This window comes from Brevibacillus sp. HB1.3, assembly GCF_013186635.1.
Lineage (GTDB): Bacteria > Bacillota > Bacilli > Brevibacillales > Brevibacillaceae > Brevibacillus > Brevibacillus brevis_D.
On sequence record NZ_JABMIT010000006.1, the window covers coordinates 230,687 to 288,357 of the forward strand.

The 57,671-nt window shown below is 48.2% G+C and carries 52 protein-coding genes, 1 CRISPR repeat array and 1 riboswitch (2 of these 54 running past the window's edge); of the genes, 12 read left to right on the plus strand and 40 right to left on the minus strand.

What is annotated here, in order from left to right:
- On the minus strand, positions 1-147 hold the beginning of the coding sequence (locus HPY31_RS16240; protein ID WP_172141549.1) for a BtrH N-terminal domain-containing protein. It extends 834 nt beyond the left edge of the window; only the first 147 of its 981 coding nucleotides appear in the window; it begins with the start codon at positions 145-147; its stop codon lies beyond the left edge, outside the window.
- Positions 131-703 carry a PadR family transcriptional regulator gene (locus tag HPY31_RS16245; protein WP_172141550.1) on the minus strand — a complete coding sequence of 191 codons (573 nt, stop codon included), beginning with the start codon at positions 701-703 and terminating at the stop codon, positions 131-133. The genes HPY31_RS16240 and HPY31_RS16245 overlap by 17 nt, the downstream gene beginning before the upstream one ends.
- Positions 704-940: 237 nt before the next feature.
- Between HPY31_RS16245 and HPY31_RS16250 the strand changes: the two genes are divergently transcribed.
- Entirely contained in the window at positions 941-2,212 is a 1,272-nt protein-coding gene (locus tag HPY31_RS16250; RefSeq protein ID WP_172141551.1) for an MFS transporter, read from the plus strand.
- A gap of 129 nt (positions 2,213-2,341) precedes the next feature.
- Here HPY31_RS16250 and HPY31_RS16255 read toward each other — a convergent pair whose 3' ends face one another.
- From HPY31_RS16255 to HPY31_RS16270, 4 genes are all read right to left on the minus strand, one after another.
- Entirely contained in the window at positions 2,342-3,430 is a 1,089-nt protein-coding gene (locus HPY31_RS16255) for a glycoside hydrolase family 15 protein (RefSeq protein WP_172141552.1), read from the minus strand.
- A gap of 167 nt (positions 3,431-3,597) precedes the next feature.
- Complete coding sequence (locus HPY31_RS16260) at positions 3,598-4,422, minus strand: inositol monophosphatase family protein (RefSeq protein WP_015892578.1); 825 nt, start codon at positions 4,420-4,422, stop codon at positions 3,598-3,600.
- Positions 4,423-4,707: 285 nt separating this feature from the next.
- The gene (locus HPY31_RS16265; protein ID WP_016743075.1) at positions 4,708-4,920 is read right to left on the minus strand and encodes a CstA-like transporter-associated (seleno)protein; all 213 of its coding nucleotides are present in this window, start codon (positions 4,918-4,920) and stop codon (positions 4,708-4,710) included.
- Positions 4,917-7,007, minus strand: a complete 2,091-nt coding sequence (locus HPY31_RS16270; RefSeq protein ID WP_016743076.1) for a carbon starvation CstA family protein — start codon at positions 7,005-7,007, stop codon at positions 4,917-4,919. Before HPY31_RS16270 ends, HPY31_RS16265 begins: the two co-directional genes overlap by 4 nt.
- A 256-nt stretch (positions 7,008-7,263) precedes the next feature.
- On the opposite strand from HPY31_RS16270, the gene HPY31_RS16275 reads away from it, so the two are divergent.
- Positions 7,264-7,749, plus strand: a complete 486-nt coding sequence (locus HPY31_RS16275) for a hypothetical protein (protein ID WP_172141553.1) — start codon at positions 7,264-7,266, stop codon at positions 7,747-7,749.
- Between the two features lie 59 nt (positions 7,750-7,808).
- Here the strand turns inward: HPY31_RS16275 and HPY31_RS16280 are convergent, their stop codons facing one another.
- The 5 genes from HPY31_RS16280 to trxA form a co-directional block, all read right to left on the minus strand.
- A complete protein-coding gene (locus HPY31_RS16280) occupies positions 7,809-8,591 on the minus strand; it encodes a LytR/AlgR family response regulator transcription factor (protein ID WP_172141554.1) in 783 nt (260 codons plus the stop codon).
- Entirely contained in the window at positions 8,566-10,293 is a 1,728-nt protein-coding gene (locus HPY31_RS16285) for a sensor histidine kinase (protein ID WP_172141555.1), read from the minus strand. The genes HPY31_RS16280 and HPY31_RS16285 overlap by 26 nt, the downstream gene beginning before the upstream one ends.
- A 160-nt stretch (positions 10,294-10,453) precedes the next feature.
- A complete protein-coding gene (locus HPY31_RS16290; RefSeq protein ID WP_172141556.1) occupies positions 10,454-11,281 on the minus strand; it encodes a GNAT family N-acetyltransferase in 828 nt (275 codons plus the stop codon).
- A 171-nt stretch (positions 11,282-11,452) separates the two neighbouring features.
- The gene (gene hppD, locus HPY31_RS16295) at positions 11,453-12,544 is read right to left on the minus strand and encodes a 4-hydroxyphenylpyruvate dioxygenase (RefSeq protein WP_016743081.1); all 1,092 of its coding nucleotides are present in this window, start codon (positions 12,542-12,544) and stop codon (positions 11,453-11,455) included.
- 225 nt (positions 12,545-12,769) lie between these two features.
- Positions 12,770-13,087 carry a thioredoxin gene (gene trxA / locus HPY31_RS16300; protein ID WP_172141557.1) on the minus strand — a complete coding sequence of 106 codons (318 nt, stop codon included), beginning with the start codon at positions 13,085-13,087 and terminating at the stop codon, positions 12,770-12,772.
- A gap of 289 nt (positions 13,088-13,376) precedes the next feature.
- Here trxA and HPY31_RS16305 point away from each other — a divergent pair, with 289 nt between their 5' ends.
- Together HPY31_RS16305 and HPY31_RS16310 are read left to right on the plus strand one after the other, a co-directional pair.
- On the plus strand, positions 13,377-13,775 hold the full coding sequence (locus tag HPY31_RS16305) for an RrF2 family transcriptional regulator (protein WP_172141558.1): 399 nt from the start codon (positions 13,377-13,379) through the stop codon (positions 13,773-13,775).
- Between the two features lie 102 nt (positions 13,776-13,877).
- A complete protein-coding gene (locus HPY31_RS16310; protein ID WP_172141559.1) occupies positions 13,878-14,558 on the plus strand; it encodes a class I SAM-dependent methyltransferase in 681 nt (226 codons plus the stop codon).
- 695 nt (positions 14,559-15,253) lie between these two features.
- On the opposite strand, the gene HPY31_RS16315 is transcribed toward HPY31_RS16310, so the two are convergent.
- Positions 15,254-16,672 (minus strand): hypothetical protein, encoded by a 1,419-nt coding sequence (locus tag HPY31_RS16315; RefSeq protein WP_172141560.1) that lies wholly within the window; start codon positions 16,670-16,672, stop codon positions 15,254-15,256.
- A 133-nt stretch (positions 16,673-16,805) separates the two neighbouring features.
- On the opposite strand from HPY31_RS16315, the gene HPY31_RS16320 reads away from it, so the two are divergent.
- The gene (locus HPY31_RS16320) at positions 16,806-18,491 is read left to right on the plus strand and encodes a M14 family metallopeptidase (RefSeq protein WP_172141561.1); all 1,686 of its coding nucleotides are present in this window, start codon (positions 16,806-16,808) and stop codon (positions 18,489-18,491) included.
- A 41-nt stretch (positions 18,492-18,532) separates the two neighbouring features.
- Here the strand turns inward: HPY31_RS16320 and HPY31_RS16325 are convergent, their stop codons facing one another.
- The 4 genes from HPY31_RS16325 to HPY31_RS16340 form a co-directional block, all read right to left on the minus strand.
- The gene (locus HPY31_RS16325; protein ID WP_172141562.1) at positions 18,533-19,414 is read right to left on the minus strand and encodes a methyl-accepting chemotaxis protein; all 882 of its coding nucleotides are present in this window, start codon (positions 19,412-19,414) and stop codon (positions 18,533-18,535) included.
- A 30-nt stretch (positions 19,415-19,444) separates the two neighbouring features.
- Positions 19,445-20,902, minus strand: a complete 1,458-nt coding sequence (gene yfmT / locus HPY31_RS16330) for a benzaldehyde dehydrogenase (protein ID WP_172141563.1) — start codon at positions 20,900-20,902, stop codon at positions 19,445-19,447.
- 85 nt (positions 20,903-20,987) lie between these two features.
- Positions 20,988-21,073: riboswitch (cyclic di-GMP riboswitch) on the minus strand.
- 175 nt (positions 21,074-21,248) lie between these two features.
- Entirely contained in the window at positions 21,249-22,193 is a 945-nt protein-coding gene (locus tag HPY31_RS16335) for a methyl-accepting chemotaxis protein (RefSeq protein WP_172141564.1), read from the minus strand.
- A 24-nt stretch (positions 22,194-22,217) separates the two neighbouring features.
- Entirely contained in the window at positions 22,218-22,973 is a 756-nt protein-coding gene (locus HPY31_RS16340; protein ID WP_015892595.1) for a hypothetical protein, read from the minus strand.
- An 85-nt stretch (positions 22,974-23,058) separates the two neighbouring features.
- Here HPY31_RS16340 and HPY31_RS16345 point away from each other — a divergent pair, with 85 nt between their 5' ends.
- The gene (locus HPY31_RS16345; RefSeq protein WP_172141565.1) at positions 23,059-24,471 is read left to right on the plus strand and encodes an RsmB/NOP family class I SAM-dependent RNA methyltransferase; all 1,413 of its coding nucleotides are present in this window, start codon (positions 23,059-23,061) and stop codon (positions 24,469-24,471) included.
- A gap of 79 nt (positions 24,472-24,550) precedes the next feature.
- Here the strand turns inward: HPY31_RS16345 and HPY31_RS16350 are convergent, their stop codons facing one another.
- The 6 genes from HPY31_RS16350 to HPY31_RS16375 form a co-directional block, all read right to left on the minus strand.
- A complete protein-coding gene (locus HPY31_RS16350; protein ID WP_087346138.1) occupies positions 24,551-24,796 on the minus strand; it encodes a hypothetical protein in 246 nt (81 codons plus the stop codon).
- A 152-nt stretch (positions 24,797-24,948) separates the two neighbouring features.
- Positions 24,949-25,587: a LysE family translocator gene (locus tag HPY31_RS16355; protein ID WP_172141566.1), complete on the minus strand. Its 639-nt coding sequence runs from the start codon at positions 25,585-25,587 to the stop codon at positions 24,949-24,951.
- A gap of 5 nt (positions 25,588-25,592) precedes the next feature.
- Positions 25,593-26,027 (minus strand): Lrp/AsnC family transcriptional regulator, encoded by a 435-nt coding sequence (locus tag HPY31_RS16360; RefSeq protein WP_048034169.1) that lies wholly within the window; start codon positions 26,025-26,027, stop codon positions 25,593-25,595.
- 190 nt (positions 26,028-26,217) lie between these two features.
- The gene (locus HPY31_RS16365) at positions 26,218-27,378 is read right to left on the minus strand and encodes an MFS transporter (RefSeq protein ID WP_172141567.1); all 1,161 of its coding nucleotides are present in this window, start codon (positions 27,376-27,378) and stop codon (positions 26,218-26,220) included.
- Entirely contained in the window at positions 27,368-28,204 is an 837-nt protein-coding gene (locus HPY31_RS16370) for a MerR family transcriptional regulator (protein ID WP_172141684.1), read from the minus strand. Before HPY31_RS16370 ends, HPY31_RS16365 begins: the two co-directional genes overlap by 11 nt.
- 147 nt (positions 28,205-28,351) lie before the next feature.
- Positions 28,352-29,833 carry a DEAD/DEAH box helicase gene (locus HPY31_RS16375; RefSeq protein ID WP_016743101.1) on the minus strand — a complete coding sequence of 494 codons (1,482 nt, stop codon included), beginning with the start codon at positions 29,831-29,833 and terminating at the stop codon, positions 28,352-28,354.
- 319 nt (positions 29,834-30,152) lie between these two features.
- On the opposite strand from HPY31_RS16375, the gene HPY31_RS16380 reads away from it, so the two are divergent.
- Together HPY31_RS16380 and HPY31_RS16385 are read left to right on the plus strand one after the other, a co-directional pair.
- Positions 30,153-30,686: an RNA polymerase sigma factor gene (locus HPY31_RS16380; protein WP_172141568.1), complete on the plus strand. Its 534-nt coding sequence runs from the start codon at positions 30,153-30,155 to the stop codon at positions 30,684-30,686.
- Positions 30,673-31,782, plus strand: a complete 1,110-nt coding sequence (locus HPY31_RS16385) for a DUF4179 domain-containing protein (RefSeq protein WP_172141569.1) — start codon at positions 30,673-30,675, stop codon at positions 31,780-31,782. The genes HPY31_RS16380 and HPY31_RS16385 overlap by 14 nt, the downstream gene beginning before the upstream one ends.
- A 57-nt stretch (positions 31,783-31,839) precedes the next feature.
- Here HPY31_RS16385 and HPY31_RS16390 read toward each other — a convergent pair whose 3' ends face one another.
- The 7 genes from HPY31_RS16390 to HPY31_RS16420 all read right to left on the minus strand — a co-directional run bounded on the left by HPY31_RS16390 (position 31,840) and on the right by HPY31_RS16420 (position 40,019).
- Positions 31,840-32,919: a M42 family metallopeptidase gene (locus HPY31_RS16390; protein WP_371811721.1), complete on the minus strand. Its 1,080-nt coding sequence runs from the start codon at positions 32,917-32,919 to the stop codon at positions 31,840-31,842.
- A gap of 30 nt (positions 32,920-32,949) precedes the next feature.
- Positions 32,950-34,227, minus strand: a complete 1,278-nt coding sequence (locus tag HPY31_RS16395; RefSeq protein ID WP_172141570.1) for an MFS transporter — start codon at positions 34,225-34,227, stop codon at positions 32,950-32,952.
- A gap of 75 nt (positions 34,228-34,302) precedes the next feature.
- Positions 34,303-34,905, minus strand: coding sequence for a TetR/AcrR family transcriptional regulator (locus tag HPY31_RS16400; RefSeq protein WP_172141571.1), 603 nt, complete (start codon positions 34,903-34,905; stop codon positions 34,303-34,305).
- A 148-nt stretch (positions 34,906-35,053) separates the two neighbouring features.
- Positions 35,054-36,490 (minus strand): dipeptidase PepV, encoded by a 1,437-nt coding sequence (gene pepV / locus HPY31_RS16405; protein ID WP_172141572.1) that lies wholly within the window; start codon positions 36,488-36,490, stop codon positions 35,054-35,056.
- Positions 36,477-37,208, minus strand: coding sequence for a GTP pyrophosphokinase (locus tag HPY31_RS16410; protein ID WP_016743107.1), 732 nt, complete (start codon positions 37,206-37,208; stop codon positions 36,477-36,479). Before HPY31_RS16410 ends, pepV begins: the two co-directional genes overlap by 14 nt.
- A 133-nt stretch (positions 37,209-37,341) precedes the next feature.
- Entirely contained in the window at positions 37,342-39,423 is a 2,082-nt protein-coding gene (locus HPY31_RS16415) for a methyl-accepting chemotaxis protein (protein ID WP_172141573.1), read from the minus strand.
- 122 nt (positions 39,424-39,545) lie between these two features.
- Positions 39,546-40,019: an N-acetyltransferase gene (locus tag HPY31_RS16420; RefSeq protein WP_007722846.1), complete on the minus strand. Its 474-nt coding sequence runs from the start codon at positions 40,017-40,019 to the stop codon at positions 39,546-39,548.
- Positions 40,020-40,219: 200 nt separating this feature from the next.
- Here HPY31_RS16420 and HPY31_RS16425 point away from each other — a divergent pair, with 200 nt between their 5' ends.
- Positions 40,220-40,813: a TetR/AcrR family transcriptional regulator gene (locus tag HPY31_RS16425; RefSeq protein ID WP_007722843.1), complete on the plus strand. Its 594-nt coding sequence runs from the start codon at positions 40,220-40,222 to the stop codon at positions 40,811-40,813.
- Positions 40,814-40,851: 38 nt separating this feature from the next.
- Here HPY31_RS16425 and HPY31_RS16430 read toward each other — a convergent pair whose 3' ends face one another.
- The 3 genes from HPY31_RS16430 to HPY31_RS16440 are packed head-to-tail and all read right to left on the minus strand — an operon-like array spanning position 40,852 to position 43,993.
- Positions 40,852-42,528, minus strand: coding sequence for a peptide ABC transporter substrate-binding protein (locus HPY31_RS16430; protein ID WP_172141574.1), 1,677 nt, complete (start codon positions 42,526-42,528; stop codon positions 40,852-40,854).
- 3 nt (positions 42,529-42,531) lie between these two features.
- On the minus strand, positions 42,532-42,705 hold the full coding sequence (locus HPY31_RS16435; RefSeq protein ID WP_016743111.1) for a hypothetical protein: 174 nt from the start codon (positions 42,703-42,705) through the stop codon (positions 42,532-42,534).
- Positions 42,665-43,993: an ATP-binding protein gene (locus HPY31_RS16440; protein ID WP_172141575.1), complete on the minus strand. Its 1,329-nt coding sequence runs from the start codon at positions 43,991-43,993 to the stop codon at positions 42,665-42,667. Before HPY31_RS16440 ends, HPY31_RS16435 begins: the two co-directional genes overlap by 41 nt.
- Before the next feature lie 180 nt (positions 43,994-44,173).
- Here HPY31_RS16440 and HPY31_RS16445 point away from each other — a divergent pair, with 180 nt between their 5' ends.
- Together HPY31_RS16445 and HPY31_RS16450 are read left to right on the plus strand one after the other, a co-directional pair.
- Positions 44,174-46,666: a U32 family peptidase gene (locus HPY31_RS16445; RefSeq protein ID WP_016743113.1), complete on the plus strand. Its 2,493-nt coding sequence runs from the start codon at positions 44,174-44,176 to the stop codon at positions 46,664-46,666.
- A 31-nt stretch (positions 46,667-46,697) separates the two neighbouring features.
- Positions 46,698-46,928 carry a DUF1128 domain-containing protein gene (locus tag HPY31_RS16450; protein WP_172141576.1) on the plus strand — a complete coding sequence of 77 codons (231 nt, stop codon included), beginning with the start codon at positions 46,698-46,700 and terminating at the stop codon, positions 46,926-46,928.
- A gap of 65 nt (positions 46,929-46,993) precedes the next feature.
- On the opposite strand, the gene HPY31_RS16455 is transcribed toward HPY31_RS16450, so the two are convergent.
- From HPY31_RS16455 to fabF, 3 genes are all read right to left on the minus strand, one after another.
- Positions 46,994-48,067: a DUF4179 domain-containing protein gene (locus HPY31_RS16455; RefSeq protein ID WP_172141577.1), complete on the minus strand. Its 1,074-nt coding sequence runs from the start codon at positions 48,065-48,067 to the stop codon at positions 46,994-46,996.
- Entirely contained in the window at positions 48,042-48,590 is a 549-nt protein-coding gene (locus tag HPY31_RS16460) for a sigma-70 family RNA polymerase sigma factor (protein WP_016743115.1), read from the minus strand. Before HPY31_RS16460 ends, HPY31_RS16455 begins: the two co-directional genes overlap by 26 nt.
- Before the next feature lie 128 nt (positions 48,591-48,718).
- On the minus strand, positions 48,719-49,951 hold the full coding sequence (gene fabF / locus HPY31_RS16465) for a beta-ketoacyl-ACP synthase II (RefSeq protein ID WP_172141578.1): 1,233 nt from the start codon (positions 49,949-49,951) through the stop codon (positions 48,719-48,721).
- A gap of 135 nt (positions 49,952-50,086) precedes the next feature.
- On the opposite strand from fabF, the gene HPY31_RS16470 reads away from it, so the two are divergent.
- Positions 50,087-50,950: a helix-turn-helix transcriptional regulator gene (locus HPY31_RS16470; protein WP_172141579.1), complete on the plus strand. Its 864-nt coding sequence runs from the start codon at positions 50,087-50,089 to the stop codon at positions 50,948-50,950.
- Between the two features lie 338 nt (positions 50,951-51,288).
- Here HPY31_RS16470 and cimA read toward each other — a convergent pair whose 3' ends face one another.
- The 5 genes from cimA to cas4 form a co-directional block, all read right to left on the minus strand.
- Positions 51,289-52,911: a citramalate synthase gene (cimA, locus tag HPY31_RS16475; protein ID WP_172141580.1), complete on the minus strand. Its 1,623-nt coding sequence runs from the start codon at positions 52,909-52,911 to the stop codon at positions 51,289-51,291.
- A gap of 119 nt (positions 52,912-53,030) precedes the next feature.
- Positions 53,031-53,870 (minus strand): alpha/beta hydrolase, encoded by an 840-nt coding sequence (locus HPY31_RS16480; protein WP_172141581.1) that lies wholly within the window; start codon positions 53,868-53,870, stop codon positions 53,031-53,033.
- A gap of 119 nt (positions 53,871-53,989) precedes the next feature.
- A CRISPR array of direct repeats spans positions 53,990-55,809; the repeat unit is 32 nt; unit sequence GTTTCAATCCACACTCGCGCATAGCGAGTGAC.
- Between the two features lie 171 nt (positions 55,810-55,980).
- Positions 55,981-56,271 carry a CRISPR-associated endonuclease Cas2 gene (cas2, locus tag HPY31_RS16485; protein ID WP_047071600.1) on the minus strand — a complete coding sequence of 97 codons (291 nt, stop codon included), beginning with the start codon at positions 56,269-56,271 and terminating at the stop codon, positions 55,981-55,983.
- Positions 56,272-56,284: 13 nt separating this feature from the next.
- Complete coding sequence (cas1c, locus tag HPY31_RS16490) at positions 56,285-57,316, minus strand: type I-C CRISPR-associated endonuclease Cas1c (protein ID WP_172141686.1); 1,032 nt, start codon at positions 57,314-57,316, stop codon at positions 56,285-56,287.
- Positions 57,313-57,671 carry the 3' portion of a CRISPR-associated protein Cas4 gene (cas4, locus tag HPY31_RS16495; protein WP_087346075.1) on the minus strand. The gene runs 325 nt beyond the window's last position, so 359 of the gene's 684 nt are visible here — the last part of the coding sequence; its start codon lies beyond the right edge, outside the window; the stop codon is at positions 57,313-57,315. Before cas4 ends, cas1c begins: the two co-directional genes overlap by 4 nt.

The window sequence follows — 57,671 nt, forward strand, 5'->3', positions numbered from 1 at the left end:
CCAGTATATGAACCCAAGCCCTTGCCCGAGTCCGAACAACATCGGCTCAGACAGGCGGACTCCCGCATATTGCATTAAATTGCCCATGGCGGTTGTTTCGCAATGTTCGCCTTGATAAGGAATGAAGCCTTCAATAAATTTGACCATGTCTACTTGCCTCCTCCAATAATTCATGGATGAAACGACTAACAAACGCTTGCTCGCTCTCGATTAAGCTGAGTGGATGCAAGAACAACGCCCTTACATTCAGCGGCAAGCTAGCTCCGCCTTGTGATTCGTACTTCTGTCTTATTTTTATCGAGGCTTGACCAAGAAAATCTAGTCGTTTCCGTAAAGCAATGACGGCCTCTTCCTTCCCGATATGGGGCAAAGCGGCCAAACCGAGATCGAAGCGGTTGTCACGTTCCCGTGTAGACGACAGACTATCAAGAATTTCATTTCTCAGCTTACGTATACCCATTTCGGTGAGGGCAAACCGGGTCGGCGCTGGCCCCTTGCCGGATTTCTCGTCGGATGTCTCAGGTGAGATCCATCCTTTATCGCTAAGCTTCTTCAATCCTGTATATATCGAAGTTGTACCGATATTTGCCCATTCTTTATAACCTCGCTGCTCGACTACCTTCATAATATCGTATCCGGAAGCTTGACGATGTTCCGCGATCAATTGCAGGAGCATGAATTCGACATTCGATAATGTATGCATACAGAGACTCCTTATCTCGAGTATTTCATATATGGAATATAACGTAGGTGTAATAAAAATTCAATAACCGAATCTGCTGCGGCACTTGAGCTCGCGGCATCGACTGATCATGCCTATCTTTTTTGACGTCGTGCTTTGACTATGATAATGAAAGCGCAAGATCTTGAAACGTAATTTCCCCTATACTAAAAACACGAAAAATGGCAATTAGTTGTGACGAAAAATGGGGGAACGAACATGAGTAACAAGGTGGAAGGGTTGTTAACGAACACAGATTTTCGCAGGCTCTGGATTGGGCAAACGGCATCACAGTTTGGGACTCAGGTTGCATTATTAGGAATGCCACTAGTGGCAGCTCTCTATTTAGGGGCCAGTCCCATGCAAATGGGGTTGCTTGGTTTTGCCGAGTATGCGCCATTTATCCTTTTCGGTTTGCTCGCTGGTGTGTGGATAGACAGATTTCCCCGGCGACCCATTCTTGTCGCCGCTAACTTTTTCAGGGGTGCATTACTGCTCATTGTGCCGCTGACAGCCTTAACCGGATTCCTGAATATGACAGTGCTATATTTGATTGCCTTCATAGTGGGGATCTGTACTGTCTTTTTCGATGTTGCCTATACATCCTTTTTGCCTTCCATAGTGAGCAAGGAGCAGCTTGTTGACGGGAATAGCAAACTAGAGACAAGTAAATCTACCGCACAAATTGCTGGGCCGGGCTTATCAGGTGGACTGGAACAGTTAATCACCGCTCCTTTTGCCATATTGTTCACGTCGGTATCCTTTTTTGTATCCGCTGTGTACATAGCCCGGATTCGCACGTTGGAGACAGTCGTGACAGATGCGAAAAAACAAAAAAACATGTGGCTGGAAATCAAAGAAGGGCTGCATACGGTTTACACAAAACCATTGCTGTGGGGAGTGGTGCGCTGCTCAACAATCTTTAACCTTTCCTGGAATGTTATTTTTAGTGTTTATGTTCTTTATGCATCGCAAGAACTCAAAATCAGTGCGAGCATTGTTGGCATCATTTATGGAACGCTAGGAGTAGGGTACCTATTTGGCTCCCTGCTTGCCCAAAGGGCTGTACGTCGTTTTGGAGTAGGTCCAACTATTGTGGGTTCCGCTACGATCGCAGCAAGTGGCGGTTTGCTTGCTCCATTAGCAGTAGGATCAGAAGTAAGCATGGCGTTGATTATGATGACGGGACAGCTTCTTTTCGGAATGGGTGTCTCCATGTTTAGCATTAGTACCGTCAGTTTACGTCAAGTAATTGTACCCGATGCCCTGCAAGGTCGCGTGAATGCTACCTTTCGCTTTATCTCGTGGGGTTCTTTACCGCTTGGTTCGTTAATTGGAGGGATGCTAGGGGGAGCAATGGGCTTACGGTTCGCTTTATTTGCGGGTGGCATTGGACTGTTAGCTTCGGCTTGTACATTATTGTTCACCCCATTTTTACAACTACGTATGAAATCATTTCATGAATTAACATTGGAAAAAGATGTGTCATAAAGAGCTAAGGAGTGCCTTAAGAAGTATGAAACTAACCGGACCGATCATTGAATAAAAAAAGGTATTCAGGAATGTATTTTTCTCCTGAATACCTTTTTTAAATTCCCCGACCAACCAGAAAGCCCCTCTTCAAGGCTGGTACTGAATGCCGAGCTCTGCCGCCAACACGAGAAACATCGCATGCGACCAAAGGAGCGGTACAGCGGGATGGCCAGCTCTCTCCACCCACAACTCATAATGAGCCGGGAAAAGCAAATGCTCCTGTACTTGTTCAGGCAGTCCGTTCGCTTGCCGCTGGGAAACAATCCATGCTACTATCTTTTCTGCTTCTTCACGCCTGCCCGTTTTCACGTAATACCAGCCCAACCACGCAGATAATAACAGCCACTGCCCTCCGCCGTAATACGTATCAGCCGGGTAGCGATGCACGCCGTTTCCTGCGCGCAGCTCCTCTTCTATGGCCTGCACGGTTCGGAGCATAAGCGGATCATTCACGTCGACGATCCCATACGGCAGTGCCAGCCAGAGAAGACTTGCATCCACAGAATGATCCCCGACGGATTTTATCAATCGCCCGTTGGCTGTACCATGCGCGCGTATGAATTGGCGAATGGCCTCTCCTTGCTGAGCGAGTTCGAAAGCTCGTTCAGGCAAATAAGGCTCCATCGCCTTGATCCCGGCATAGATGGCTCCCAACGTCACTGGATGGATTCGATCTCCTCCCTCTTCCCAGCAATCAAAGTTCGGGAGCTGCCAGCACGCCACTATATAATCAATCGTCAGTTCAATCGATGGCTTGAGCTCGTGAATCAAGTCATGCTCTCCACTCATCCGCACATGCTCAGCCAGCCCCCACAGCCATGTCCCGTAGCCATCTAGCTGAAAGCTGCCCCATTCACCTGTCACTTCTTCTCCGTCCGCCGTATAGCGCGTATGCAAAAAGCGGTCGCTTCCCGCATCATTTTTGTCTAATCCATTTTTTGCTGCTGAAATGGCTTCTCTTGCCTTTGTCTCATGCTTTCGGATCACATCATTACACCATTGGTAAAACTTGCGGGCACTATCATGCTTGCCAGTACGGTTCATCGCGTAGGCCGTAAATGTTCCATCGCGGAGCCACGCATACTGATAGTGGACAAATGCGGGTGAAGCGAGATACGCCCCGGTACTCGCTTGATGCTGTAGGATCAACTTGACACTTTCCTCGATCAGGGTCATGATTATCCCCCCTTATTCGGACAAGCCGACTTCGTACCAAATACAGCCGCTGCTCATCTTCGGGCTATGCTTTTATAGCATATGCACCCGACATCCAAACGAAAACCCAAGATGCATAACAAAAGAAAACCCACTGGATGCGCATGTCCGGTGGGTTCTTTGTACACTTAATTTTGTGAAGGAACATCGGTATGTTCCGATTTCAGGAACTGCTGCAGCTCCTCATAAAAAGTCGGGTTACAAGCCATCACGCTGCTTTTTTGGTCGTACGGCAGTGGTGTCCCCGTCATGGTCGTCACCCGGCCGCCCGCTTCTTCTACAATAATGCGAGCTGCGCCGAAATCCCACGCATTGAGCTGCATACTGACATAGCCATCTAGTCTTCCCGCAGCCACATACGCCATTTCCAGAGCGGCGCTTCCCAAGAGGCGCATTCCGCGAACCTTCCCAGCAAGCTTTTTCACAATCAAATCGATGCCGATCTGCTCAGCACGCTTGTTCCAAAATACGCTCGTGCATAACAAAGCTTGCTCCAGGCTCACTTCTCGATTCACCTGCAAGGGACGATCATTGAGAAAAGCCCCTTCCCCTTTTACTGCATAAAACAACTCGTCTCTGGAAGGATCGTAAACCGCTCCGACCATTCCCTCTCCCTTATGATACACAGCAATGGAAACGGAAAAATTGATTTGCTGATGCACAAAATTGGTCGTACCATCAATCGGGTCGATGACCCAAAGCGTGTCATACTGCTTGTAATCCTCCACATGTGCACTCTCTTCTCCAAGAATGCCGTGATCAGGGAAGCGTGCAAGAATCATCTGAATGACGTGATTCTCCACTTCTTTATCTACGGCTGTAACAAGATCGGAGGCAGATGTTTTATACTCGACGGTAAAAGGCTCCTTCATTCGCTTCAAACTCAGCTCACCCGCTGAACGGGCGCATTGCAAAGCGAGCTCCTTGAGAGCCGCCAGTGTTGATGCTTGCACACGTATCGCCACCTAAAACTTGACTTATTTTTTCACAAAGCACGCCCTTTTCTTTTAGAAAGAGAGGCTTCGATGTTTTAATTGAATACGATGAAACAGCTCGTGTTAAAAAACGGCCATGCTATATGATTTAGTGTACCATACTTTACCTGCTGTTACACCACACGTTAGCCATGAGGAATGTGCCTGAAATGTCGTTGCTTCACCCAGCACCCGGATTATTGAAAAAGGGTCTCTCCCTCGTCATTTTCTGACTGGGGAGACACCCTTTTTTACATGACCACTTTAGCAGCAGCGCGTTACGCCGCCTTTTTCAAATCGTTCGGTCAATGCGTACATGTAATACTCACGTTCCGTCATCGGAAAGATACCCGGTGCCCCATGCGTCTCGTACCAATGGGCGAGATAGCGATCATAGTCTGGCATTCCGAAAATGGTTTTAATAACAGAGCTCACTTTGCGCATTGCCTTTCGCATGGCTCTTAGCTTACGCCTCATGCTACGTGATGTCCTTTCCCGTCAAAAACATTTCCTTTGGACTTGATGTACGGCGACTCCTGCAACGGATAGTGCTTGCCGCGGAGAATATTGATCCATACCCGCGCACCATCGAGAATGATCCCAATCGTAATGACCATGAAGATCGCACATACCACAGCATCGATCTGGTCGTTGAAGATCATTTTTTGTGCAGCTTCTATCGTTTTTACTCCTTTTGGCAGCGTGCCCGCATCCAGTGCCTTTTGGAATGCTTCTGCATGCGAGAGGAAGCCGATTTTTGGATCAGGATGGAACAGCTTTTGCCAGCCTGCTGTCAGCGTAGCCGTCGTCAGCCAAGCCATCGGTACGAGTGTGATCCACGCATAGGCGGCTTTGCCCATTTTGAAAATAATCGTCGTTCCCACCGTAAAGGCAATCGCGGCGAGCATCTGGTTGGCGATACCAAAGAGCGGCCACAGGGTGTATATGCCTCCCAGCGGGTCCATGACACCTTGGAGCAGGAAGTATCCCCATCCGATGGTAATGATCCCAGAACCAATCAGATTACCTGGCAGCCAGTTGACTTCCTTCATTTTCGGAATGACGTTGCCGAGCATGTCTTGTACCATAAATCGTCCGACACGCGTTCCCGCATCGATCGTCGTCAAAATAAAGACAGCCTCAAACAAGATCGCAAAATGATACCAGAATGCCATTAATGCCTTGCCACCCAATACACCCGAAAAAATCGTCGCCATCCCGATTGCCAGTGACGGTGCTCCGCCCGTCCGGGAAAGGATCGTCTTTTCTTGAATGTCGTTGGCGAGCGTTGTTAAATGGTCAGGGGTTACGGTATAGCCCCAGCCCGTTATCGTCGTCGCAACCTGGACTACATCCACGCCAATTGCTGCGGCAGGTGAGTTGATCGCAAAATAGACACCGGGAGTCAACACGCACGCTGCAATCATCGCCATAACCGCGACCCCAGACTCCATCAGCATCCCGCCATAGCCGATCAATGGCGCATGCGATTCCTTCGCGATCATCTTCGGCGTTGTTCCGGATGATACGAGTGAATGGAATCCTGATACGGCTCCGCACGCGATGGTAATAAACAAGAAGGGAAATAGATTTCCTGCAAAAACAGGGCCAGTTCCATCAATGAACTTCGTCAGTGCTGGCATTTGCAACGGTGGCAGTGTCAGCACAATTCCCACCGCCAATACCGCAATCGTCCCTACTTTCAAAAATGAGCTGAGATAATCGCGCGGTGCCAACAGCAGCCACACAGGCAAAACCGAGGCAATAAACCCGTACACAATGATCATCCAGGCAAGCTGTACTTTGGAAAACGTGAAAGCTGGTCCCCATGTTGGCGATGCAGCAACGATTTGACCGAGCCAAAGGGAAAAGAACAAGAGAGCAAGCCCGATAATCGAGCCTTCCAATACCTGCCCAGGTCGTATATACCGCATATACAATCCCATCATGATCGCGATAGGCAGCGTCATGAATATCGTGAAGGTAGCCCACGGTGATTCAGCAAGAGCGTTAACCACAACCATGGCCAAAACAGCAATCAGGATAATCATAATGGCAATAATACCAATTAAAGCGAGTGCTCCGCCAACAGGACCGATCTCTTCCTTGGCAATCTGACCGAGAGACTTTCCATTGCGACGCATCGATCCGAACAGAATAATAAAGTCTTGTACCGCTCCACCGATCACGACCCCGACGATAATCCAGATCGTTCCCGGCAAATATCCCATTTGCGCAGCCAACGTAGGACCTACGAGCGGGCCTGCTCCTGCAATCGCAGCGAAATGGTGCCCAAACAACACCCATTTGTTCGTGGGTACGAAGTCTTTGCCGTCGTTGTTCACTTCTGCTGGGGTAGCGCGATTGTCATCGAGCGCCATTAGTTTTTTGGCTATGAATTTGCTGTAAAAACGATAAGCTACAGCATAAGTGCAAAATGCGGCTGTCAGTAACCAGAACGAGTTGACTGATTCCCCTTGCCAGAGGGCTATCATCCCGAATCCGACAGCACCCAATGCGGCTATCCCGCCCCAAATCAAAAGGGAAAGAAACCATTTCTTCATCCAAGTCGCCTCCTTCTATTTATGAAATATTCAGGCAATGAACCTTAGAAAAACGTATCACATCGGACAACTTGCCAACATAAAAAATGGCTGAACCGTACAAAAACAGGCACAAGCTGCACCATCCTCGTTTGAGTGTAAGCGCGTTCAATTTGGGGACGTAGAAAGTCTCCGCCCCTAGTCCGATACAAACCCCTCCACAATATGTTAAAGTTGTACATAAATTGGTATGGAAATCAAAAAGGAGAAAATGCACATGCGACGAATCGGAGGTTACATCATTATCGGAATCGGAGCGATTTTTGTTCTGGCTACCTACCTGAAGGTACCGCTCGCAATGGACATGCTTTGGCCAGTCTTCCTTCTCATCCCAGGAATCGGGTTTCATATTTTCTTTTTTATGAACCCAATGCCGAATCGCGCTGGATTGCTCGTGCCAGGCGGGATCTTGCTTGTTTATGCTCCACTCTTCTTTTTCAGCCAGCTATTTTTTCATGGGGATATGAGCACGACGTGGCCCTTCTTCCTAATTGGTCCTGCCGTGGGGCTTACGGAGCTGTACCTATTCGGCAATCGCAAACCCGCTCTCTTGATCCCCATTGGCATTCTCACCGTTCTCGCTATCATATTTTTGATCGCGAATCTGGCATCTACCCAAGTAGGCGGCATCATCGGCTTGATCCTGATCGTATTGGGCGGGATCATGGTGACACGTAAGAAAAACAATGACTATCCCATGTAAGCAGTCAAAAAAACAGACCACTCCTCCCTTAAACGGGACGCAGGATTGGTCTGTTTCTTTTAAAACCCCAATCGTTTCTTCAATTCCTTCACGACATTGCGGCTAACAGGCACTTCGGTTTTGCGATGATCCTGCATGACTAGATGAATCGAGCCTTTAAACCAAGGGACGAGCTCTGCCGTTTTAGATAAATTGACAATGAAAGCGCGATGCGTCCGAAAAAACTGTTGGCGTGACAGCCTGCTCTCCAGCTCCTGCAACGTAAAGGTGGTCGCATATTGCTCACCTGCTGTATAGATGCTCGCATACCTTCCTTCCAAGGTGGCAAAGACGATTTCGTTTGGATCAATCAGCATGATCTTGCCGTTTTTTTCTACCGGGACACGACGTGGCTGAGTATCAACCAGCACATTTTGCAAAAGGGATTGTAGCCTTTCCTCCAGTAGCGGTGACGCGTCCAATGCAGGTTCGCTTTTCTGCCTCATTTTTCGTACCCGGTTCATCGTCTTTTCCAGACGTATTTCGCTGAACGGCTTGACGATATAATCAACGGCTTCGGCCTCAAATGCTCGAACCGCATGAAATTCATACGCACTTGCAAAGATGATGACAGGTGGATTGACCATGGATTCCAGAAGCTCCTGCCCCACATCTACACCATCCCTGTCCTGCAAATGGATGTCCAAAAAGACCGCATCCGGCTCTGTCTGAAGCACCGCTTCCAACGCCTCTTCCCCACTACCCGCCTCTCCTACTACGGACACTTCCGAAAACTGCTCCAGCAAATACCGCAGCTCTTCTCTGGCAGGCGTCTCATCATCGACGATGAACACTTTGAGCACTGACGTTCACCCCTATCGGTAATTGTATGGTGCATGTTGTCCCGCTCCCGCTTTTGCTCTCGATCACGATTCCATACGGTTCACCGTAAATCGATTGAAGACGGCTTTTTACATTGGTAAGACCGATCCCAGATAATTGCCGACCTGCACGCTTCTCATCTAGTGCTCGCTCGGATGGGTCAACCTCCATTCCGACTCCATTATCTGCCACTGTCAGTTCGACGATTTGCTTTTCTTTGCGGCGCGCACGAATCACTACAGTACCCCCTTCGCGCTTGGGCAACAGCCCGTGCTTGACCGCATTCTCTACCAGCGGCTGCAAAATCAGTCCTGGCACAGTAAACCGCTCTACGCCATCCTCGATGTCGTACTCTACATGAAGCTTGTCCCCGAACCTCGCGCGTTCGATAGCCAAATACGCTTCGATATGCTCCAGCTCACGCGCCAGACTGACATATCCGCCAGAATCATGCAAATTACGGCGGAAGTACTCTCCCAAATGAATCAACAATTCACGAGCTTGTTCGGGACGGAAGCGAATAAACGAAACAATCGTATTGAGCGCATTAAACAAGAAATGCGGATTGATCTGCGCATGCAAGGCTCTGATTTCTGCATCTGCCAACAGGCGGGACTGCTTCTCTAGCTCGGCCAGTTCGAGCTGACTCGATATCAGGTTCCCCAATCCACGGACGAGTTCCAGGTCCACTGCAGACAGTTTGCGCGAGCGATCCTGATACAGCTTGAGCACACCTGCTACTTCACGTCTTCGCATCAGAGGGACAAGGATCGCATAGCGCAAGGAACAATTCGTCTCCCTGCACCCAATCTCTTCCTTCGTCTGGGCAATCTTTACTTCTTTGGTCGATAGGACTTCGCGGGTCGCCTTGGTCGTTATGCCTTCTCCCACTACGTGATGAGACGATCCTGCACCAACATGCGCAAGTACAGAGCGCGTATCGGTAATCGCTACCGCTGCTACACGCGTCGTCCGCAAAATTTCCTCCGCTACCTTTTGGGCAGAATCATAGGTCAGCCCTTGACGCAAGTACGATAGTGTTTTGTCCGCTACTTGCAGCGTTCGCTGGGCTTGGAGCGCCCCAATCCGATCCTCTTCCTTTTTGGCCAAATCAATAATAATGATCAAAATAGCAATTCCAACCGAGTTGACGACTGACATCGGTACACTAATGGCCTGAACCAATGCCAAAGCGTCAGCGTACGGACGTGCGATGAGCAAAACAATGCCCATTTGCAGCCACTCCGCCAAGAAACCAACGAAGAGTGCTGTCGTCCACCCGATTTTTTTGCTGCGGTTACGGAGGAACTGATAGATTAATCCCGCAAACAAGCCCTCGCTTATGGTCGAGATGGCACATGCCAAATCTGTAAAGCCCCCCAAGGAATACCGATGAATTCCCGCAATCAGCCCTGTCATCAACCCTACCCAAGGACCAGCTAGCAAGCCTGCCACGACCGTCCCGATCACGCGTGAATTCGCAATCGCATCCTGATACCAAATGCCATTATAGGTACCCAGTATGGAAATAGCAGAAAAAATGACGACCATCAGTGCTTTTTCCCACCATGTCGCTTGCTGGTTCAATATGCTGCGGAATGCACGTACACGCGTAAACAGCAAAGCTATCACAATCAAAACCGCCGTCCGCTCCGTCAATGGAACCATTAATGCCAGATTCATTGGTTTATCCCTCTCAATCGCTGCCCGATCGTTCCTGTTCATTTCCATAACTAATCAAAATATTCACTCTTCACATCGTATTTCCCTTTCGCTTCTCTTCCTTTCTTGGTAAAAAAGGTTGCCGAAGTAATTTCGCCAACCCATGGATACCCGTATCATTTCAATATTCGAATTCCAATATTTTGCACTTTTCTTTCGACTCAAATCCTAGCTTTGTCCCCAGACGTACCGACTCCTCGTTGGTTTCTAGCGTGGTCCAGTGCGGTGTCAGTCCATGTTCCATGCAATGCTCCAGATACGCTACGCAAGCAAGTGTAGCAAAGCCTTTGTTCATGTCGGCTTCCTCGTACGTTTCCACGCTAATTTCATGGTCACGCCCATGGACACAGCAGGACAGGCAAGCACTCACAATCGCATTTCCTTTACATACGCAGAAACCTACGCCCCACTGCAAAAAATCATCCACCGAATGATAGAATTCCTCTACAACCTCGATCAGGATGTTGTCGGGGTCGTTTTCGATGACACCTGCATCGATTCTATTCAAACTGTATCCTTCAGGCAGAGAGCGGTAGCTGATCTTACGCGCTTGGTATTGCTCGGGATTGAACTCGTAGTAATACTCCCAATCCGTTTCGATCTCTCGATGCGAGATGGCTTTGGTCACTGCTTTTTCCCACTCTTCATCTGGGACAACTGCCAGAAAATGAGTGCCCCCGCATGATTCGGTCGTATATCTGCGCAATTCCCCCTCGATAAAGGCACCAAGATCCGCTGTGAACGCTTCATTGGCAGCATCCCCGACGAAAATACTGATCACACCGGTTTGATCGACCAAGGCTGTCCGGGGCTGCTCCACATCGTCTACGAAAATCGCTCCTCGATTTGTTCCATTGATAATCGCCTGGATGGTCAAATCATTCACGTTATCAGGTGATAGCAACGTCGTGATTTTTGCATAATCATTTGGTTTCAATCGATGAATCATCGCAATTTCGGTCCTTTCTCGCTCTTTTGGACATCTGTGTAGTTATGCGACTTCCAACATTTGGTTACTATTAGTATAGAGGATAGAGTCTAGTAAATGGTATAAAAAAGACCATCCCTTCAGCGTTTTCAGCCTGAGATGGTCTTGTCGTGCTCGTTTTCCCTCAATAAATTACAAGTTCCCTCTGCGCTCCTGCTCGCGCTCCAACGCCTCGAACAGTGCCTTGAAGTTGCCATTCCCGAAGCCGCGCGCTCCTTTTCGCTGGATAATCTCGATAAACAGCGTCGGACGGTCAACAATCGGCTTGCTGAACAGCTGCAAGAGATAGCCTTCGTCGTCTCTGTCGACCAAGACCCCCAGCTTTCTCAGCGCCTCGATGTCTTCGTCAATTTCCCCTACACGCTCTTTCAAATCTTCGTAGTACGCATCTGGGACCATGAGGAAATCTACACCGTTATCACGCAGCTTCGATACCGTTTCGATAATATCGTTGGTCAGGATGGCAATATGCTGTACGCCTGGACCTTTGTAGAACTCCAAAAACTCCTGAATCTGTGACTTGCGGCGTCCTTCTGCTGGCTCATTAATCGGGAACTTGATGCGTCCAGTTCCACTTTGCATCACTTTGGACATGAGGGCAGAATACTCCGTCGAGATGTCGTCCTCACTGAAATTTTGTACGGCTGTAAAGCCCATGACCTTTTGGTAATATTCTACCCACTCATCCATGATCTCGACGTTACCAACGATGTGGTCGATGCCGATGATACCCGTGCTCTCTCCTTTGACTGGAGATTGGTAAGCTTTATAGCCCGGGAAGAATGGTCCGTTGTAATTTTTTCGTTCGATAAAGGAATGGATGTTTTCTCCGTACGTACCGATAATCGCTTTTTTGACCGTCCCGAATTCATCGGTATACTCAGTCGGTTCCATGATCGGAATGGCTCCGCGAGAAACAGCCTCCCGGTAAGCCTGCTCACAATCCTCTACACGCAGGGCAACGTCCTTGACTCCGTCCCCATGCTTTTTCACAAAATCCGCGATCGGGCTGTCAGGCGTAAGGGCCCCACTGATCACAAACGTCATATGCTTCTGCTTCAAGACGTAGGAAACCTTTTCCCGAGAACCTGTCTCCAAGCCCGAATAGGCTACTGCTTCAAATCCAAACGCATTTGTGAAATAGTGCATAGCTTGTTTGGCGTTCCCTGTATAAAACTCCAGGTAGTCCCAGTCCTGAATCGGAAAAAAATCGGTATTGCTCATTGCCTACCCCTCCGCTTTCTTTTTCAATTATTGACATTATTTTGTGAATTGGGATTATTTTGTCGTTACCTTGAGAGTACATTGGAAGCGCTTCCCCTTGCAAGAGCACGAAACAACGCGAAAACGCTCAAACGCTTTTATTCATTAAAGTACGCATGCGTGTAACAACTGGATACCAAAAAGCCACCGATCAAGTTGACCGATGGCTTTCGCTTCGTTGTCCTATTACCTATGCTTGAAAACAAATTGTTTCAGTTCCGCTAGAGGGGCAGCTCCTACGGCCTTGTCAATCATTTCTCCGTTCTTGAGCAAAATGGTCGTTGGCAAACTCATAATGCCATACTGATTGGCAATCTCTTGTTGTTCATCGACATTGACCTTTAGGACTCTCACTTCGCTGCTATGCTCCCTATCGAACGATTCGAGTATCGGCCCAAAAAAGCGGCACGGCCCGCACCAAGGTGCCCAAAAATTGACGAGAGTATAGCCCTCGCTTTTTACATCATGTTGAAACGTAGTATCTGTCGTGTGGCAAATGCTCATTTGTAATTTCCTCCCCTTTTATGTTGAACAGTTATTTAAAAAGACCATTACAGAGCCTTAATATCCTTGATAGAGGCAAAAAAATAACTCCCTGTACTTGGATCATTTCAAACAACGCATTCACGGACTTATCATATCTATAATATCCCTCAAAGATTTTTTGTGTCAAGTTGCCCCATACAAAAATGGGCGTCGAAAGTGCAGATAACAGCACGAATCACTCTCCCCCTTGCTCATGCTCCCCATTCACTTTATGATGGATGTATTAAGTCCATGATTGAGGTGTCTTATGAAGTATTCACAGGCAACAGACTATGCCCTCCATGCGATGCTCTATCTGGTAGCAGAAGCCCCTGATAAACCCGTTAGTGTTCAGCTTTTGGCAGAGAAGCTAGGCGTTTCTCAAACATACCTATCCAAAATGCTGACCAAACTGGTCAAAGCTGGGTTGATCCACTCGGTCTCTGGCGCAAATGGCGGATACAAGCTCAAACGCAATCAAGATGATATATCGTTCTTGGATGTTATCCAAGCCATTGAAGGGACAACCTCCTTGTTTGAATGCAGCTTCCGTCATGATAGTGCCTGTCTGATTCAACAGGTTGTGGCTGAGGCCGAGCAGCAAATGATGCATACGCTAAAGAGTAAAAAAATTGCTGACCTGGTCCCACAATTCCCCAAACCATGATCCTTTGACGTAAACCATCTTCCATGAAACGCTCCGGCCGCCTTGACCGGAGTTTTTCTTCATAACGGTATCGTTCAATCGAAGAGAAAGGCGTGGATAAGGATGAGCCAATGGACAGAACAAGCCGCCAAGCAATGGGATCAATTTGCAGAAGACTGGCGAAAACGAAGTGAGCATATGTGGGAAAAAGGGAGCCGCAGCACCATCCTCCCCTATTTTATGAAGCATGTAGCTGTCCGATCTGGACCTGTTCTCGATGCAGGCTGTGGTGACGGCTATGCCAGTTGCAAACTTGCAGAGCACGGCTATCAGGTGGAGGGCATCGACATTGCCGGGGAAATGATCCGCCTCGCTCATGACCGGGTCATTTCCTCCTCAGGCTCTGTTCATTTTCAGACGGGAGATATCAGCGAGCTTCCTTTTGCCAATGATTCCTTCTCCGGTGTGCTCTCGATTAACGTAGTGGAATTCACGCCGTCTCCGCTCCAGGCACTCTTGGAGCTTCACCGCGTGCTCGCACCCGGAGGAGTTCTCGTCTTGGGTATTCTCGGTCCTACAGCTGGCCCACGCGCTCATAGCTATCGCAGACTATATGAAGAGACAACGATCCAAAATACGATGATGCCCTGGGAAGCCAAGCAGTTGGCGAGCGAAAATGGCTTCACACTGCTGGGTGAAGAGCCGGTATACAAAGAAGGAATTACGCCAGATATAGCGGGCCGTTTAAGCGTAGAGCTGCGGGAGGCGGTCAGCTTTTTGACCTTGTTTGCTTTGCGGAAATAGATTAGAATGCTCTCAACTTTCGTTACGTATGTCGGTCACACCTACGATAGGGAAAACCGGCAATTTTTTATGATCAATCACATCGAACAGTGTCCCGCTAGTCTAGACTTTCCCATTCCATATCTGGGCAGTTTACTAACCAATATTTCGTTGTTAAAATGGTCGTGCTAATAAATTTTATTTACTTTTATTACTTTTTATTAAATTCACTACAACTTTGTGCGACACACATCTCGGAAGGTGAGAAGAATTATTATCAACGAATGTAATTTTACAATTGTAGCCCCTATCATTTGCTTTCATTGTGGGAATGGGAACTTTCACAAATCTGATAATAAACACCAAATTTACAAAGACCTCATCAATAATGAAGTCATTGAGATATCGGTAAAGCGTCAACGGTATCGATGCACTGCTTGTGGTACGAAAGAATGGGACGTTGTATTGGGAGCATCAACGCATTTGAAAAAAACGAGAAGACTACTTTCCTTTGAAAAGCGCAACACATGACCAAGGTTCATGTACCATTGCGAAATAATCCACCAACTATAGTTAAGAAGCCGCTTCCCTGAAGCTCACAGGGAAACGGCTTCTGCAATCCTAACGTATTTTATCCTCGATTCTTCTTACATACTTCATGATCGATATCATCCATTCGTACGGGTCACATTTCCATATCCATACCTTCTATTTTCTTACCGATACTGAACATTATTCAGCTCCATCCACATCAATTTACTGTCAATCAACATGGCAAGCGTCATCTCATCTATCCCATGCAGTTGACGGTACAGACGCCGGGTTTCGACCAAGTCATTGTAGGTCAAGTACGGATAGTCCTTCCTGCCGAATGTTCCATCTGGAAAATAGGCATAATGCAAATCGCCATTTTCGAGAATCCACTGCGATCCAAGGTTTACGACACCGTAGAGCATCGTATCTGCTAAATCTTTGTCAGTCCGATCGCCGAATTGCATGTAGCTTTTGTAGAGAAAATTAATTTCGGCCAATTGATGATTCAAAGAAACGTGTGTCCGAATCATCGGATTCGTTGCTGTCGCGTAGTCGGGAATCATCCAGCCTTGCTGTACACCAGCGACGACCAAACGGTTCATGGCTGCATGATTGTGAAAATAAGAAGCATATTTTTTCGCCGCTTGGCAAAAGTCCTTTTCTTGATACTGATCACAGCCCCGCAGCATCAGATCAGCCGCTCCTGTGCTGAATCTCGTATCGTAAAAGCCCTCTGGTATCCCGTAATCGTCACTTAACCACGTAGAACGCGGCTGCGTCTTCCAGTACCCCTCAGGCTCCTGCTGTTTCAAGCTTGCTTTCAGCATCACATAGCCCATATCCCGGGCAGCATTGCTTCCACCTGTATATAAAAAGGAGCGAAGGACATAATTTTCGGGAATCCGCCAAAAGGAGGCCTCGGAAGTCGGCTCATACGTAGAAGGGCTTTGAAAGTAATACCCATCGTACAGCCATTTTGCATTTTCCGTAACGTCCAAGTTAAGCCAGATGCTGTCAAACATTTTTTCTCCCCAAGGAACGAGCGGTTCTCTCGAATCGAGCGCCCACATTTCGCTGATAAAGCCTGCTTTCATCGGCAGCTTGACCACAAGCTCGACACCAGAAGGCGTCTGTTTTACTTCGACTGGCAACGCCAATGCCGGCTTTTCTTCAATCGTGGCTCTACCTTTATCCACGTAGGTAATGGGCTTACCTAACCAAATATACCTGCCCTCTGTCTCGACGAAACCAGCGGAAATCGGAAGGGTCTGGACTTGATCAAGCGTGATAACCTTCCAATACGGTTTCTTCGACTCATCATAGGCTCGGTAGCGGAACATCATGTTCTGACTGTTACCCTGAATGGGTATGGTGAAAACGTAGGGCATCATATTGCGCTGACCTGTCATTTTATGGGCCCAATACGTGGCACCATCTGAGAATCGAAATTCTTGTTTTTGGTGAATCGCGCCATTCAGGTGCTCAACATTCTCTGTTTCTATTGGTTTTTTCCATTCATTTGCAGAAATATCGCTCGGAAGGATACTACATACGGCGATGGCCGTCATCAAAAGGAGCATTCTGCTGATTTTTCTGACCATGTCATCCCCCAATTCTAGTAAAGGAGAACCGAAAGTCCTACTTTAAAATGAATATTTCGTAGTGATTATTATTTTAAAAATAATCTGATAAATTAACCATAGGTGTCTACTTCTATTACGCAGGAGAGAATTTATGGACAAGAAAGTACGCTACGTTGTTTCTACAGCACTCGTAATATCTCTGTTCACCAGCCCCTCAATCACCCAAGCTGAACCACAAACCCACATTCCTTATTACGGAATCGGGCCAACCTATGTACAACCCGCACAGATTGAGAACTTGTTTCCCAAGCCAACTATCCAGTTTGATACTCCCGGCTTCCAAGAAGGAAAAGAAGCTTTTACGTCCCAGGAAGAAATGATGGCTTACATAAGCAAATTGGTTGCAGACAACAAGGAAATCCAGCTGCTATCCATCGGTACATCATTGGAAGGTCGAGATATCCCCCTGCTGCTATTCAGTAAAGACCACAGCAAGCTCAAACAAACCAATGAGAAGCCACTCATCTGGCTACAGGCACAAATCCACGGGAATGAGCCCTCCGCTGGTGAATCTACTCTTGTGATCGCCAAATGGCTGGCAGAGGGAAAGCTTGGGACCAACCTTCTAGATCACGTAAACGTTGCGATTGTTCCTCGTATCAACCCGGATGGCTCCTACCAATTCAAACGCTACATCGCGACAGAGCTGGATGCCAACCGCGACTACATGAAGGTAGAATATCCAGAGGTGCAAGCGGTTCACCAAGCCCTTACTACCTATCAACCTGATGTCGTGCTTGATGCCCACGAATACGGCGTCTCTTCCAGCCAGCTTCGCGATGTTGGAGAAAAAGGCGCGATCTCTTCCTACGATGTTCTGATCTCCTCTGCGAAAAACTTGAATATTCCCACCAACCTGCGCAAAATGTCAGACAACCTGCTCTTGGCTGACGTTCAAAAAGCACTCGACAAGGAGCAACTTTCTCATCACGCTTACTATACGCTGGCAAAAGGCAAGGACGGAAAAGTGACCGCAACAGAAGGCAGCACAGAGACCAGAATCGGACGCAATGCCTTGGGATTGAAAAACACGTTAACGTTTTTGGTGGAAACACGCGGTATCGGCATTGGACGCGCCGATTTTGAACGACGTGTATACAGTCAGGCCATCACGCACGCTGCTGTCATTCAATCAACAGCGGCCAACGCCAAAGCAATCAAGTCCGCCGTGGCCCAGGCACGCGCAGAAATCACGGAAAAAGGCAAAAAGGCAAACGACAACGACAAACTCATTATCCTGAGTGAGAATAAGCGAATACCGGGTCAATCTCTCGAAGTAGTCGATCTCGCTACAGCAAAAAAAGTGTCTACCCCCATCGACTGGGTAAGCTCTACGGATGCCTATCCCGTACTCGAACGTGAGCGCCCCACTGCTTATCTCATGCCTCCTGGCTACCATGACGTTGCAGCCAAGCTGGAACTGCTCGGTGTTTCGGTAAGCAAGCTATCAAAAGAAACGACCATAGCGGTAGAAAGCTACACCATTTTGGAAAACAAGGTGAATACGATATACGAGAATGGGCATTTCACCAATCAAGTGACTGCAAATGTAACAGAAACAACGAAAACCTTTCCTGCGGGTAGTTACGTGTTCAGCATGGCCCAGCCAAACGCAAACTTCATTGCGTTGGCCCTGGAACCGGAATCAGTGGACAGCTACGTCACGTTTAACTTCCTGCCCGTTGAAAAGGGCGATGAAGTACCGGTGTATCGCTATATGCTGGAGCAACCACTACCCACCACAAATAAGAACGAAAGGAAAAATTCCCCTCTCTAGAGTTAGACTCCTGAGAGGGGAATTTCGTTACATATATGAGCTTACTTTATTTCAAATACTTCTTGGGCAAGCCCTGCCAGCTTATTCGTATTGTCGCTCACTTCGACCATCGTCGCAGAAATTTCCTCCGTAGCGGCTGCCTGACTCTCCATGGTTTGATTAATCAATTCAATCGAATTTTGTAGCAGGGTTATCAAATCCCGGATGGAATCCGTGGTTTGCTTGATTTTGTCTGCATTCGTCCGTGAATCTGTCGCCATATTGCGAACCTCATTCGCGACGACAGCGAATCCACGCCCTGCATCCCCTACTCTCGCAGCCTCAATGCTCGCATTCAGTCCCAAAATGTTACTTTGATCAGCAATTTTTTTCACGGCGAGTGTAATTTGCTCAATCTCAGTCGTACTTTGGCTCACATCATTGGCTTGCTCTGAGATTGCCTTCATTTGCTCGTTCAAATTCCCGATCTGCACGGCCATCTCGTGTGTGGTGGCACTGACCTGCTCGACGACGCTCGAGAGATTTGCGGCAATTTCATACAGCTCATTGGCTCGCTCCATACTCGAACCAATGCCGACACCGCCGATAACTTTTCCCGTGTGATCATGCAAGGGGATCGCCCGTGCGACGAGAGGAAAACCAAATAATTCCTTGGGAACCATCATCGCCTGCTTGGTGTTTTTTCGAATCGCGTTGGTGATCACATCCCCTTCCTGGAGTGGATCACCTGGCTTTACCTGCAGAGCAAATGTTTGGGCAGGCACATTGCGCAATAGCTTTTCCGTGTCGTAGACCCCAATGGTAATGTCATCGTTGAGCAAATCATTTAAATAGGGAGCAACCTTGATGAAAGCCTCGAGAAGTTCTGCATTTTTCCCCTTTTCGGAGGCTTCTGTTTCATTCCATCCTTCGTATCCGTTCATGACCCTCTTCACCTCTATCTTTTGCTAGCATTAGTACGGAAATTGACGCTTTTTGTGCTGAACCGAAATCCATTTTAGCGTAGTAAACTCTTCTAGGCTCCATTGACCATTCAAGCGTCCCAATCCGGAATGCTTTTCACCGCCGAACGCCACAATTGGTTCGTCATTGATCGTTCCATCGTTGATATGAATCATGCCCGTCTCAATGCGCTTGGCCATCTGGGCACCTCTCTCCAGATCGCGGGTATGAATCGCCCCGGACAATCCAAAGGGTGTCTCGTTCGCCATGCGAATTGCTTCTTCCTCGGAAGCAAACGACATGATGCAAACAGCAGGACCAAACAACTCTTTGGATGCAATCGACATGTCTGTGGTCACTCCTGTCAAAACAATCGGCTCGACCACGTTTCCTTTCACTTCCCCTTTCAGTGCAGGAACGGCTCCTTCACGTATCGCCTCATCGACCGTTGCCATCAGGTTGGCGACTTGCCGTTGATTGATAAGTGGACCGATTACCGTGTCTGGATCATTTGGGTCGCCTACCTTGAGTCCAGATACTTTTTCCACATACAGATCAAGGAATTTATCGTATACATCTTGGTGAACCAGAACCCGGTTAGCCGACATGCAAATCTGACCTTGGTGGGTAAAGCGGCTGAATACGGCTGCATTGACGGCATACGTAAGATCCGCATCCTCCAAAACAATCAGGGCACTGTTGCCACCTAGCTCCAAAATCGCCTTCTTGAAATGCTTCGCTGCCACTTGCGCGATATGGCTTCCTACTTGGCTAGAGCCTGTAAACGAAAGGATGCGCGGAATCGGGTGGGAGACAAATCCATCGCCAATTTCAGCAATATCCGTTACAACGACGTTGATCAAGCCTTTGGGCAGACCTACTTCTTCAAAAATTTTCGCGATGAGAGTCCCACCCGTGATTGGCGTGTGCTCATGCGGTTTGAGGACGACACCGTTACCCGCGCCAAGAGCTGGAGCTACGGACTTCATCGACAAATAGAACGGGAAGTTGAACGGACTGATGACGCCGACAACTCCTGCGGGAATCCGATACAAGCGATTTTCCTTTCCGTCTACGGGAGAAGGGAGAATTTTTCCTTCCATGCGTACCGGGAACGTAGCCGCCTCTCGAATAATATCCTTCACAAGCCCGATCTCAAAAAATGCCTTCAGTCGGGTTCCACCTAGTTCACGAATGATGATCTGAATGATTTCTTCTTCATGCTCTTCGATAAAGCGAACAGCACGCTCCAACATTCGGGATTTGGTATAGGCATTCACTTCATCCCACTCTTTTTTCGCGCTGGCTGCCGCCTTGTAAGCCGCGTCGATATCCTCCAGATTTGCCATTTTGAATTCTGCGATGACTTCCCCGTTGTAAGGGTTGATATCTTGCAATGTCTTCGCGCCAAGTCCGTCGCGCCACTCCCCATTGATGTACTGCTTGTCCAGTGTTTGAAGGATTGACATGCTACAACCACTCCCTTTTGTAAAATAAATAGGCCCCTTTCGCATGAAAGGAGCCGTAAAACTAAAACAGCAAAATACACTGCTCGTTGGCAACCCGGCTGCCATCGTAACGTGTACATTAGGCCCGTGGCTTTGCGTCCCCACTTTTCAATGGGTTTGCCCATTCATAGCGAATGCTGATAGGATTTTGTCGAAAAAAGGAAAGATATGGAGAAACCTACTTTGATTATAGTACTCCATTTCGAATAGTCAAACGTTAACATGTAAATATTTCGTGAAAGGAAAGAACAAATATCAAAAAGTCCGCATCGCTTGGATACGGACTCCTGATTTTTCTTCCTCATGATCACAATAACTTTTTGACATCCTTTACGCTCGTCGCGAGCATTTGCTCTACCGCGTTGGCGTCTCTTACGTGCTTGGTCATGCCTTCATTCAGCTCATCCAGCAAGCCCTTTGCCTCACTTACCTGCTGGGACACATCGTCAGCAAAACGCTTTTGATGCGCGATGATTTCCATCACACCCGCCACTTCGACGTTCAGTACCTGGAAAGCGTTCGCGATCTGATCCGTCTTCTGTGCAGCATCCTTGCTGATGGAAAGTCCATTTTTGATCGCACTGCTGCTTTTTTCACTGTTGGACAATGCTTCTTTGATTTCTTCTTGAATCTTTCCGATTAATTCTGCAATCGTCTTGGTCGAGTTCGCTGTCATCTCTGCCAGCTTCCGTACTTCATCTGCTACCACAGCAAAGCCTCGGCCTTGTTCCCCCGCACGTGCAGCTTCTATCGCTGCATTCAGAGCGAGAAGGTTAGTCTGATTCGTAATGTCGCTGATTACCTTGACAATACTCGTAATTTCCGAAGAACGCTCTTCCAAGCGGCTCATGGACTTGGACGTATGAACCGATTCTTTGTCGAGCAGGCTCATGACTTCCACAACGTCCGTCATAGCCTTCTTGCCTTCATCTGCACGCGCTACCGACTGTTTACAGATGTCTGTCAGGCGCTCTCCTCGAACCGACAACTGGTTCGCAGATTCATCATCCCGCTCATTAATGGCCTGGATATTCTCTACGGCACGCTTCATCCTCGTCACCAATCGCACCATTTGATCGGAATCGGCGTTCATCGCTTGGTCTGAAGCAAGGATTGCACCCATCTGTTCGTAAAGACCGCGAAGCTCATGTTTCCATACGTCTTGCTGTCCTGTCATTGTGGTTGTGGTGGTTGTGGCTGTCGTCGCTGCTGTCTCTTTTTCTGCCAGGCCTTTGTCTTTTTTCCAAAACATCCGCTTCCCTCTCCTTTGTACCCATCAATTGTCACCTCGGCGGCTATATACGCGGGACTCGATTATTCCCGGATGTTGTTTCGCCAAGCTCAGCAAGTTTTCCAAGAAATAATAGTGACCCTCCAAGAGCTCCACGTCTTTACGCTCAAAATGCTTCACCTGCAAATACTGCTGCATTTCCAAAGCATAGCGCTCCAGTTTATCGTGAAAATCGTTGGCACGAAGCATTTGCTCCACTTCTGGATATTCTGTTTTCAGGCGACTCAGCTCGCTGTATACACGCCCACCCTCCAGGATCATCTGGTAGGCCGTACGCTCGAGCGTAGCTGTCGTAGCTGCCTCCTGCTCCTCACGCTCTTCGCGCAAAGCTGCCAAGTACGTGATAAAATGGTAGACAGTTAAAAACAATGGTCCTAAAAATAGAATGATCCCTGCCTTGTACACATGCTGATTGGACAAATTGCTGATGAGCAGGAACAAGTGAAACAAGATCGCACCCAACCATACATAGATGATGATTTGGTGATTGATCTTCCCTGCCTTTTGGTGGCGTGAAAAGGCAAAGGTAAGTCCGAGCAGATAAAAGGCAAGCAACGTAAAGCTGGCAGAAAACAAAGCCATCTCCATATCGGTCAGCCAATCTGCATCGGCGGGTATTTCGATAAAGAATTCAAAAGCGAGCACCAGCAGTGAGAACAACAACCCCATGATCCAAAACCGGCTTACTTCCGAGTCATTCCTCCGCCGGGAGCGGTAGCGTTTTGCACGGGATCCTTCCATAATGCTCTCACCTCATTCTCTATGATTCGCCATGATTCTATCTTTTCCTTTCACATGGGGCCAAAATCTGACATCGGAGGCTGTTATGACAAAAAATTTACCAACATCATTTATCGAGCGCATGAAAACCTTGCTCGGACACGATTATGAGGCCTTCGTTTCCTCGTATGATCAGCCTGTGACACACGGCTTGCGAGTCAATCCGTTGAAGGTGGGGCGTGACGATTTTTTGAAAATCTCGCCGTTTGCTGTCGAAGCAATCCCTTGGTGTCAAAACGGGTTTCGCTACAAAGAGCCTGCTCGTCCCGGTAAGCATCCTTTTCACTCCGCTGGCATGTACTATTTGCAGGAGCCAAGTGCGATGTCCGCTGCCGAAGCACTCGGTGCACAACCTGGTGAGCGCATCCTCGACCTGTGTGCAGCGCCAGGGGGCAAATCGACGCAGCTTGCAGCGTTTTTGCATGGACAAGGAATGCTCGTGGCAAACGAAATCCATCCTGTTCGGGCAAAAGCCTTGTCAGAAAACCTGGAGCGCTGCGGCGTGACCAATGCCGTCGTGACCAACGAAACGCCTGAACGCTTACAGGAGCGATTCCCTCAGTTTTTTGACCGAATTTTAGTAGACGCCCCTTGCTCTGGCGAAGGAATGTTTCGCAAGCTGCCCGAAGCAATCGAGGACTGGAGCCCAGCAAAAGTAACGGAGTGCCATGTCATGCAAGGCGATATTCTCGAGGCGGCCGCTGCTATGCTGAAGCCAGGCGGGACGTTGGTCTACTCCACCTGCACATTCGCTCCGCTTGAAAACGAGCAGTCCCTGGTTAACTTCCTCGGCCGTCACCCGGAATTTGAGATCGTCCCGCTGCCACATGCAGATTGCTTTTCTGCTGGTCAACCCGAGTGGGCGTCGCCGCAAAACGAGCAGCTCACCCAGACAGCCAGATTATGGCCCCATCGTCTACAGGGAGAAGGTCATTACCTCGCCAAGCTGCAAAAGAGTGAGACCGCTGAAGTTCATGAACCTTCCGGGAAGCGTAAAGAAAAGCGTGCGGCAAAATCAGCTCCGGCAGGTCGAAAAGAAGCCCTGGCAGCCTGGCGTACATTCGCAGCCGAAGCACTCCCTGCGCTTTCCAAACCATTCGAGGATGAATCTGCTTTTCTTTTATTTGGCGAGCAGCTCTACTACTCACCTGCCCCCGAGCTCGACTGGGACAAGCTCAAGGTCGCACGCGTCGGTCTGCATCTAGGAACCGTAAAGAAGAACAGATTTGAACCTGCACACGCCTTGGGACTCGCTCTCTCTCCTGCGGAGGCAGCCCGTGTCGCTTCGTATGGCGCGGACGATCCTGAACTGTTGCGATACTTAAAAGGAGAAGCGCTCACGCGTGAAGGGGAAAGTGGTTGGACGCTGGTTACTGTAGAGGGATTCTCCATCGGTTGGGGCAAGCAATCAGAGGGGCAACTCAAAAATCATTATCCAAAAGGTCTACGCTGGTTGTAGATTTCCATCGTTAATTAAAAAAAGCCCACAAAGCTATACGAAATGCATTCGTGACTGCTTTTGGGCTTTTCCCTTTTTCTTATGATCGCCCTCTGCGGGACGGATTGTCTACTACGGACAAAGAGCCATTTTTAATATAACGCAATATTTTTGAAACAGATATCCCTGTTGCGTTGGCAATTTGCATCGCATTCGAATTCGGATACGTTCTCACGTAATTGCGAATCATCTGGTAGTCTTGTATTTCGTTTTCTCCGCAAACCTGGCAACTGTACTCTCCCCGGCCCATCGGACTGCCGCATTTCAAGCACGTATCCGTCGTCATCACTGGTTCTCCTCACACCCTGTACTATGGTACTTTTACAAGAAAGGGTTCTATCTTCCTATCTATTACCCAATTCACATGGGAGGAAAACACTATTTTCTTTCGCAATTCCTGTATTCTATTAAAATTCGATACAGTCATTCCAAATTCCTTTAAAAAGGCCGGTATGGAGGCTTCAAACCGCTTTTTGCGAAAAGGACAATCGCAAACCCAATTAAAAAGACACCACTGAGCACATGAAAAACGTTGAACCATCCTGGACGAAAAAAGCGAGCCAAATACGCGGCCAACAAAGCTACCAGCCCCAGAAACAATAAAGTCGATAACAAACAGCCTGTCGCAAACAAGAACAACTCCGTTGAATGAACAAAAGCGCCAGATGCCAATAGTGAGCCAAATACTCCCGCCCAAAACAGAACAGTCAGAGGATTTGCGAGCGTCAGGAGCACGCCGTGCCAAAAGCTGCTTCGACCCGATGAAGCCTGCTGGACTGATGCTTGTTCTTGTTCTCCCCTTCCTTTTATGGCACGCAAGGTTTGAATCCCAAACCAAGTCAAAATCAGGGCTCCCATAATCAAAACCATCTGTTTGACCCAATCGATTTGTAACAGCAGCGACAGTCCTCCGATCGCCCCTCCCATATAAACTGCATCTGCGAATGCAACACCCAGTACCATCATGAATGCATCCCGCAATCGCCGAGTCATCGAGCGATGCAACACCGCCAGACAAACCGGACCAACGGATAGCTGGAGCATCATCCCGAATAAGAGACCCTGCCAGATCGCCATCAGGCTCACATCTCCTCTTTCATGGAAGACAGGACGATCATCGTATTCGTCTTGCTTACACCTTCTACTTGCTTCAATGTTTCAGAGATGAATCGTTCCAGATCAGCCGTCCCTTTTACAGCAACCTTCAATACATAGTCGTAAGCTCCCGCAATATGATGACATTCCAGCACACAGTCTGCCTGCATGACCGTTTCACGGAAGCCAGCGATATGCTCCGTTTTCTCGATTTGCACCATCACAAACGCAATCAGGTGAAGCCCTAGCTGCTCCCGATCCAGCTTTACCGTGAATTGCCTGATGAGTCCTGTATCCTCCAGCTTGCGTATTCGCTCGGAGACCGCAGGCACGGACAAATGAACCTGCTTGCTGATGTCAGAGCTGGTAATTCGGGCATTTTCTCGCAATAAGCGGAGGATTTGTTCATCAATCCGATCCATAGTGGTGCCCCCCTTTTTATCATAATTATACTCATTTCTTCATAATAAAAGGGGATTTGAAGCTATCACCATATATTTTAAAGAGTTCATGTGGCTTAACTTTCATTTTTTCTGCCACACGAATGATGATGGGGCGTATTCCTAAAATAATGCGGCCAAGAGAGACAAGAAGTTATCATACGCCATCTTCTTACGCTGATAGCTGCTCATTCTTTGTGGAAAACAAGCGGATCGCGAGCAACAATGACAGCAACGCTATAACAAATCCAGACCAGCCCAGATGCTCCACAGAGGAGCTGCTGATCACCAGTCCCCCAACCCACGATCCCAAAGCGAAGCCAAATTGAATAAAGGATGTATTGATGCTAAGTGCGATATCCGGCGAACGGGGCACCTGGGTAACCAAATATAGCTGTTGGGCCGGAGACGTTGCCCAAGTGGCGAGCATCCACAGCATGATGATCACGATATACGTAGTGATTACTCCATCCATGACCGATAGCAAAAGCAGCATACCTGCCTGAAGGGAGAGTCCAAAATAAATCGTAAATTTCGGACCTTTGCGATCTGCGATACTCCCTCCAATTTTTGACCCCATAAAACTGCAAATGCCTGCTAAAAACAGAATCCCGGAAATCTCGGAAGCCGAAAGCACGGCCCTGGTTAGCAGGAAAGGCGCAATATAGGTAAACAATGTGGAATAAGCGCCAATGTACAATAGCGTGATAACAACCGCAGTAAGAATCTTTCTATTTTTTATAACAGCCAGCTGTGCCCGCGGTGGTACAGCCTCCTGCGCTTTTACAGGCGGGACTTTTTTATAAATGACAAGCAACGGAACCAAGCCCAGCAGTCCAATAAAAATAAACAGCAGTCTCCAGCCAATTCCTTCACTTAAAAAAGTGCCAACGGGAAGACCAAGTACAAGTGAGCTGCTCAATCCCATCAATATGATGCCGATTGCTCGCCCACGATTGCCTTCTTCAACTAGCCGTGTAGATACCGCCATCGCAACAACAGTAGCAACTCCTCCACTGAGTCCTTGAATCATGCGTATAACCAGCATCATCTCAAAGGAAGAACTCACATAGACCAGCCAGTTGCTCAACATAAAAATGCCAAGCATCATGAGTAATAATTTTTTTCGGTCAAGATGGATCGTGACAGCGATGACAATAGGAGCCCCTACTGCCGCAGAAAGGGCAAATGCAGTGACAAGCAATCCGGCAGACGACGTCGTGACATCCAGATCAACCGCCACCGTTTGAATGATGCCGCTTATCAGATATTCCACCGTCCCAATCAGGAAAACGGCCAAAGCGAGAATATGGACAACCCCTTTATTCCTCACGCTCACTTTGCCCCCTTGCTACAATTGGAATCTGGATTTCTATGAGCTCAACTCCAGGTTCTTCTGATAAGGGAACATAGATTTCTCTGCCGGGCTGCTCGTCTCGAATACAGTAATCATGCTGTTCAATCCATGTAGCCAGATCCAGGCAAGCTGATTCTTTCATGGTCGAATCCGAACGGAATAGTAGCGTAGCCATTGTCTCGGCAGGCAAGAAGCTTCGTTCCATTTGCTCAGGCAGTTTGACAGATTCTGTTTTCATGCCATAGCCCACCCCAAAATCAAAAAGCTGATCCTTCGTTCCAGTTTCCTTCCATAGCACTGTTTTGGGACCAGTCAAGGATGATTTCAGGCTGGGATCAAGCATGCTGTCGAACATTTGAAACAGCCAAGGAATATCTTCAGCAGTACCCCGTGCCGAATAGGAGATCAAGTGCATACCATTTACCTGCTTCAAAACCACTTCTTGCTCCTTCTCGATCCTTCCCTCCCGTTCTACAAGCTGCACTCGTTCTTTAATACGGGCAAGCTTTGCCATTTCCATCTCCAGCAGGGATTGGATTTCATTTTCTTTGAGCCGCAGCATGCCCCGAATTTGTTCGGCTGGTATATTCTCGTGAAGTAATTGCGCAATCTGCTGCAAGGTGAACCCCAATTCTTTGAAGATGACAATTCGATTGATCTGCAAAAGCTGTTCGGCACAGTAATATCGGTACCCGGTCGTATCATCGATTTTTGCTGGTTTTAGAATCCCCATCTGATCATAATAGCGCAACGTTTGCAACGGAATTCGACTCAGTCGGGAAAACTCGCTGATTTTGAACAATTCCACACCTTCTCTCCCATTACTTCGATCTGAGTATAAACCTTCTAGTCGGGTATAAAGTCAAGAACTTCCTTTCATACACCAAAGGCGTTTCTACAAAAAAAAACCGCCCAGATCCTTTTCGAATCTGGGCAGCCTCTTCATTTTCTATCTTCCTCTTGTTTTTCCCGCAGATTGACTAAACGGTCTTCCACCCTTGGCAGAACGAGCGGCTCCACCTTTTCCTGCTTTTTTCGTATCGGCAGGCTTCGCAGATTTACCCGCTTTGCGTGCTGCAATCGCTTCAGCCTTCTTGCGGTTTTTCTCATACTGCGTTTGCAGTTCTCCCAGCTCACGGGCCATCTTCTTTTTGTAGCCTGGCTTTACCTTCGTCTTTTTCTTTATCGCTTCACGTACAGGAGAGAACTCTTTGTCTTTTTCTTTCTGTTGCTCTTTCGTCTGTTGCGCCCGCAGCTCAATGAAATGAGCTTCCCGTTCTTCTGCGCGCTGACGACGTCCGGCATCCAGATGGCGTCCTTCCTGCAAAATTCTTTCTTCGATCGAAGCCTTCGTCGCTTTGGCAAAACGAGCCATCAAGTTTTTCTGACGAGGTGAAATGAGGGAGATCGCTTTTCCTTTTTGTCCCGCACGACCCGTACGACCGACGCGGTGAATGTAGCTGTCCACGTCATTCGGCAAATCGTAGTTGATGACGTGAGTTACACCTTCTACATCGAGTCCACGAGCCGCGATATCTGTCGCGATCAAGTATTGGAAACGAATCTCACGGAATTGCTTCATCAATTGTTCCCGCTTGTTTTGGGACAAATCACCATACAGGGCTTTCGCCGAGAGGCCATTTTCCTGCAATCGAGCTGTAAGCTGTTGCACACGTACTTGTGTATTGGCAAACACAATGGTCAAGAACGGCTGCTCTTGCTCCAGCACATCGACGAGAGCGTCCGTCTTATCGCTTTGGTTCACTACATAGTAAAATTGTTCAATGCGCTCCACAGTCTTCTGCTTACCCTCGATCTTGATATGCGGAGGCTGTTTCATGAAGCGATGCGCCAGTTTTTTCACCAGATCAGGCATCGTAGCCGAGAACAACAGCACCTGACGCTGGGAAGGCGTGTGGACGATCACTTGCTCCACATCTTCCAAGAAGCCCATTTCCATCATTTTATCGGCTTCATCCAGCACCAATGTGGAGATACGTCCGAAATGGAGAGATCCGCGCTTCATATGATCCAGTACACGTCCTGGTGTTCCTACAACAACTTGAACCGTTTCTTTCAGCTTGCTCAGCTGTTTGTCAATATCCGTTCCACCGTGCAGGGAGAGTACATTCACATTCAGGTGTTTGCCCAGCTTTTCTACTTCTTTGGCAATCTGGATGGAAAGCTCACGCGTCGGAGTGAGGATGAGCGCTTGAATGTCGCGTTTTCCCTCTTCCAATGCATTGAGGATCGGCAGCATGAATGCAGCTGTTTTACCCGTACCTGTCTGAGCTTGTCCGATCAGATCTTTGCCTTCCATAATGAGAGGAATGGCTTCCTCTTGAATTTGTGTTGGTTCTTTATAATACAGGTCTTGAATCCCTTGCATCAGCTCCGGACGAAAACCAAAAGACGCAAACGATTTTGCCATAACTTCCACTTCCTTTCACAAGCGATCCGATTCGCCACACCATGACTGCATGGACAGTGGATGCGATAAAACCGGCTCTCATCAATCAAAATTCATCCTAGGCAGGTTGTTGCCCTTGCGAAATCCTATCCTACCTATACTAAAGGAGTCCTTTCGAAAAAACAACTAAACCGTTCAACTCCCGGGCATTTTTCTTCAAGACTCGCAACGCTGAAGCATGCCTCGCTAAAATTTTTGCTTGCATCATGTGACCATGTATCGATCTCGCTGATCTAATTACTGTCAATGCGAAAAACCAACACAGAAAGGAGTGAGAAAGATGAATCTAACAGAACAGGTTCTCTTGGCAAAGCAAGGAGATCGTGAAGCTTTTATCGCTGTTGTCAAACAAGTCGAGAGCTCCTTGTACCATACGGCTAAATCCATCCTGAAAAAGGAGGAAGATATTGCAGATGCTCTCCAGGAAACCATTTTGAAAGCTTTTAAATCTCTACATTCACTTCGTGAGCCCCAATTTTTCAAGACATGGATGTTCCGAATTTTGATCAATGAATGCAACAAGATCGTAGCAAATCGCTCCCGTAACGTTCTAATGGATGAATTCCCTATCCAATTGTCACTCTCACCGAAAGACGAACTTATTGACCTGCGGGACGCCGTTGAGAGATTGGATAAACAGCAACGCCTTGTTATTGTGCTTCACTATTTTGAAGACATGCCTTTAAGACAAGTAGCAGAGATACTGGAAATTTCGGAGAGTGCTGCAAAAATGCGGCTCAGCCGGGCACGGAACAACTTGATGGAGAAATTACATATATTTCGGGAAGGGAAGATACATTATGGATCAATCTAAACTCGATATAGAACTAAAGGAATACAAACGTACAAAAGATACGACGATGTCACCATTGGTACGGGCTCGACTGGATGAAACATACGCCGCTCTCCCGGAAATGTCTCGTGAACGAAAAGTCCAACGATTACGCAAAGCACCCTATGTTGCGGCCGCAGCAGTCATTCTAGGTGCAACTGTATTCACCTCCGGATTTATCTCGCCGGTCATGGCCCAATCGATTAAGCAGATCCCAGTGGTGGGCAGCCTCTTTAGCTTCATCGAAGCAGACCTCGGCTTACGAGCTGCAGGCGAACAAGGTCTTTCTTCCCAGGTAAACAAGAGTACTTCTCACCAGGATATGAAACTCGAGGTAACAGAGACGGTCTTTGACGGAACACGCGCTGTCTACCTCCTCAATGTAACGGCTCCAAACCTGAAGGACGGCATGTTTGATACGGGAGCGGAGGTTGTCAAACTCAGTGACGCGATCGAAAATGTCACTTTTAGCATCGATGGAAAAGGGCAAGATGACCCAAGTAGTTTGGTAACAGGCGGTGGTTTTTTCTACTCAGCTGGCGAATCGCACCCAAACTTTCTGGTCTTCGAAGAAATTTTGAAGACTCTTGACCACAATTCTACAGGCAAGATTCCAGATTCTTTCCATGCGGAAGTGGTTGTTAAGCTTGCTGGTATTGATGAACCCTTCAAGCTGAACATTCCGTTCCAAAAAGCGACGAACAGCACGATCCAGCTTAAACCGAATGCTATTCAATCAAACGATGGGATTTCTTTCGAAGTATCCGAGGTCAATGTGACGCCAGTGACGACGCGCTTGTTGTATTCGGTCAAACTGGATGGCGAAACATCAGATAAGTCCATCAGAGCTGCCCTGTTTGACGACCAAGGTCGTCAACTGACATCCCTCCATGGAGAAGGGGAACGCAAGGATAACACTCTCACATTTGACGCCCGCTATGCTTCAGCACAAGGACAGCCGAAGTATTTCATAATCAAGCCTTTTGTCGTAAAAGACCATTTCGCTGAAACAGTCACAGACGATCAGTTTATTAAGGGTCTGGAAATAAAGGTAGACTTCCCCGAGAAGAACAAGTAACAAAACGAAAACCCTCCCCCATGCATTCATACATGGGAAGGGTTTTGCTTTCCTTGCCTATCTGTCGATCAATTGTTGAATCGTTTCCTTATCGAGCTTCTTGATAACGGCTGTCAGCAGTTGGGCAGCCTGCTCGAAATCGCTTTTGGACATAATCGCATTATGGCTGTGAATATACCGTGTCGCAAAGCCGACGACAATCGATGGGCAGCCAATTCCGCTTAAATGGAATTTCGCAGCATCTGTTCCACCCCCTGCGAGGGCATCCACCTGGATATTGATGCCGAGCTCCTCTGCTGTGTCGAATACAAGATCACGCAATCCGGTATGTGGAATCATCGTAGCATCAAATAACATAACGAGCGGACCGTCTCCCACATTGCAGGTCATCGGATACGATTCATTTCCAGGTGTGTCATACGCGAGTCCAACATCAACAGCAAAGGCAATATCCGGTTCAACCAGCCGAGCTATTGTGCCAGCACCACGAGTCCCTACTTCTTCCTGTACGGTTGCACCAGCGTATACCACATTCAGATGCTCTTCCGTCTGTAATCGTTTCAGTACCTCGATTGCCATCGCACATCCCGCCCGATTATCGAGCGCCTTTGCGACCCACAGCTCTCCGTCGTGCATCGTCGTAAAATTACTGTCAGGGACAATCCAGTCACCTGGGCGAACACCCATTTCCTTTGCATCCGCTTCATCTTTTGCCCCGATGTCGATGTACAACTCCTTGAGCTTCATGACTTTTTCCCGTTCTTCTTTTTCCAGCGCGTGTGGTGCCTTCGAACCAATGAGCCCCAGATACTCCCCTTTGCGTGTCTTGACCTTCACACGATGCGAGAGCATATTGTGCGTCCACCATCCGCCAAGCTGGATGAAACGCAAGTACCCTTTTGGCGTGATATGTGTCACCATAAAGCCTACTTCATCCAAATGTCCCGCTAGCAAAATTTTCGGACCGTTTTCTGCACCCGTCTTCTTCCCGAGCACTCCACCCAGCCGATCCTTTACCAACTCATCGCAAAGAGGCTGCAAGTACTTCTCCATCTTTACTCTGACTTCACGCTCGTGCCCAGGTACTCCGTCCGTTTCCGTCAAATCCTTGATCAATTTCGTAAGATCGTCCATCATTTATCTCCTTTTTGATACTGAATTCCCTTATTATTGTTTCCCCAACCGCTGTCCCGAATGCGCTCGAGTAGTGATCCGATAAAACAGTACGAGACAAGTCAGTCCCATCCCTACAAACATTCCGGTGATTGCAACGTTGGGAACCCACGCACTGACAAGAATAAACACACCTGCACTGCTGACTCCCACAATGCTAAACAGAGAATGTACAGCCATATACGTACTCCGGGCATGATCTGGCACCATATTGGCGAGTAACGCTTGTTTTACCGGAATGTGCATCACCTCACCCAGGCTCGCGAAGAACATGGCAATGAGCAAGACAGCGGGAGAGCTGCTGAAGCTAATCCATGCATACCCGCAAAAATACAGGACAAGGCCTATCAGGAGCACCGTCCTATCTCTCATGCTCTTCACCACGTAGGAGATCAAAACCGTCAAGCAAACAACCAGCACCGTGTTTTCTGTTTTTAATAAACCTAATAAGTTCATCCCATCCACCTGAAGGACAAGAAACGAAAATAACTGCTCAGGCTCTGGGATTTCTTTCACTAAACGCAGGCCGATGACATTGGTCAATTGCTCCTCTACAGCAATAATGAGCAAATTCGCTACGTTAAACAGCAGAAAAATCCGATGCTTGAGCACTTCTTGATAAGCTCCCAAGACATCTGCCATGAAACTCGAATCTTTTTGTCCTTGCTTGCCAGACGCCTGGCGTGGACGTTTTTCTGGCACATACGTTTCCTTGATCAACAGGATCGTAATGGCGAGCGAAATTGCGATGCTCACAGCCACACCGAGAAATAAAGCAAAATAATGCTCGTCGAACAAAAAAGCCCCCACCAATCCTCCTATCGCTACCGCCAGATTATTCAACCAATAGGAAGCAGTAAAAATCGCTCGTCTGTTCTCGGGCTGACTCACATCAATGATGAGTGCTTGGTAAGCAGGACCTGACGCCCCCAAACATAAGTGATGGAACAGAAACAAAATAAATGTCACATAGGGCAGCTGGAGCCAGGGCGAGTTAACGAAGGCCACACCAAGAAAGCTGAGGAAAATGACCGCCTCACATGCAACGATGACTTTTTTTCGCCCGATCCTGTCCGCCACATATCCCCCTGCAAAAGAACCTGTGACACTCGCTACCATCACGCCTAAAAACATAAAACCCGTTACAACCGTCCCCAATTGCTTGGAGAAAAAAACAATCAAGTACGGGGTCACAGTCATACTCGCCATCGTCGTCAAAAACTGCAACATTAGTCTGATCTGGATGTTCCTGTCGAACTTCCAAAAATGCATTGTGACCACTCCTCTTTATTATAACGATTGATTAATCAATCATTTATATTCCGAAAAAAAGACCGATGGAGAATGCTAGCGATTCTTCGGTCCAAAAAGCTGCAGGGCAACCGGAACAAATTTTTCCCACATGTTGCTTTGTGGCTCATCCGTCAAATTCACACGCAGGCCAATTAACAGACTCAGGTAAGCTGTCGCCACGTATTTGGGATCCTGGACATGCAAGAGTCCTTTCTGTTGTCCGTTGACCAAAAGCTCCGCAATTTTTTCACGGAAGATGTTGTGAAACGAGTCTAGCTCAGCAAAAGAATAGGGAAAACGATTGTAGTAGCCGACTACTTGTACGACCAGACGCAGGTACGAATCGAACTCAGCGAACATCTTGATGTGATTGGTCACCATTCTCTCTAATTCTAGTAATGGCTCTGATGCTTGGGGATCAAAGTCCAGAAGTTTGACGGAATGCTCTTGTAACGGCTCCGTAACAGCTGCATGAAAGAGCTGATCCTTGTTTTCGAAGTACGTGAAAACACTGCCAAAGCTCACTCCCGATGCTTTCGCGACTTTTGCAATGGTGGTATCATCATAGCCGCGCTCGGCAAACAGGAGAATTGCCTGCTGGAGAATCGTTTCCCGCTTTTGTTTCATTTTTAGTACTTGTTCTTCTGAAAGTGGCATGCTATACAGACTCCTTGCCAATGAATGATTAGTTGATCAATCGTCACTTGCATTATAGTACTGACTTCCAGTATTTGCAAAGATTTTTGTCTCGCCTGATCGCAAAAATAGCAAACGGCTGGAGCTTGTGTCCAGCCGTTTGCTATTTCTACTTCGCTAATTCATAGATCGCTTGCGCGTAAATCGCTGTCGCTTTGATCAGGTCATCCACGAAAATATATTCATCTCGCTGGTGGGCACTGTCAGGTCGTCCTGGGAAAAGCGGTCCGAATGCTACCCCAACATCCAACGAACGGCCGTAGGTAGCGCCGCCAATTGCAATGATACCAGCTTCCTCACCCGTTTGTTCTGTATACACGCGTTGTAGTGTCGTAACCAAAGGATGATTCGGGTCGACGCGGTGCGGTGTCAGATGCTCAGCCACTTCAAGCGTAAATGCTCCTTCACTGAATCGTTCAGCCAAAACGGCCGACCATTTTTCGAAGGCAACAGAATGTGGGTAACGGATATTCAGACGGAAAAGCGCATCCTGCTTTTCGTCATACTCGATCACACCTGTGTTCAGTGTGAGTGCGCCCATTTCTTCATCATTATGCGCGATGCCGATCGCTTCCCCACAATACTGCTTGTGCAAATAACGATCAGCCAAGCCTACGAATACTGCTCCGCGTTCATCCAAGGACAAGGTTTGCAAAAAGTGAATGAGCTCGGTACCCGCATTGACACCTTTGCTCGGGTCCATTCCGTGAACTGAGACGCCCTCCATGTGCAGAACCACGAGGCCATCCTGCTCCTCCACCTTGCCTTTCAAGCCAGTCGCGTCCAGGTGCTGACGATAATTTTGTGCAATCGCCTCACTATTCAAGCCGATTGGCGCAAGTGTTGCTACAGCCTTGTCTGGAACCATGTTCATCCGCAAGCCAGCCTGTAAGGAAACGAGCTTTGCTTCCACATTTTCCGCAGCAGGTATTCCGAGGCTTTGGAAGGATGCTAGCGTCTGGCGCAATGACAGGTCAGTCAAGCCTTTCTCCGCATAGATCAGCGGGAAGTCTGCATCTGGCGTAAAGCCCATCGTCGGCATTTCTTCCGTTTCAAAATAGGTGTTCACACATTGCCAGCTCGATTCTTCATCTGTACCGAAAATAAAGCGCACGCGCTTCGACAGCGGCAATCCCAGCTCCAGCACGATCTTTGCGGCGAAAATGGCCGCCATCGTCGGTCCCTTGTCATCAATCGCACCACGTGCCACCAAGCGTCCATCCACGATCTCAGCCGCATACGGTGGTGTACTCCAGCCATCGCCTTCCGGTACAACATCGACATGGCTCAGAATGCCGATCAATTCCTCACCTTGTCCGAATTCAGCGTGCCCTGCATACCCGCGGACGTCTTTGGTTGTCATACCTGCCTTTTCACATACGCCTAGCGCAAAGTCAAGCGCTTGCCGAATCCCTTCACCGAAAGGGGCACCTTCCCGCGCGGACTCGGGGTCTAGTACGCTTTTTATTTGCAAAAATTGTTGCGTCGTCGCAATCAGTTCTTCCTTGCGTTTATTTGTTTCTTCCAGCCAATTAACGCTTGTCATTCTCTTCTCCAGTCCCTTCATTCATACTTCCTTCGTCCATTGCCGCATCGACGTCGAGATCCAACTCCACCAACGATAGTAATGACTCCATCGGCACTTCTTTTTTCGTAAACTCTGCTTGGGCGTCTTTAATTTCGTCCCGGATATTGTTCATTTCGCTATCCAGCTTGTAGGACGCCTTGGCAGCTTCGAACAATCTTTGCCGTATATCGGATGGGATAATTCCCTCGTATTTATAATTCAGCGAGTGCTCAATCGTCGCCCAAAAATTCATTCCCAATGTGCGAATCTGAATTTCTACCGGAATGGTCACTTGCCCACCCGCCATCATGATCGGATACTCCACAGCAAGGTGATAGCCGCGATAGCCGCTTTCTTTTGGGGTAGAGACATAATCCTTCTCCAAATACACACGCATGTCCCCGCGGTTGCGGATCATCTCTACGACTGCCGGTATATCATCGATAAACTGGCAAATAACACGGATGCCAGCGATATCGCGAATTTCCCAGCAAATATTTTCATCAATAGGAAACTGCAAGCGGTTTGCCTTGTTGTAAATACTCGGGATCGATTTGACCCTGCCCACCGCAAACTCAATCGGTGAATGCTCCTTGCGTTTGCGCAGCTCGTTACGGATATTTTTAATTTTGACTTTGATTTCTTCTACAGCTTGTTCGAACGGTAGCAGATATAGTTCCCAATCTAGTTTGTGCACGCTTACGTCCCTCCGGCTTGAAACTCTCCATCGTCCTTATCATTCAACATTTTGTGTGAGATATCCTTCCAAAATACAAAAAGAGACGGGAGAAAAGGCAGTTTTCACCGGCTTTTGCTCCGTCCCTTTTTTCTTAATTTTCGCGCGAGACAAAGGTTGCAAGGGAGCTTCTCAGCTCTTCTGCTAGAATAGCCAACTGATTCGCAGCATCTGCGATGAGCTCCATCGCTGCACTCTGCTCTTCTACCGCAGCCGAGATGCTCTGGACACCAGCAGCCGCTTGCATCGATGCGGACGATACTTCCCCAGCGACTACAGCTACTTGTTGGGCATCTGGCGCCATACGCTTGAAAGCTTCACTGACACCGTTAATTTCTTGCGACACCCCGAGGATGTTTTCCTCGATGTGCTGGAACATCTCTTGAGATTGATGGGCTGTCTTCATGCCACGGGCGGTCGTTTCGGCACCCTCGACCATTTTGGATACTGCTTCCTTCGTATCCTTTTGCACGTCTCCAATCATGCCTACGATCTGTTGGGCAGCCTGGTTGGTATCCTCCGCCAGCTTGCGCACTTCCCCTGCGACGACAGCGAATCCCTTGCCATTCTCTCCCGCTCTGGCCGCTTCAATCGCAGCATTCAAAGCGAGCAGATTGGTCTGGCGGGCGATTTCTGTAATGACAGCGATAATTCTCGAAATGTCCTTCGAGCGCCCTTCCAATACGTGAATGACATCCGTTGCAGCTTCCACTGAACGATTGATTTCGTCCATGCTGTCCATCACATCTGCGATCGCGCGTCTGCCTGCGTGGGCATGCTGCTTCATTTCTTCCGCAGATACGGTCACTCGCTCTACATTTTCCGTTACTACCGCCACATCCTTCGTCAAATCAACAGCCAGATTCAAGGTTTGTCCCATTTTCTCAACCTGGCTATCTGCAGAGGCAGCCACTTGATCGACGACGAGGACTATTTGCTGGCTGGAAGCAGCAATCTCACTGGTGTTTCCCTGAATATTTCGCACCGCCCCGGAAACGGAAGCAGCTGCCTGCTGAATCTGAAACAAGATTTTGCGCAATTGCTTCTGCATCGTAACGAGAGACCCTGCCAGTTCTCCTAATTCATCTTTTCGTTTTAATAGCTTGTCAGGAATCTCCCGCGAAAAATCACCATGCCCGATCCGTTCTGCGACAGCAAGCATGCCGCGAAACGAGCGGCGAAGCCAGTTTGCAGTAAATAACGAGATGATGACGATGAGCATGAGGACGGCACCATTAAAAGCAATCATGGCATTCCGAATGCGAGTTGGACCCTCCAGTATTTCGGTCATATTCCTCTCTGCCAAAATCGCCCACGTCTTCTTCCCCACTTTGACCTGATCGTAGGACACGAGCACTTGCTGTCCTAAGTAATCCATGCTTTCGACCGTTCCTTCTGATTGTTGGGTGAGCAAGACTTGATCGACGATGGGTGTATCTACTTTTTGCTGTAACAACGTATTGGGTCCACTGCCCAGTTGCGATCGCATAAGCTTATCCGGACCGCCAACTAAGTAAATCTTCCCGGTTTCCCCCAGCCCTTCCCGTTGGTTGAATATTCTTGAAATATAGTCCATGGATACTTCGACTGCTATTTGCCCGATGATGTAGCCTCGTTCGTAGATCGGCGCTGCAATGTATACCCCTGGCGCCCCTCCGGATGGTTCGTAAATGCCTAGATCTGACATTTCTGCGCTTTGGGTTTTCTGAACTTGCTGCACAGTCTGGCCAAGTACAGAGCCAGCGTGTTGGCCTGTCAGGAGATTGGTACCGAAATCGGCCTGCGGCTTTGTCTCGTACACGATGTCTCCTTGTGCATTCAACAGAAAGGCATTTACGAAGCCGTATCGAGCTACCTCCATCTTTAATTCGTTCGTATACCGCGCTTGCACTTCTTCATAAGCAGGTGAGCCCAGGCCTTGCTGCCACACGTTCTCAAACGAAGAAAGGGCAGACATTACTGTTCCCGATGCAGCCAACGTATCCACGTTCCTGGCTCGCTCGCGAAAGTAATTTTCCACCTGTTCCTTGTTGCTGTGACGCAGTGCTTCCAATGTAGCGGCACTTCCATTCAACAATTCCTGCTTGGATTCCTGATAAGCAAACACTCCCGCTGCTGTCAGCGGTACACTTCCTGCCAATAGTAGTACGAGCAGTATACGAGCGCCTAGTTTCATGGAAAAGCCCCCCATTTTTGCCAATCGGTTTTTCTGGTATACTAATAGAATATTATTTATATTTCTACTATTTATATGAATATAGTACCAGAAAAGGAAAAAGGAAGGCTAGACCAAATGTATCAGGCTGTTTCGAAAATCATAGCAATTTCGTCGCACATCGGCAGCTTGGAGCAGTTAATGCAATCCTTCCAGGCTTTTTGCGGCAGCGTTTCCTTGGCAACTACCCAAAACCCGCACTTTTCAAAAAACACTTGTTGATAGGTCAGCGCCAGTACACGCTTAATTCCCAAAAGGCGGCATTGCTCAACCAAATGCAGAACCAGATGTTTCCCAACGCCCATCCCCTTTGCTTTTTCCGAGATAGCCAAGGAGCGGATCTCTGCCAGGTCCTCCCACAAAATATGCAGGCCTGCGACACCTACGACCGAATCTCCGTCATGAGCGACAATAAAGGATTGCAAGTTTTCCAAGAAAGACAGCTTCGTACGTGGCAGCATCAAGCCTTGCTGTGCATATTCATTAACGATCTCCAACATGGCATCCACGTCTTTCATCGTAGCCTGACGTACTGCCAGCGCTTTTGCAACACCCATTTTACTCTCCTCCACCCCATGCATCACGAGCCTGGTATGATTTAATATTTATTCATTATAGTATATAAATATACATTCGACCTTCGCAGAAGTCTATCCTTTTTTCACCGAAATTATGCTCAATTGCATGAACTATTCTTTTGTTAGGAAATGGTTGTGTTATAATCAAGCGTACGAGTTCATAGGGAGGTGCTACATACTTGACGACGAGACGGGAACGGAAAAAGCGCGAAACACGCGAAAAAATCTTCAATGCTGCCATCAAGCTTTTCAAAACACATGGCTTTGAAGCAACCACAATCGACATGATTTCCGAAGAAGCGGATGTTGCACGCGGTACGATCTTTCTGCATTTCACTTCAAAGGAAGCCATTCTTGCTAACTGGGGATATGAGCGCCTACATGAAATCGAGGAGCGCCGGGAAGAGTGGGATTATGGTGACGAATGCAAGGCGAAGGTGCTGCGGATCTACAAGATCATGAATGAAGTCACCATCACCAATTTCGATTTCATCAAAGTCGTCGTAGAATCCTCGATGAAACATCGGAAAGTGCTTGAGAACGAAAAGAACATGTACTTTGAATTGCGCCAGCTGTTCGCCGACCTGATTGAAGAAGCGCAAGAAAAGAATCAATTGAAAAGCAAATTCAACCCACTTGTTGCTGCGAATATGTTGGAAAACATTTACTATAACGCTCTTTATGATTGGGTACGCAGCGAAGGCGCTTGGGCACTCGAAGAAATCATGGAAGAGAAGGTCTCTATCGTATTCGAAGGGCTGGTCGTGGAATAATCCGACTGACCAGCCCTTCGAATGTGACAACGTATGATTTATTCGAAATAGGCCCATTTGTACTGCGCGTATCCCAGACCTGAAATGACTACACCTTTTAACTTGGGATTTTGCGCATACACCGTAGACTTAAAGTAAAACGGAATAACTGGCATTTCATCCACCAAGATTTTCTCTGCCTCTTGCAAGATCGCTTTTCGTTTGGCAGCATCCTTCTCTTTGGCAGAAGCCGCCAATAGATCGGCATATTGACGATTCTCCCAACGAGTATGGTTGTTGCCTCCCTTCGTTCGGAATATCTCCAGGAAGTTGATCGGATCGTTGAAATCCCCCGTCCACCCCATCCGCGCTACTTGATATTTCCCGTTTTTCACGTTTTCATAGTAGACATTCCATTCCTGATTCTCCAGCTTGACGTGCACACCCAGGTTTTTTTGCCACATGTCCTGTACGGCTTGCGCGATTTTCGTCTGTGCTTCCTCCGTATTGTAGGACAGTGTAATCGGCGGGAGCTGGTCGACGCTTGCGTACCCTTCTTCCTTCATCCCTTCCGCCAATAACTGCTTGGCTTTTTCCATGTCGTTGTCTGTAAACAAGCCTTGCTCGTTCTCAGCAAACATCGTAGGCGGCACTACAGCTGTCGCAACCAGTTCCCCTCCTTGCGTGATGTTCTCCACGATGTCTTTCCGGTTGATCGCGTATGAAAAGGCTTGGCGAATTTTTTTGTTGTGGAAAGGCTTTTGCTCTGTGTTGAATTCATACCAGTACGTTCCGGCTTTTGGCGTGATCACCAGCAATCCTTTTTCCTTCAAGGTCGGCATCGCATCGAGCGGAAGATTGCCAGCCGGGGCACCTGCCCAATCGAGATCGCCGCTCTCCAGCATGGACAGCTCTGTATTCGCGTCATTGATCATATTCATTTCGATTTTGGTCAGCTTGACAGCGTCTGCGTCCCAATAATGCTCATTTTTCGTTAGCGTGAGCTTGTTTTTATGCTCCCACGTTGCGAGTTTGAACGGTCCATTCGAGGTGTAGGCTGATCCTGCTTCCTTCGCCCAGTCCGGATTGTCTTTCACCACTTTCGTATTCAGCGGAAAGTAGCTGTAAAAAGCCGTCAGCTCCAGAAAAAACGGCGTCGGGTTTTCCAGTTGGACGACCAGTGTCTTGTCATCTGTTGCCTTGACCCCGATCTCTTCAGGCTTCGCTTTGCCAGCAAAGGCCGCCTCTGCATTTTTTACATAAAACAGTTGGTAGGCATACTGGGAGCCGTTTTTGGAATCGAGAGCCCATTTCCAAGCGTTTTCAAAATCGTGCGCAGTTACGGGATCGCCGTTCGACCACTTCGCATTGTCGCGAATCGTGAAGGTGTACGTCAACAAATCGTCTGATGCCTTGATTTCCTGGGCTATCGCGGGCTGAGGAATGCCCTTGTCGTCAATGCGAGTCAGCCCCTCAAACGTTTGAAAAATAACATTGGATGACCAAACATCCGAAATGAGTCCGGGATGAAGAGAGAGCGGTTCTGTAAAGTTATTCAGTCTGAGTATTTGTTCGGGTTGCGCCGATGCATTAGCTGGTGTAGCTTCATTCGTTGGTTGTGCGACAGACTTTGCTGCTTCCTGTGGTTGTCCGCATGCAGCAAGCGCTAAAGCCAAACCTGCTGCGAAAAAAGCTTTTCCTGTTTTTTGCCACCATCTGTTTGCGGATCGTCTCATGGTCTATTCCCCTTCGCTCGAGAGCCTTCGCTGTTCTTCACGCTGCTGCCATTCTTTTAGCTCGCTTTTGATTTGATAGAGTTCTGCACGTGTTTCGAGCTTGAACGCTTTTAATTCACTTCTGATGACAGCCAACTCATGTAAGAGTCGCTCCCATACCTCTTGATCTTTGTCCATGTTCCTCTCCTTTTCCGGTCATATACACTGCAGGCAGTTGAATCGTCACCTGCGTTCCATGCCCGTGTTGACTCTGAAAGTGGATCGTCCCTTGCATCGCCTCGATGATCCGGCAGGTTACCATCAAACCGAGACCTGTCCCTTTTTCCTTTGTAGAATAAAAAGGTAGCCCTATCTGTTCAATCTGCTCTGGCGTCATCCCCTCTCCCTCATCCATGATGGAAATCACATGATAGTTCCCGGCTGCTCGTACGGTGACGTGCAGTATGCCACCTTGTCCCATCGATTCGATACCGTTTTTCATCAGATTCATCAATGCTTGCTTGAGCTTAACGGCGTTGCTCTCAACGAATAGGCCCGGCTCGGTCTCACAGGCGATTTCCACTCGGTTCATGACGCTGTAGGAGGACATGATAGCCGTGACTTCTTTCACGGTATGCGCAATCTCCAGTCGCTCCAGCGTCTCAGAATGAGGCTTGGCCAGATTTAAATAGTCGGAAATGATAAATTCAGCCCGATCGAGTTCATTTAAGACCAATCGGATATATTCAACGTTTTTCGGATTCGTCTCCTCACGTAACAGTTGGACAAAGCCACGTACCACCGTGAGTGGGTTGCGCACTTCGTGGGCGACACTGGCTGCCAGCTCGCTGATCAGGTTCAGCTTTTCCGAGCGTTCGACCTGCTTGCGGATAATATGAGATTCTCGAATAAACTCGATGAAGTAAACAGCTGCACCTTGTACGATCAAAGCGAGGTAGCCGATTTCCACCAGCGGCTCCAGATAATTGTGAATGATGGACAACGGGAATCCTCTCCAGATCAAAACAACCATCCCTCCACCGATGATGGATAGCTGCTTTAAGCATCCGATTAAGAGAACGAGCCCTAGTTTCTTTCGTAAAGAGTAGCCATACCAACGATTCACCAATAAAAACGGAATGATCGCATAAACCATCGTTCCAAGAATCGTTACGAGCACGCCATCGCCACCTAAAACGATCCTTACGATAAACATCACCAAAATCGTCAAAATGCCTGGGATATACCCAGCGTATAAAATGGTAATAATGATCGGTATCGAGCGTAAATCGTACTCCATACCATTACTGAGTTGTACTGGAAAGCTCATCGCAAAAATAACACTGATCGAGCTACAAACGATAACCATTGATGATTTGATGCTCATCTTGTTCGAGGTTGATCGCCCCAGCCAAACATTTCTATACAGCAAAACAGGGACGATAACGAACAGTAACTGTAGCAAAATGTCTTTGATGATTAACATATATCGGTTCCCCTGGCTCTTAGAATATTTCGATTTTTCTTACAGAATAACATTACAGATGTCTTTCTGGAAGGCACATTTTCAACATCTGGCAGAAAGGATGTTTTTGTTGCGGTGACCAGCACATTTCCCTATGATGAAGAAGAGCTTGTTTGAAGACCTTGGAGGTAAGACATACACATGCGAAATGGTATAAAACGTGAAGATATCGAGCTGTTGGCACCTGCCGGTAACTGGGACTGCTTGAAGGCAGCCGTGGCCAACGGAGCCAATGCCATCTTTTTTGGGGTAGAAAAGTTCAACGCGCGTGCTCGTGCTGAGAACTTCCAAATGGCGGAGCTGCCTGAGATTATGGCTTATTTGCACATGTACGGGGTAAAGGGCTTCCTTACCTTTAATATTCTCGTATTTGAAAATGAACTAGAGGATGCACGCGAGCTGATTGACGCCTGTATTCACGCTGGAGTCGACGCTGTGATCGTTCAGGACCTCGGTCTTGTAAAGATGATCCGCGAGATATCTCCAGACTTCCCGATTCACGGCTCTACACAAATGACGATTACTTCGCCGGAAGCGGTGGAGTTCACGAAGCCGTTTGATATGGAACGCGTCGTACTCGGCCGTGAAAATTCATTAAAAGAGATCAAAAAAATCGGTGAAAAAGCAAAGCTGCCGATGGAAGTATTCGTTCACGGTGCCTTGTGCGTTTCTTATTCGGGACAATGTCTGACCTCGGAAATGTGGGGTGGACGCTCGGCAAACCGCGGAGAGTGTGCCCAAGCCTGTCGCTTGCCGTATGACCTGATGGTAGACGGTGTGCAAAAGGAAATGGGGAACATCGCTTACGTGCTGTCTCCGAAAGACTTGGCTGCTATCGATTTGGTTCCTGAGTTGATCGAGGCTGGTGTGACTTCCTTTAAAATTGAAGGCCGCCTGAAAACACCTGAATACGTGGCAAACGTCGTGAGTAAATACAATGCCGCCATCGAGCGTTATTTTGCCGGACAAGATACGGGACCAACCGAGGTAGAAGTACGCGAGCTGCAACAAAGCTTCTCTCGCGGATTTACACACGGATTTTTGACCGGGACAAACAACAAGCAGCTCGTAGATGGTTCGTTCCCGAAAAGCCGTGGTGTGTTTTTGGGAACCGTGAAAAAACTGCTTCCTACAGGCGTTTTGGTGGAAATCACTGCTCCTGTCAAACGCGGAGACGGAATCGTGTTCGACGCGGGTGACCCCACGCAAAAAGAAGAAGGCGGTCGCATCTACGATATTTTGAGCCGCAGCAAAAAGGTAGAAGGCGAAGTTTCCAAAGGCATGTACGAAATCGTCATGGGACGCAATGACGTGAATCTGAAGCGTCTTCATGTCGGTGACCGCGTATGGAAGACGAGCGATCCTGAACTGGATCGTCGCCTGCGCAAAACGTTCGAGACGGAAAAGCCTTATCGCACCTTCCCGCTGTCTGTTCACGTGAGCGGAAAGCTGGGTGAAAAGCTCAGTGTCACTTGGGTGGATAAACAAGCGAATCACGCTGTCAGTGTTCCTTCCGAGGTACTGCTGGAGACTGCATTGAAGCGTCCACTGACGGCTGAGTTGCTGCATGATCAATTAAGCCGTCTGGGCGGAACCATTTTCCACCTGGAAGCTCACGATCTGACTGTCGATCTCGAAGGGGATCTCATCGTACCTGTCAGTGAGTTGAACCGGATGCGTCGTGACGCGGTTGAACAGCTCGTGTTCCTGCGCTCGAAGCCGCCGATTTACCACCATCACGATATCAATGTATACGCGGATGCCCCGAAGAGCCAGCCAGTGGAAAAGCCGCTCCTGACAGCGCTGTGCCGCTCGCTTGAGCAATTGGAAGCAGCTGCGCAAACGGATGTGGACTTCCTCTACGCTGACTTTGAATTCGTCAAGCAGTATCCAGAGGGTGTCAAGCTGGCCCATAAGTACGGGAAAAAGATCGGGATTGCTACGATGCGCATTCATATGCCGGATGAAAACGGTGTCCTTGCCCTGATCGCGAAAAGCAAACCAGACGCTATTCTGGTGCGCAATACGGGCGCACTCTATTACTACTTGTCCCGTCGTGATGAAATCGACATTCCACTGATTGGCGATTTCTCCTTGAACGTCGCAAATCACAAGGCAGTTGAACTGTTCCTTGCAACAGGTCTTGAGCGCGTCACGCCATCGTATGATCTGAACATCCAGCAAATGGTTGATATGCTCAGCCGCTCAAACGCTGCGAACATGGAGCTGGTTATCCACCAGCACATGCCGATGTTCCACACCGAGCACTGCGTTTACTGCACATTCATGAGTGAAGGTACTGACCATACTAACTGCGGAACTCCATGCGAGACCTCCCGCATTTCTTTGAAAGACCGCGTCGGTTTTTCTCACCCTGTGCGTGTGGATACCGGTTGCCGCAATACCGTTTATAACGCGATTGACCAGTCCGGTGCTGAATACTTGAGCGAGTTCCGCTCCCTGAATGTCGGTAGCTATCGCATTGAGTTTTTGGAAGAAGAACCAGAGCGCGTGAAAGAGGTAATCAGTCTGTATCGCAAGGCATTGCGCGGAGAAGTTAGCGGTACACACGTATGGCGTACCCTGAAGGCAACCAACCAGTTGGGCGTCACACGTGGGCAACTGACGAAATAAATACCAGATTTGTAGAGAGGAGAGAGAAAGTATGGCTGACCTGAATCAACCGACTGTAGAAAACTTGGCCATTATCATTGAGGGCATCAAAGCAAAGCTGAACATGGCGAATACAGCAGTGATGCGCCCGGAGGACTTCGATCTCATTCATTACGAGGATTTACTGTATCTGTACAACATGGTGCAGAAAAAAGCAGCGTTTGGCATCAATGAAATGACCGCCATCGTTGAAGAGCTGGGTGCGATGAGAAAGCAATCCTAGTTTTTGCCCTGATCAAGTAAAGAAGCGTCGCTCCAGTACGTGGAGGGACGCTTTTTTGTGTGGTTTTATTTTTGCAAGGAAATTGTAAACGTATTGAACTTGATGTTCTTTCCATGCTTTTGTATCGTCTCGATTGCCGATTGGACCAGTGTTTCTTTCCCTTTGCCATCCATTTCGACACCGCCACCGTTTGTAGGCAATGACATATATGGCGTGATCGTTAATTCTTTTACATCCGATGTCACCGGATCGAAACGTCTTGTACCCGTGAGATATTCTTTGCCGTCGGACTTTTTACCTTGGCTGCCGCCTGAGTACGCTCCCAGCTCGTTCCCTTTTTCATCGACTACCTTGAATTCCAAATAACTCGATAAATATCCAATTTCCTCGGTTACTGCCTGGAAGCTCACAACCAGCCCTGCTGGACCCATTGTGACATCCGAAACCGTCAGGTCAATGCCTCCAGCTTGTTGCTTGTGATTAACCGGAATGCGTTTCGTATCTGTACGTTCACTGATTGGTAGGGAGAAGCTCCACTTCTTGCCGTCCTCCCCCTGGAAGCTCAACCCTAGCTTAAACTCCTGCGGCAAGCCATTCATTGCGTCGATTTCGACAATTCCGGTCGCAAGCGTCGGAGTAATTTGTGTTTGCTTGCTGCTTCCTGCGTATCCAAACGCTTCTCCGTTCACTGTCAAATCTGGTGAGGAGCCTAAATAATGCTCTCCGACTGCCTGCTTCGTTTCCAATGTATAACCAATCGTAAAGCGTGTCCCATCATAGTAGACTTCATTGACGGTAATCGCATTGCCACCCACGTCCTGCGACTCGCCGATGACAGTCGTTAAGCCTTTTTCACTCGCTTGCTTCAATCCGCTGTCACCGTAAGTAGTGAATATCGATCCGATCAAAGGCACCTTGGAGACTAGGTTCGCCATCGCGGGTGAGACAGTCGCTGAGCTAAACAAGATACCTACAGTAACGACTGCAGCCCCTGTGCTGTACACCAGCTTTCGTTTGTTCAGGCGTTTTCTCTTCGGTACAGCCTTCTGAACGGTTTGGGCGATAATAGCGTCCAGCTTCTCTGTCGGGACTGGAATGCGATCTACTTGCTCTTTATAGGCATGAATTTTTTCTCTCATCGAAGTACTCCCCTTTTAGTTTCTTTTTTAATAACGTCAATCCTCTGTGAATATTCGTTTTTACAGTGCCTTCCGGACAATCCAGCGTTTCCGCGATTTGTTTTACGGAGTAGTCCTTGTAAAACCTTAGCAGCAGTACCGTTACATACTTTTCTTCCAGCTCTTCCATTGCTTCCAGCAGATCGATCCGTTCCTCGAGCCTTACGCTTCCTGTATCCCGCACATTTTCAATCATGTCTTTGCTAAGCGAGATTACTTTGCGTTTCCTAGCCAAATAGGCAAGCGCCGAGTTGATCAAAATGCGCGTCAACCATGTGGTAAAATACTGCTCTTCCTTTAAGGTTGAAATGGAGAGTAACGCCTTATAGACCGTTTCCTGAAAAATCTCAAGCGCATCCTCTTCGTTGCGCGTATACACGAAAGCCATCTTGTACAAATTGGCTTTTTCCTGATGAATCAGCATTTGAAACGCGTCAGCATCACCAGCCTTGGCACGAGCAACGAGACCAAGTTGTCTATTCAAACAGCTCCCCCCTCCTTTTCTCCCCTGTTAGAGAAATCAGGGCGACAAAACGTTTCATTTTTTTCTATCGAAATAAAAAAAGCCTGCTCTCACAGTCTACCTGAGACTACGAGAACAGGCTCTATCCGTTACATTTTTTTCAGCACAATGACTGCGTTGTGACCGCCAAAGCCAAAGGAATTGGACATGCCAATGTCGAGCGTGGCTTTGCGTGCCGTATTTGGCACATAGTCCAGATCGCATTCGGGGTCACGCTCTACCTGATTGATCGTCGGGGGAATGATTCCTTCCTGCAAGCTCTTAATCAGGGCGATCGCCTCCGCACCCCCGGCTGCACCAAACATATGTCCCGTCATCGATTTGTTCGCGGTGATTGGTACACTGTACGCCTGGTCGCCAAACAGCTTTTTGATGGCCAGTGTCTCGGAGCGGTCTCCGAGTTCTGTGCTGGTTGCGTGCGCGCTGATGACATTCACGTCTGTCGGTTGCACCCCTGCTTCCTGGAGGGCCCATCTCATCGCACGGTAGGGACCGATTCCTTCCGGATGTGTCGCCACCATATGATAGGCATCAGAGCTTGCCCCATAGCCAATCACCTCGGCATACATGCGGGCGTTTCTTTTCTTGGCGTGTGATTCTGATTCCAATATCACAATCCCAGCACCTTCTGCCATGACAAACCCATCCCGCTTGGCATCAAATGGCCGACTCGCTCCTGCTGGATCATCATTTCTTGTGGACAATGCGGTCGCATTGCTAAAGCTGGCGAGAGATATGTCTGTCACTGCGGCCTCAGACCCTCCTGCGATGACGACATCCGCCCCGCCCGCCCGAATGAGCCGGAAAGCCTCACCGATAGACGTATTCCCAATCGAGCAAGCAGTAACAGGTGACATTGTCGGACCGTATAGACCGTACTTGATGCTGATCATCGCTGCTGCCATGTTGGAAATGAGCATGGGAACAAGCGTCGGGCTGACCCGCTCAGGACCTCGATCACGTAGAACGTTATGCTGCTCAAGAAGCGTCCCTACCCCACCGATGCCAGAGCCTACATAAACCCCGATTCGCTCGCGGTCCAACTCTTCCAGCTGAAGTTCTGCATCCTCTAGTGCTTCTTCTACAGCAGCAAGGGCAAACTGGCAAAAGCGATCCATTCGCCGCGCTTCTTTGCGCCCAAACCGCTCCAACGGATCAAAATCTCGCACCAAACCTGCGATTTTCGTTTTATTTCGTGCTGTATCAAAAGTATCAATTGGAGAGATACCAGACTTTCCTTGCACGAGACTGTTCCAAAACTGATTCACTGTATTCCCTATCGGGGAGATTACTCCCATACCTGTGACAACGACTTTTTCCATGATTAGCCTCCTATTCGAGTGCCTTATGGAAATCATCTTGTCACACGAGTTATCCTATTACAAGTTGTTGTTTATCCTAGTATAATGAGTACTAGTCTAACAAACTTACCCAGTTGAGGAAAAGGAGGGTGTTCCATGAATCAGCAAACGCGTTTGCAGGCACTGTCTACTTTTTTGAAAGCGCAACGCGCCAAAATTTTACCACAATCGATTGGGTTGGCTCCTGGGACGCGGAGAAGAACACCTGGGCTACGAAGAGAAGAAGTGGCTCAACTCGCGGGGGTTAGCTCTACCTGGTATACATGGCTGGAACAAGGCCGCGATATTAAGGTCTCGCCCTCTGTTCTGGATGCGGTAGCAAGAGCCTTGCAGCTTACCGTCGATGAGCACAAATATTTGTATGCGCTGGCACTAGAGACAGGGACTGGAGTCGGGCAAAGCCCGCAAAAAGATGAACCGCCGCAGATCAATCCAGCCCTGAAACGAATCTTAAAAGAATTGCGCTCGTGCCCAACCATCATTTCAGATCGGCGCAGTCATATTGTCGGCTGGAACGAGGCAGCTACACATGTCTTTCTTGATTTTGAACAAATCCCTTATGAAGAACGGAATTTAATCCGCCTCGTGTTTACGCGTAAGGAATTACGACGGCTGGCCGTCAACTGGGAGCATTTCGTCAGCGGATTTCTCGCGATTTTTCGCGCCAATTACGGTCAGTATGTAGAGGACGAGTGGTACGAGCAGTTTTTAAGCGAGATGCGGCAGGTTCATCCCGACTTTCACGACCTGTGGGAGCAGAGCCGCGTCAGTTCAGCTCCGGAGGTATTACTGGAATTCCGTCATGCGAAGGTAGGGAAAATGCTCTTTCATCTGACTTCGCTGCAAGTTTCCGGGAATGCGGATTTGCGGTGCAGCATTTACACACCTGACCCGAATTCTGCCACGGAGACAAAGCTGCGGCAGCTGATCGATCGGCCGGTTTCATCTTCGAAGCCGTGACCGAAGGTCTTTGTGGTTTGAGTCAACATGGTGGAGGAGAAGAAAAAGCACAGTTCTCTTCGACTCTGACACGCCTGCATGGGGGATTGACTGTACGTCTCCATTTCCAAAAGGGGACCGTCGAGCCAAAGCCACCCTACGGGCGGAAGTTTCTCAGAGAAGAAGTGTTCGACAAGCATGGTCCCCTTTTTGCAGTTCCGACTGGGTAGGCGTTGTCAAGGTCTACGAGCCCTGTGCTTTTTCTTCTCGCCAGCTTTGTTGGTTGATCGGTACCTTTTAAAACTTGCAGACCAAAGGCAAACCAGCCCGACGACATCTGCCCGGGCTGGTTCCCTTTGTTAATGATTCACAATTCCTACACGAGTCCCGGAGGAAGCAAGGCTTCCGACTTCCTCGCAGCCTTCTTTCCACAGCAAGTAACGGATACTGTCTGCCAGCGCTTCCCAGCTCGCTTCGATAACGTTCGTGGAGACGCCGACTGTGCTCCACTTTTCGCCGTTGCTCGAGGATTCGATTAGGACACGTACTTTTGCGGCAGTCGCGCCGTTTTCATCCAAAACACGCACCTTGTAATCTTCCAGCTGCATTTTTGCTATGCACGGATAGTAGCTCTCCAATGCTTTTCGCATCGCATTGTCCAGCGCATTCACCGGACCGTTGCCATCAGCAGCCGTATGGACAGACTCTCCGTTCACACGAAGCTTCACAGTCGCCTCAGACGTGATCGATTGGACGGCTGCCTTTTCCAACATGATTTTGAAGGAGTCTAGCTTGAACAGGTTTTTTAGCTTGCCGGAGGCTTCCAATAGCATCAGCGTGAGCGAAGCCTCTGCTCCCTCGTATTGATAGCCTTGGAATTCGCGCTCTTTGATGTGTGTAATGATTTCTCTCGCCTTTTCGCGATCCAGCGACAGATCGATCTCGAGCTCTTCCATTTTAGCGAGCAAATTGCTTTGTCCTGCGAGCTCTGAGACGAGTACGCGACGTTTGTTGCCGATGTTTTCCGGCTCGATGTGCTCGTACGTTTTCGGATCGCGCATAACGGCGCTTACGTGAATACCACCCTTGTGAGCAAAAGCACTGTACCCGACAAACGGCTGGTTGTTCGGCATCGTCATGTTCGCAATTTCCGCTACATAGCGAGACAGCTGTGTCAGCTCCTGCAATTGATCACTGCTCACACAATGATGGCCCAGCTTGAGCTGCAAATTCGGAACCACTGAGATCAGGTTGACGTTCCCGCAGCGCTCACCGATACCGTTAATCGTTCCTTGTACTTGCTGTGCGCCCGCCTGTATCGCAGCCAGTGCATTGGCAACTGCCACTCCACTGTCATTATGCGGATGAATGCCTACAGGCGTCCGTAGATGGCCCACAGTCGTTTTGACAATATCATAAACTTCATGTGGCAATGTCCCGCCGTTTGTATCACAGAGAACAATCCAGTCAGCCCCAGCCTCTTCTGCTGCTTCCAGCACCCGCAATGCGTAGCGTGGATTCGCCTTGTACCCATCGAAGAAATGCTCTGCCAAAAAGAGAGTCGTCAGTCCGTTTTCTTTTAAAAATGCGACCGAATCAGCGACCATGCGCACGTTTTCTTCCAACGTCGTCTTGAGAGCATCCGTCACGTGCAAGTCCCATGATTTCCCGAAGATCGCGGCCGCCGAGGCTCCGCTTAAGATCAATGCTTGCAGATTGTCATCATCTGCCGCTGCTACATTCGGTCTACAGGTACTGCCAAAAGCCGTTACCTTTGCGTGCTGCAGCGCAATCTCCCGGATACGCTCAAAAAAAGCCATGTCCTTTGGATTGCTGCCCGGCCAACCGCCTTCAATAAAATCGATACCAAACTGATCCAGCCGCAGTGCGATCTTTATCTTGTCTTCTACCGACAGGCTGATCCCCTCTCCCTGCGTTCCATCTCGCAGGGTCGTATCATACAGATACACCTTGCTATTCATGTTTCTTCTCCACCTGTTCTGTTATTTTTCTGAATAATCACATCATTCGAACCGTTAGAACGATTCCCAGTATACCACAGCCCAAATGGAAAGAAAACGCGGGAAAATAGAGGTTTTTTCTATGTCCGTGGGGTGCGGACAAATGCGACGGTTTGCTTGATCGCAGCTTCCAACGGAGCAGATGTACCTGCAAACGGATGACGCGTGTTAAATGTATGATCTCCGCCTTCTATCCAGTGCAGCTCGCTGTTTTTGGCAGCCTGATGAATTCTTTTTGCACCCTCTACCAGACGGACATAATCTTTTTCTCCTGTGATGATGCACAGCGGTTGCTCCATCGTAGAAACCAATTCCAAAATATCGTATTGTTGGCGATTGTTGTCCACATCTTCGATCACGACTCTGGTGATGGGCATGTCTTGACCGGTTCGTGCATTTGCTATGTATCCGACGCCTGTCTCTTCTATTTGTCTGCGCAGCTTTTCATCGAACAAATCGACATGAGCGATTCCGTTCCAGGTCACAATCCCTGCCACATGCGGGTTGTTTGCTCCGAATAAAATCGCGTCACCGCCGCCCTTACTGTGTCCCAATACATACAGCTTCGTTTTGTCCACGTAATCGGGTAACGGGAGCTTGCCTGACAGAATTCGTTCCGTCAATGCTTGCAAATCAGCCAGCTCGCGCGCATATGTATTGCGTCCGAATTTCTCCAGCTCATCGAACTCCGTCAAGCTCTCCCCTACGCCATTACAGCTAAAATTAAAGCGGATCGTGGTAATGCCTTGCTTAGCCAGCTCATCGGCCACGTAGGCAAAGCTTCCCCAATCCTTGAAGCCTTTAAAGCCGTGGCAAAACAGCAGTAGTGGCTGTGCTGAGCCTGCCGATTCCTCCGTATGAATGTCGCCGCGCAGCGTTAACTCCTCGTCGAGTGCGATGGAAAAAGATTGTTTTTGCATGTGCGTTTCACCTCTTGTGCATTTTTTTATTATTATGCCGTGTCTTTTCAATTCCTTAGCCTGAGTCTATAAACATCCGCATGTTGCGAGTGATTCCTTGAGTGTTGTTTGGCTTGTTTGTTTCAATTCATACTCGCGCGTAGCGAGTGACGTCAGGTCTTGTTCGGACGCGACCGCCTCTTGGTCGTTTCAACCCACACTCGCGAGTAGCGAGTGACCGTATGCTGGCTTTACAAGGTCAATTCAAGTGTGGTTTCAACCCACACTCGCGCGTAGCGAGTGACAATCATCTCGAATATCTTGATAAGTCGGCATATGGTTTCAATCCACACTCGCGCGTAGCGAGTGACGGTGCCGACCTTATGATCATTGACGACCCGATCAAGTTTCAATCCACACTCGCGCGTAGCGAGTGACGTACGCTTATGGCTGGGACATGGCCAACCATACGATGTTTCAATCCACACTCGCGCGTAACGAGTGACTAGAAAAGCTGCAGCTCAATGCGGATGGTGTCTGGGTTTCAATCCACACTCGCGCATAGCGAGTGACGTGATGTAGATAAAGCGAGGACACCTAATACAGTTGTTTCAATCCACACTCGCGCATAGCGAGTGACGTTGCCATATCCACGATGGGACTTAGGTTTCCTTGTTTCAATCCACACTCGCGCATAGCGAGTGACGTTGCCATATCCACGATGGGACTTAGGTTTCCTTGTTTCAATCCACACTCGCGCATAGCGAGTGACAATTGATGATTACCGACAATCAGGATATGACCATGTTTCAATCCACACTCACGCATAGCGAGTGACCTCATCCAGTTAAGTATGTTGACGATTTTTATGCGTTTCAATCCACACTCGCGCATAGCGAGTGACTTGACCGGATCAAGGTTTGTGACCTCTACCTCTGGTTTCAATCCACACTCGCGCATAGCGAGTGACTTTTAACAAAAACACGAATGATCGAAAGGTATGTTTCAATCCACACTCGCGCATAGCGAGTGACGGCTGATCCTACTTTAGATCGTACTAATTTCTACGTTTCAATCCACACTCGCGCATAGCGAGTGACCCGTTCACACTCGTTGATAACATTCGCTTCGAAATGTTTCAATCCACACTCGCGCATAGCGAGTGACCCTCCACCTGTCACTCCTGACCCTCCAATTGTCGTGTTTCAATCCACACTCGCGCATAGCGAGTGACGATCTCCGTAGCGCGTTGAGCGAGAAGATTGTTGTTTCAATCCACACTCGCGCATAGCGAGTGACCCATATCGATACCCTATATATAGACTTGGGGGAAGTTTCAATCCACACTCGCGCATAGCGAGTGACGTTCCGATGTGGTCCGCGCGTTTCGTGTCATTTGGTTTCAATCCACACTCGCGCATAGCGAGTGACGATGCTCTATGTGATCGGTAAGGAAGTAAATAATGTTTCAATCCACACTCGCGCATAGCGAGTGACGGACGCTTTGCTAAATGCTTACTCGATCAAATGTTTCAATCCACACTCGCGCATAGCGAGTGACGACCGACTCGGGATGAATTTGAATTAGAAGAATTGGGTTTCAATCCACACTCGCGCATAGCGAGTGACGCGCTATTGATAACCTCGTTCGCTAGATTGAAGGTTTCAATCCACACTCGCGCATAGCGAGTGACCGGAGATCCTAGCCGCCAACAGCCGTTCCCAATGGGTTTCAATCCACACTCGCGCATAGCGAGTGACGGACAAATCCGTTCGGTTGTCGTTCTCGTTTTTGTTTCAATCCACACTCGCGCATAGCGAGTGACCCACCACGCCCAAGCAAAGGCCCCCAAGCTCCCTATGTTTCAATCCACACTCGCGCATAGCGAGTGACGTGCTTCTACAATTGCATCGTACTCCTCATAAGAGTTTCAATCCACACTCGCGCATAGCGAGTGACTGCACAACCAATAAATGCTTACCACACTTGTGTTTTTTCTATCGAATCCGCGAACCTAATAAAGATGCGCTTACATATCTTCAAATATTCGAGCAAATCCAATCGTAAAACTAGTGGGATCACGTTTGCGAACCACACCGGGATCAAATGTTCACTTGGGGTTCGCAGTCCTTAAATCATAATAAAGCCCTCTGGATCGTAATTTTGATTTGCACCAATATGCTCTACTTTGCCTTTCCATTTTGCCCCCAAATGATAAAATCGCAAACTATCTGTTGCAGGATCAATAGTTCTTTGCAATTCAAATTGTAATTCTGTGAATTGTTGAGGATCGATCAGACATTCAAAGACAGAATTTTGTACCCGTTGTCCATAATTTTCGCACAAACGAGCAACTTGGCGTAGCCTTTTCTGACCCGATGCTGTCTTTGTACTCACATCATAGGTTATTAGGACCATCATGACTCATCACCTACTACTTCCAAAAAAACGGAGGATAATCATCCAAATCACCTCGTAAATATCTGGCTAATAACATTGCTTGAGAATACGGCAATAGTCCTATCGGAATCCTCTCATCAAAAAAAGGATGACGTATCTCATCTCTTTTACGCTGTTGCCATTCAGTCAGTACGGTTTTTCGCGCATCATCGGTTAAAAGAATAGCTCCTGATTCCTTTTCAATGAAGCTGTCAGGTGACAATTGCTGCCGATTAATTAGCGTTAAGGCTATTCGATCAGCCAAATATACCCGAAATTCCTCCATAAGGTCTAAGGCTAAACTATTTCTTCCTGAGCGATCTCGATGTAAAAAACCAACTTGGGGGTCTAACCCTACTGATTCAATAGCATGTGTTACATCATTGGCAAGTAACGTATACAAGAATGAAAGTAACGCATTCATCCGATCAGTTGGCGGTCTCTTTACTCTGCCCGGAAATGGGAAGAACTCTTTATTTACCAGAACCTGTTCTGAAATGATTGAGAAATAATTTCGAGCCGCAAGCCCCTCAGCTCCACGTAATTGATCAAGCGTTTTACTTTTCCTGACCTCTTTCATTTGTCGTTCAAGGCTACCGATTACCGCTGTACATTTTTCCTTGTCTATACGATCCGGGTAATCTCGTAGCGTCCTTTGAATAGATGTTTTTGCATTTGCTATTTTCGCGTACAAGAAACGTTGGGCCAGCAATAACGTTTTGTCATCCTGATCACTCCATCGATACTGTGTACGTCGCAAGTGTACATTACCTTTTGTTTCTCCTGTCACACGTGCTTTAAACTGACCATAAGGTGTCAAAAATACAAGAGAGACATTGTTATCCATGCAAAGTTGCATCACATCTGGACTAACCCCCTTGTATCCGAATACGATAACAGATTCCAGATTTAAAATCGGCACTTGTAGCTCTTTCACACCATTTGCCCGTACAACCAGTGTTTCACCTTTTGCGCCGATACTCGCATCCTGCAAAGTCACGTATAATGTGTTTAATAGACGTCTTATTTTTCATCCCCTCCAATGTGCTGCCTGATATAGGCAGCGGCTGATTTTGCCCCAGAAGTACTTAACTTTGGTTGACAAATGGTTAAAAGCGAGCACTGTTGGCAGTGTTTCTTGTACACAGCGCGAGGCGTAATCGTTTTATCGAAATAATGGCGCATTTCCGTAACGAGCTCCTCTACACGTTGACGATGCTGGTTAGTTAGCTCGATACTCTCTCTTCTACGTTTCTCCGCGTAATAAATATTTCCAACTGGAATCTTTACATGAAGCATTTCTTCCAAACAGATCGCTTGCGCACATAATTGGACAATATCCCAATCCTCAGACTTGGGCTTACCTCTTTTATATTCAATGG

Bases quoted from the DNA above. Each gene is read 5' to 3' on its own strand.
- HPY31_RS16245 (WP_172141550.1), bottom strand. From the start codon at position 703: ATGCATACATTATCGAATGTCGAATTCATGCTCCTGCAATTGATCGCG.
- HPY31_RS16250 (WP_172141551.1), top strand. From the start codon at position 941: ATGAGTAACAAGGTGGAAGGGTTGTTAACGAACACAGATTTTCGCAGG.
- HPY31_RS16255 (WP_172141552.1), bottom strand. From the start codon at position 3,430: ATGACCCTGATCGAGGAAAGTGTCAAGTTGATCCTACAGCATCAAGCG.
- HPY31_RS16265 (WP_016743075.1), bottom strand. From the start codon at position 4,920: ATGAGGCGTAAGCTAAGAGCCATGCGAAAGGCAATGCGCAAAGTGAGC.
- HPY31_RS16270 (WP_016743076.1), bottom strand. From the start codon at position 7,007: ATGAAGAAATGGTTTCTTTCCCTTTTGATTTGGGGCGGGATAGCCGCA.
- HPY31_RS16275 (WP_172141553.1), top strand. From the start codon at position 7,264: ATGCGACGAATCGGAGGTTACATCATTATCGGAATCGGAGCGATTTTT.
- HPY31_RS16285 (WP_172141555.1), bottom strand. From the start codon at position 10,293: ATGAATCTGGCATTAATGGTTCCATTGACGGAGCGGACGGCGGTTTTG.
- HPY31_RS16290 (WP_172141556.1), bottom strand. From the start codon at position 11,281: ATGATTCATCGATTGAAACCAAATGATTATGCAAAAATCACGACGTTG.
- hppD (WP_016743081.1), bottom strand. From the start codon at position 12,544: ATGAGCAATACCGATTTTTTTCCGATTCAGGACTGGGACTACCTGGAG.
- trxA (WP_172141557.1), bottom strand. From the start codon at position 13,087: ATGAGCATTTGCCACACGACAGATACTACGTTTCAACATGATGTAAAA.
- HPY31_RS16305 (WP_172141558.1), top strand. From the start codon at position 13,377: ATGAAGTATTCACAGGCAACAGACTATGCCCTCCATGCGATGCTCTAT.
- HPY31_RS16310 (WP_172141559.1), top strand. From the start codon at position 13,878: ATGAGCCAATGGACAGAACAAGCCGCCAAGCAATGGGATCAATTTGCA.
- HPY31_RS16315 (WP_172141560.1), bottom strand. From the start codon at position 16,672: ATGGTCAGAAAAATCAGCAGAATGCTCCTTTTGATGACGGCCATCGCC.
- HPY31_RS16320 (WP_172141561.1), top strand. From the start codon at position 16,806: ATGGACAAGAAAGTACGCTACGTTGTTTCTACAGCACTCGTAATATCT.
- HPY31_RS16325 (WP_172141562.1), bottom strand. From the start codon at position 19,414: ATGAACGGATACGAAGGATGGAATGAAACAGAAGCCTCCGAAAAGGGG.
- yfmT (WP_172141563.1), bottom strand. From the start codon at position 20,902: ATGTCAATCCTTCAAACACTGGACAAGCAGTACATCAATGGGGAGTGG.
- HPY31_RS16335 (WP_172141564.1), bottom strand. From the start codon at position 22,193: ATGTTTTGGAAAAAAGACAAAGGCCTGGCAGAAAAAGAGACAGCAGCG.
- HPY31_RS16340 (WP_015892595.1), bottom strand. From the start codon at position 22,973: ATGGAAGGATCCCGTGCAAAACGCTACCGCTCCCGGCGGAGGAATGAC.
- HPY31_RS16345 (WP_172141565.1), top strand. From the start codon at position 23,059: ATGACAAAAAATTTACCAACATCATTTATCGAGCGCATGAAAACCTTG.
- HPY31_RS16350 (WP_087346138.1), bottom strand. From the start codon at position 24,796: ATGACGACGGATACGTGCTTGAAATGCGGCAGTCCGATGGGCCGGGGA.
- HPY31_RS16355 (WP_172141566.1), bottom strand. From the start codon at position 25,587: ATGGCGATCTGGCAGGGTCTCTTATTCGGGATGATGCTCCAGCTATCC.
- HPY31_RS16360 (WP_048034169.1), bottom strand. From the start codon at position 26,027: ATGGATCGGATTGATGAACAAATCCTCCGCTTATTGCGAGAAAATGCC.
- HPY31_RS16375 (WP_016743101.1), bottom strand. From the start codon at position 29,833: ATGGCAAAATCGTTTGCGTCTTTTGGTTTTCGTCCGGAGCTGATGCAA.
- HPY31_RS16380 (WP_172141568.1), top strand. From the start codon at position 30,153: ATGAATCTAACAGAACAGGTTCTCTTGGCAAAGCAAGGAGATCGTGAA.
- HPY31_RS16385 (WP_172141569.1), top strand. From the start codon at position 30,673: ATGGATCAATCTAAACTCGATATAGAACTAAAGGAATACAAACGTACA.
- HPY31_RS16390 (WP_371811721.1), bottom strand. From the start codon at position 32,919: ATGATGGACGATCTTACGAAATTGATCAAGGATTTGACGGAAACGGAC.
- HPY31_RS16395 (WP_172141570.1), bottom strand. From the start codon at position 34,227: ATGCATTTTTGGAAGTTCGACAGGAACATCCAGATCAGACTAATGTTG.
- HPY31_RS16400 (WP_172141571.1), bottom strand. From the start codon at position 34,905: ATGCCACTTTCAGAAGAACAAGTACTAAAAATGAAACAAAAGCGGGAA.
- pepV (WP_172141572.1), bottom strand. From the start codon at position 36,490: ATGACAAGCGTTAATTGGCTGGAAGAAACAAATAAACGCAAGGAAGAA.
- HPY31_RS16415 (WP_172141573.1), bottom strand. From the start codon at position 39,423: ATGAAACTAGGCGCTCGTATACTGCTCGTACTACTATTGGCAGGAAGT.
- HPY31_RS16420 (WP_007722846.1), bottom strand. From the start codon at position 40,019: ATGGGTGTTGCAAAAGCGCTGGCAGTACGTCAGGCTACGATGAAAGAC.
- HPY31_RS16430 (WP_172141574.1), bottom strand. From the start codon at position 42,528: ATGAGACGATCCGCAAACAGATGGTGGCAAAAAACAGGAAAAGCTTTT.
- HPY31_RS16435 (WP_016743111.1), bottom strand. From the start codon at position 42,705: ATGGACAAAGATCAAGAGGTATGGGAGCGACTCTTACATGAGTTGGCT.
- HPY31_RS16440 (WP_172141575.1), bottom strand. From the start codon at position 43,993: ATGTTAATCATCAAAGACATTTTGCTACAGTTACTGTTCGTTATCGTC.
- HPY31_RS16445 (WP_016743113.1), top strand. From the start codon at position 44,174: ATGCGAAATGGTATAAAACGTGAAGATATCGAGCTGTTGGCACCTGCC.
- HPY31_RS16450 (WP_172141576.1), top strand. From the start codon at position 46,698: ATGGCTGACCTGAATCAACCGACTGTAGAAAACTTGGCCATTATCATT.
- HPY31_RS16455 (WP_172141577.1), bottom strand. From the start codon at position 48,067: ATGAGAGAAAAAATTCATGCCTATAAAGAGCAAGTAGATCGCATTCCA.
- fabF (WP_172141578.1), bottom strand. From the start codon at position 49,951: ATGGAAAAAGTCGTTGTCACAGGTATGGGAGTAATCTCCCCGATAGGG.
- HPY31_RS16470 (WP_172141579.1), top strand. From the start codon at position 50,087: ATGAATCAGCAAACGCGTTTGCAGGCACTGTCTACTTTTTTGAAAGCG.
- cimA (WP_172141580.1), bottom strand. From the start codon at position 52,911: ATGAATAGCAAGGTGTATCTGTATGATACGACCCTGCGAGATGGAACG.
- HPY31_RS16480 (WP_172141581.1), bottom strand. From the start codon at position 53,870: ATGCAAAAACAATCTTTTTCCATCGCACTCGACGAGGAGTTAACGCTG.
- cas2 (WP_047071600.1), bottom strand. From the start codon at position 56,271: ATGATGGTCCTAATAACCTATGATGTGAGTACAAAGACAGCATCGGGT.